Source organism: Isoptericola sp. b408, from assembly GCF_030588085.1.
GTDB lineage: Bacteria > Actinomycetota > Actinomycetes > Actinomycetales > Cellulomonadaceae > Isoptericola > Isoptericola sediminis.
Genome location: NZ_JAUQYQ010000005.1, coordinates 1 through 55,922 on the forward strand (window position 1 = coordinate 1; position 55,922 = coordinate 55,922).

General features: G+C 74.2%; 55 protein-coding genes (1 of these 55 running past the window's edge). 39 read left to right on the top strand and 16 right to left on the bottom strand.

Going from position 1 to position 55,922, the window contains the following annotated elements; all coding sequences use genetic code 11:
* The first annotated feature begins 572 nt into the window (after positions 1 to 572).
* From Q6347_RS13540 to Q6347_RS13595, 12 genes are all read left to right on the top strand, one after another.
* Positions 573 to 1,259 (top strand): hypothetical protein, encoded by a 687-nt coding sequence (locus tag Q6347_RS13540; RefSeq protein ID WP_304603820.1) that lies wholly within the window; start codon positions 573 to 575, stop codon positions 1,257 to 1,259.
* Positions 1,256 to 2,266, top strand: coding sequence for an HAD-IIA family hydrolase (locus Q6347_RS13545; protein ID WP_304607629.1), 1,011 nt, complete (start codon positions 1,256 to 1,258; stop codon positions 2,264 to 2,266). Before Q6347_RS13540 ends, Q6347_RS13545 begins: the two co-directional genes overlap by 4 nt.
* Positions 2,267 to 2,340: 74 nt before the next feature.
* On the top strand, positions 2,341 to 2,526 hold the full coding sequence (locus Q6347_RS13550; RefSeq protein WP_171245879.1) for a hypothetical protein: 186 nt from the start codon (positions 2,341 to 2,343) through the stop codon (positions 2,524 to 2,526).
* Entirely contained in the window at positions 2,526 to 3,416 is an 891-nt protein-coding gene (locus tag Q6347_RS13555; protein ID WP_304607630.1) for a TlyA family RNA methyltransferase, read from the top strand. Before Q6347_RS13550 ends, Q6347_RS13555 begins: the two co-directional genes overlap by 1 nt.
* On the top strand, positions 3,413 to 4,351 hold the full coding sequence (locus tag Q6347_RS13560; protein ID WP_171245877.1) for an NAD kinase: 939 nt from the start codon (positions 3,413 to 3,415) through the stop codon (positions 4,349 to 4,351). Before Q6347_RS13555 ends, Q6347_RS13560 begins: the two co-directional genes overlap by 4 nt.
* 2 nt (positions 4,352 to 4,353) lie before the next feature.
* The gene (recN, locus tag Q6347_RS13565; RefSeq protein ID WP_304604443.1) at positions 4,354 to 6,054 is read left to right on the top strand and encodes a DNA repair protein RecN; all 1,701 of its coding nucleotides are present in this window, start codon (positions 4,354 to 4,356) and stop codon (positions 6,052 to 6,054) included.
* A 6-nt stretch (positions 6,055 to 6,060) separates the two neighbouring features.
* Complete coding sequence (steA, locus tag Q6347_RS13570) at positions 6,061 to 7,251, top strand: putative cytokinetic ring protein SteA (RefSeq protein ID WP_304603823.1); 1,191 nt, start codon at positions 6,061 to 6,063, stop codon at positions 7,249 to 7,251.
* Positions 7,252 to 7,291: 40 nt separating this feature from the next.
* The gene (locus Q6347_RS13575) at positions 7,292 to 8,338 is read left to right on the top strand and encodes a copper transporter (protein ID WP_304603824.1); all 1,047 of its coding nucleotides are present in this window, start codon (positions 7,292 to 7,294) and stop codon (positions 8,336 to 8,338) included.
* Positions 8,338 to 9,225 (top strand): hypothetical protein, encoded by an 888-nt coding sequence (locus Q6347_RS13580; protein ID WP_304603825.1) that lies wholly within the window; start codon positions 8,338 to 8,340, stop codon positions 9,223 to 9,225. Before Q6347_RS13575 ends, Q6347_RS13580 begins: the two co-directional genes overlap by 1 nt.
* Positions 9,222 to 10,868, top strand: a complete 1,647-nt coding sequence (murJ, locus tag Q6347_RS13585) for a murein biosynthesis integral membrane protein MurJ (protein WP_304607631.1) — start codon at positions 9,222 to 9,224, stop codon at positions 10,866 to 10,868. The genes Q6347_RS13580 and murJ overlap by 4 nt, the downstream gene beginning before the upstream one ends.
* Positions 10,869 to 10,947: 79 nt before the next feature.
* Positions 10,948 to 12,633: a CTP synthase gene (locus Q6347_RS13590; RefSeq protein ID WP_304603827.1), complete on the top strand. Its 1,686-nt coding sequence runs from the start codon at positions 10,948 to 10,950 to the stop codon at positions 12,631 to 12,633.
* A complete protein-coding gene (locus Q6347_RS13595) occupies positions 12,630 to 13,286 on the top strand; it encodes an NUDIX hydrolase (protein WP_304603828.1) in 657 nt (218 codons plus the stop codon). Before Q6347_RS13590 ends, Q6347_RS13595 begins: the two co-directional genes overlap by 4 nt.
* Before the next feature lie 16 nt (positions 13,287 to 13,302).
* Here the strand turns inward: Q6347_RS13595 and Q6347_RS13600 are convergent, their stop codons facing one another.
* The 3 genes from Q6347_RS13600 to Q6347_RS13610 form a co-directional block, all read right to left on the bottom strand.
* Entirely contained in the window at positions 13,303 to 14,256 is a 954-nt protein-coding gene (locus tag Q6347_RS13600; protein WP_304607632.1) for a heme A synthase, read from the bottom strand.
* Positions 14,257 to 14,322: 66 nt separating this feature from the next.
* The gene (locus tag Q6347_RS13605; RefSeq protein ID WP_304607633.1) at positions 14,323 to 15,099 is read right to left on the bottom strand and encodes an ABC transporter permease; all 777 of its coding nucleotides are present in this window, start codon (positions 15,097 to 15,099) and stop codon (positions 14,323 to 14,325) included.
* The gene (locus Q6347_RS13610; protein ID WP_304603831.1) at positions 15,096 to 16,052 is read right to left on the bottom strand and encodes an ABC transporter ATP-binding protein; all 957 of its coding nucleotides are present in this window, start codon (positions 16,050 to 16,052) and stop codon (positions 15,096 to 15,098) included. The genes Q6347_RS13605 and Q6347_RS13610 overlap by 4 nt, the downstream gene beginning before the upstream one ends.
* A gap of 39 nt (positions 16,053 to 16,091) precedes the next feature.
* On the opposite strand from Q6347_RS13610, the gene Q6347_RS13615 reads away from it, so the two are divergent.
* The 9 genes from Q6347_RS13615 to Q6347_RS13655 all read left to right on the top strand — a co-directional run bounded on the left by Q6347_RS13615 (position 16,092) and on the right by Q6347_RS13655 (position 23,650).
* On the top strand, positions 16,092 to 16,718 hold the full coding sequence (locus Q6347_RS13615; protein WP_304603832.1) for an HdeD family acid-resistance protein: 627 nt from the start codon (positions 16,092 to 16,094) through the stop codon (positions 16,716 to 16,718).
* A 200-nt stretch (positions 16,719 to 16,918) separates the two neighbouring features.
* On the top strand, positions 16,919 to 17,656 hold the full coding sequence (locus Q6347_RS13620) for a metalloregulator ArsR/SmtB family transcription factor (protein ID WP_304607634.1): 738 nt from the start codon (positions 16,919 to 16,921) through the stop codon (positions 17,654 to 17,656).
* A complete protein-coding gene (sufB, locus tag Q6347_RS13625) occupies positions 17,653 to 19,104 on the top strand; it encodes a Fe-S cluster assembly protein SufB (protein ID WP_171245865.1) in 1,452 nt (483 codons plus the stop codon). Before Q6347_RS13620 ends, sufB begins: the two co-directional genes overlap by 4 nt.
* A gap of 1 nt (position 19,105) precedes the next feature.
* Entirely contained in the window at positions 19,106 to 20,305 is a 1,200-nt protein-coding gene (gene sufD / locus Q6347_RS13630) for a Fe-S cluster assembly protein SufD (protein ID WP_304607635.1), read from the top strand.
* A gap of 7 nt (positions 20,306 to 20,312) precedes the next feature.
* Positions 20,313 to 20,660 (top strand): non-heme iron oxygenase ferredoxin subunit, encoded by a 348-nt coding sequence (locus tag Q6347_RS13635; RefSeq protein WP_171245863.1) that lies wholly within the window; start codon positions 20,313 to 20,315, stop codon positions 20,658 to 20,660.
* A gap of 37 nt (positions 20,661 to 20,697) precedes the next feature.
* Positions 20,698 to 21,468, top strand: coding sequence for a Fe-S cluster assembly ATPase SufC (gene sufC / locus Q6347_RS13640; protein ID WP_171245862.1), 771 nt, complete (start codon positions 20,698 to 20,700; stop codon positions 21,466 to 21,468).
* Positions 21,469 to 21,479: 11 nt separating this feature from the next.
* Positions 21,480 to 22,784 (top strand): cysteine desulfurase, encoded by a 1,305-nt coding sequence (locus Q6347_RS13645; protein WP_304607636.1) that lies wholly within the window; start codon positions 21,480 to 21,482, stop codon positions 22,782 to 22,784.
* Between the two features lie 10 nt (positions 22,785 to 22,794).
* On the top strand, positions 22,795 to 23,295 hold the full coding sequence (gene sufU, locus Q6347_RS13650; protein WP_304603836.1) for a Fe-S cluster assembly sulfur transfer protein SufU: 501 nt from the start codon (positions 22,795 to 22,797) through the stop codon (positions 23,293 to 23,295).
* On the top strand, positions 23,288 to 23,650 hold the full coding sequence (locus tag Q6347_RS13655) for a metal-sulfur cluster assembly factor (RefSeq protein WP_304607637.1): 363 nt from the start codon (positions 23,288 to 23,290) through the stop codon (positions 23,648 to 23,650). Before sufU ends, Q6347_RS13655 begins: the two co-directional genes overlap by 8 nt.
* Before the next feature lie 75 nt (positions 23,651 to 23,725).
* Here Q6347_RS13655 and Q6347_RS13660 read toward each other — a convergent pair whose 3' ends face one another.
* Positions 23,726 to 25,237, bottom strand: a complete 1,512-nt coding sequence (locus tag Q6347_RS13660; RefSeq protein ID WP_304607638.1) for a DUF2809 domain-containing protein — start codon at positions 25,235 to 25,237, stop codon at positions 23,726 to 23,728.
* 44 nt (positions 25,238 to 25,281) lie between these two features.
* Positions 25,282 to 26,142 carry a formate/nitrite transporter family protein gene (locus tag Q6347_RS13665; protein WP_304603839.1) on the bottom strand — a complete coding sequence of 287 codons (861 nt, stop codon included), beginning with the start codon at positions 26,140 to 26,142 and terminating at the stop codon, positions 25,282 to 25,284.
* Between the two features lie 138 nt (positions 26,143 to 26,280).
* Here Q6347_RS13665 and Q6347_RS13670 point away from each other — a divergent pair, with 138 nt between their 5' ends.
* Positions 26,281 to 27,879: an ABC-F family ATP-binding cassette domain-containing protein gene (locus Q6347_RS13670; protein WP_304603840.1), complete on the top strand. Its 1,599-nt coding sequence runs from the start codon at positions 26,281 to 26,283 to the stop codon at positions 27,877 to 27,879.
* Here Q6347_RS13670 and Q6347_RS13675 read toward each other — a convergent pair.
* The 3 genes from Q6347_RS13675 to Q6347_RS13685 are packed head-to-tail and all read right to left on the bottom strand — an operon-like array spanning position 27,852 to position 29,337.
* A complete protein-coding gene (locus Q6347_RS13675; protein WP_304607639.1) occupies positions 27,852 to 28,745 on the bottom strand; it encodes an SURF1 family protein in 894 nt (297 codons plus the stop codon). The genes Q6347_RS13670 and Q6347_RS13675 overlap by 28 nt on opposite strands.
* Positions 28,742 to 28,981: a hypothetical protein gene (locus tag Q6347_RS13680; protein ID WP_171245854.1), complete on the bottom strand. Its 240-nt coding sequence runs from the start codon at positions 28,979 to 28,981 to the stop codon at positions 28,742 to 28,744. The genes Q6347_RS13675 and Q6347_RS13680 overlap by 4 nt, the downstream gene beginning before the upstream one ends.
* Positions 28,981 to 29,337 carry a DUF3099 domain-containing protein gene (locus Q6347_RS13685; protein WP_304603842.1) on the bottom strand — a complete coding sequence of 119 codons (357 nt, stop codon included), beginning with the start codon at positions 29,335 to 29,337 and terminating at the stop codon, positions 28,981 to 28,983. The genes Q6347_RS13680 and Q6347_RS13685 overlap by 1 nt, the downstream gene beginning before the upstream one ends.
* A 170-nt stretch (positions 29,338 to 29,507) precedes the next feature.
* Between Q6347_RS13685 and fabG (Q6347_RS13690) the strand changes: the two genes are divergently transcribed.
* Genes fabG (Q6347_RS13690) through Q6347_RS13700 form a run of 3 tightly spaced genes read left to right on the top strand, consistent with a single transcriptional unit; the run spans position 29,508 to position 31,628 of the window.
* On the top strand, positions 29,508 to 30,233 hold the full coding sequence (fabG, locus tag Q6347_RS13690; RefSeq protein ID WP_304603843.1) for a 3-oxoacyl-ACP reductase FabG: 726 nt from the start codon (positions 29,508 to 29,510) through the stop codon (positions 30,231 to 30,233).
* A gap of 59 nt (positions 30,234 to 30,292) precedes the next feature.
* Positions 30,293 to 31,060, top strand: coding sequence for an enoyl-ACP reductase FabI (gene fabI, locus Q6347_RS13695; RefSeq protein WP_171245851.1), 768 nt, complete (start codon positions 30,293 to 30,295; stop codon positions 31,058 to 31,060).
* 10 nt (positions 31,061 to 31,070) lie between these two features.
* Positions 31,071 to 31,628: a histidine phosphatase family protein gene (locus Q6347_RS13700; RefSeq protein WP_304607640.1), complete on the top strand. Its 558-nt coding sequence runs from the start codon at positions 31,071 to 31,073 to the stop codon at positions 31,626 to 31,628.
* A 19-nt stretch (positions 31,629 to 31,647) separates the two neighbouring features.
* Here Q6347_RS13700 and serB read toward each other — a convergent pair whose 3' ends face one another.
* Positions 31,648 to 32,370 (bottom strand): phosphoserine phosphatase SerB, encoded by a 723-nt coding sequence (gene serB, locus Q6347_RS13705; RefSeq protein ID WP_304607641.1) that lies wholly within the window; start codon positions 32,368 to 32,370, stop codon positions 31,648 to 31,650.
* A complete protein-coding gene (gene glgC, locus Q6347_RS13710; protein WP_304603846.1) occupies positions 32,363 to 33,607 on the bottom strand; it encodes a glucose-1-phosphate adenylyltransferase in 1,245 nt (414 codons plus the stop codon). Before glgC ends, serB begins: the two co-directional genes overlap by 8 nt.
* 67 nt (positions 33,608 to 33,674) lie before the next feature.
* Between glgC and glgA the strand changes: the two genes are divergently transcribed.
* Positions 33,675 to 34,901, top strand: a complete 1,227-nt coding sequence (gene glgA / locus Q6347_RS13715) for a glycogen synthase (RefSeq protein WP_304607642.1) — start codon at positions 33,675 to 33,677, stop codon at positions 34,899 to 34,901.
* A 44-nt stretch (positions 34,902 to 34,945) separates the two neighbouring features.
* Positions 34,946 to 35,524 carry a hypothetical protein gene (locus tag Q6347_RS13720; RefSeq protein WP_304603848.1) on the top strand — a complete coding sequence of 193 codons (579 nt, stop codon included), beginning with the start codon at positions 34,946 to 34,948 and terminating at the stop codon, positions 35,522 to 35,524.
* Positions 35,525 to 35,539: 15 nt separating this feature from the next.
* Here Q6347_RS13720 and Q6347_RS13725 read toward each other — a convergent pair whose 3' ends face one another.
* Entirely contained in the window at positions 35,540 to 36,307 is a 768-nt protein-coding gene (locus Q6347_RS13725) for a hypothetical protein (RefSeq protein ID WP_304607643.1), read from the bottom strand.
* 97 nt (positions 36,308 to 36,404) lie between these two features.
* Between Q6347_RS13725 and Q6347_RS13730 the strand changes: the two genes are divergently transcribed.
* The 7 genes from Q6347_RS13730 to Q6347_RS13760 all read left to right on the top strand — a co-directional run bounded on the left by Q6347_RS13730 (position 36,405) and on the right by Q6347_RS13760 (position 45,042).
* A complete protein-coding gene (locus tag Q6347_RS13730) occupies positions 36,405 to 37,202 on the top strand; it encodes an ABC transporter ATP-binding protein (protein WP_304607644.1) in 798 nt (265 codons plus the stop codon).
* 92 nt (positions 37,203 to 37,294) lie between these two features.
* The gene (locus tag Q6347_RS13735) at positions 37,295 to 37,786 is read left to right on the top strand and encodes an NfeD family protein (protein ID WP_171245845.1); all 492 of its coding nucleotides are present in this window, start codon (positions 37,295 to 37,297) and stop codon (positions 37,784 to 37,786) included.
* 36 nt (positions 37,787 to 37,822) lie between these two features.
* Positions 37,823 to 38,998: an SPFH domain-containing protein gene (locus tag Q6347_RS13740; protein WP_304607645.1), complete on the top strand. Its 1,176-nt coding sequence runs from the start codon at positions 37,823 to 37,825 to the stop codon at positions 38,996 to 38,998.
* Positions 38,999 to 39,115: 117 nt separating this feature from the next.
* On the top strand, positions 39,116 to 40,867 hold the full coding sequence (locus Q6347_RS13745) for an ABC transporter ATP-binding protein (RefSeq protein WP_304607646.1): 1,752 nt from the start codon (positions 39,116 to 39,118) through the stop codon (positions 40,865 to 40,867).
* Positions 40,864 to 42,879 carry an ABC transporter ATP-binding protein gene (locus Q6347_RS13750; RefSeq protein ID WP_304607647.1) on the top strand — a complete coding sequence of 672 codons (2,016 nt, stop codon included), beginning with the start codon at positions 40,864 to 40,866 and terminating at the stop codon, positions 42,877 to 42,879. Before Q6347_RS13745 ends, Q6347_RS13750 begins: the two co-directional genes overlap by 4 nt.
* Before the next feature lie 30 nt (positions 42,880 to 42,909).
* Positions 42,910 to 44,142, top strand: a complete 1,233-nt coding sequence (locus Q6347_RS13755; protein ID WP_304603853.1) for an alpha/beta hydrolase — start codon at positions 42,910 to 42,912, stop codon at positions 44,140 to 44,142.
* Between the two features lie 75 nt (positions 44,143 to 44,217).
* Entirely contained in the window at positions 44,218 to 45,042 is an 825-nt protein-coding gene (locus Q6347_RS13760) for an RNA methyltransferase (RefSeq protein WP_304607648.1), read from the top strand.
* A 25-nt stretch (positions 45,043 to 45,067) separates the two neighbouring features.
* Here Q6347_RS13760 and Q6347_RS13765 read toward each other — a convergent pair whose 3' ends face one another.
* The gene (locus Q6347_RS13765; RefSeq protein ID WP_171245839.1) at positions 45,068 to 45,226 is read right to left on the bottom strand and encodes a hypothetical protein; all 159 of its coding nucleotides are present in this window, start codon (positions 45,224 to 45,226) and stop codon (positions 45,068 to 45,070) included.
* Positions 45,223 to 45,873 (bottom strand): DsbA family protein, encoded by a 651-nt coding sequence (locus tag Q6347_RS13770; RefSeq protein ID WP_304603855.1) that lies wholly within the window; start codon positions 45,871 to 45,873, stop codon positions 45,223 to 45,225. The genes Q6347_RS13765 and Q6347_RS13770 overlap by 4 nt, the downstream gene beginning before the upstream one ends.
* 218 nt (positions 45,874 to 46,091) lie before the next feature.
* Between Q6347_RS13770 and Q6347_RS13775 the strand changes: the two genes are divergently transcribed.
* Positions 46,092 to 47,012 (top strand): siderophore-interacting protein, encoded by a 921-nt coding sequence (locus tag Q6347_RS13775; RefSeq protein WP_171245963.1) that lies wholly within the window; start codon positions 46,092 to 46,094, stop codon positions 47,010 to 47,012.
* Here the strand turns inward: Q6347_RS13775 and Q6347_RS13780 are convergent, their stop codons facing one another.
* Both Q6347_RS13780 and Q6347_RS13785 read right to left on the bottom strand, forming a co-directional pair.
* The gene (locus tag Q6347_RS13780) at positions 47,013 to 47,600 is read right to left on the bottom strand and encodes a YbaK/EbsC family protein (RefSeq protein WP_304607650.1); all 588 of its coding nucleotides are present in this window, start codon (positions 47,598 to 47,600) and stop codon (positions 47,013 to 47,015) included.
* Complete coding sequence (locus tag Q6347_RS13785; RefSeq protein ID WP_304603858.1) at positions 47,597 to 48,127, bottom strand: YbhB/YbcL family Raf kinase inhibitor-like protein; 531 nt, start codon at positions 48,125 to 48,127, stop codon at positions 47,597 to 47,599. The genes Q6347_RS13780 and Q6347_RS13785 overlap by 4 nt, the downstream gene beginning before the upstream one ends.
* Positions 48,128 to 48,207: 80 nt before the next feature.
* On the opposite strand from Q6347_RS13785, the gene Q6347_RS13790 reads away from it, so the two are divergent.
* Entirely contained in the window at positions 48,208 to 49,179 is a 972-nt protein-coding gene (locus Q6347_RS13790; protein ID WP_304607651.1) for a squalene cyclase, read from the top strand.
* Between the two features lie 7 nt (positions 49,180 to 49,186).
* Here the strand turns inward: Q6347_RS13790 and fabG (Q6347_RS13795) are convergent, their stop codons facing one another.
* Positions 49,187 to 49,948 carry a 3-oxoacyl-ACP reductase FabG gene (fabG, locus tag Q6347_RS13795; protein ID WP_304607652.1) on the bottom strand — a complete coding sequence of 254 codons (762 nt, stop codon included), beginning with the start codon at positions 49,946 to 49,948 and terminating at the stop codon, positions 49,187 to 49,189.
* Positions 49,949 to 50,136: 188 nt separating this feature from the next.
* On the opposite strand from fabG (Q6347_RS13795), the gene Q6347_RS13800 reads away from it, so the two are divergent.
* The 3 genes in view from Q6347_RS13800 to Q6347_RS13810 are tightly spaced (each overlapping or abutting the next) and all read left to right on the top strand, a layout consistent with a single transcriptional unit that may run on beyond the window.
* A complete protein-coding gene (locus Q6347_RS13800; protein ID WP_304607653.1) occupies positions 50,137 to 50,949 on the top strand; it encodes a hypothetical protein in 813 nt (270 codons plus the stop codon).
* Complete coding sequence (locus Q6347_RS13805) at positions 50,946 to 52,595, top strand: DNA polymerase Y family protein (RefSeq protein ID WP_304607654.1); 1,650 nt, start codon at positions 50,946 to 50,948, stop codon at positions 52,593 to 52,595. The genes Q6347_RS13800 and Q6347_RS13805 overlap by 4 nt, the downstream gene beginning before the upstream one ends.
* Positions 52,588 to 55,922 carry the 5' portion of an error-prone DNA polymerase gene (locus tag Q6347_RS13810; protein ID WP_304607655.1) on the top strand. The gene runs 220 nt beyond the window's last position, so the window shows 3,335 of its 3,555 coding nt (coding positions 1–3,335); its start codon is at positions 52,588 to 52,590; its stop codon lies beyond the right edge, outside the window. Before Q6347_RS13805 ends, Q6347_RS13810 begins: the two co-directional genes overlap by 8 nt.

Here is a 55,922-nt window from a genome sequence, read left to right on the forward strand (position 1 = left end):
AACCCGGAAGCTCAGCCCTTCAGCGCCGATGGTACTGCCCTGGAGACGGGGTGGGAGAGTAGGACGCCGCCGGACACCCTTCACAGCAGGCCCCCCACCACAGGTGGGGGGCCTGCTGCTGTGTGGGCGACTCCACACGCGCCCACCGCAGCCCGCGGGGGGCCGGTTCGCGGGCCGGCCGACGGACATGGGAGAATCGGGCGTTGCCCAGTCACGAGAGGACCACAGTGAACGACACGCCGCGCGGCACCCCGGATTCCGGCGACGGACACGACCCGCGCCGGGGAGCGCCACGCGGAGGTTCGCGCGGGGGAGCCCCTCGGGGCCGCCCGTCGCGGGACGGTCGTCCCGGACGTGGCGACCAGCCCCGCCGCGACGGTCAGCCCCGCCGCGACGGTCAGCCCCGCCGGGGGAACGACTCGCGTCGTCGCGACGGAGGCCACCCGCACGGCGGTCACCGGGACCGCGCGGACGACCAGCACCGTGGCAACCGCGGTGCGCCCCGCGGCGATCGACCCTCCGCCCCGGCCGACCGTGGCCCCCGTGACCCGCAGCTCCCCGAGGACGTGCACATGCGTGACCTCGACAAGGAGGCACGTGCCCGGCTGCGCGGACTGAGCAAGGAGAACGCCGAGCGGGTGGGCGCCCATCTGGTCATGGCCGGTCGCCTGCTCGACAGCGACCCGGAGCTCGCCTACGCCCACGCCCAGGCGGCGGTCCGCCGTGCCGGGCGCATCGACGTCGTGCGCGAGGCCGCGGGGATCGCCGCCTACCGCACCGGACGCTACGCCGAGGCGCTGCGCGAGCTGCGCACGGTGCGGCGGCTGAACGGCTCCTCGGAGCACCTGCCGTTGATGGCCGACGCGGAACGCGGGCTCGGGCGCCCGGAGCGCGCGATCGCGCTGGCCGGGTCCGAGGAGGCGCGCACGCTCGACGCCGCGGCGCGGACGGAGCTGGCCATCGTCGTCAGCGGCGCCCGCACCGACCTCGGCGAGCACGACGCCGCACTGGTGGTGCTTGACCGCATCCCCGCGTCGGAGCGACGTGGTGACCTCGGTCTGCGCGTCCTGCAGGCGCGGGCCGTCGCTCTGGAGGCTGCGGGACGGTCCGACGAGGCCGCGACGGTCCTGGCAGGTGTCGACCCGGTGGCGCTCGAGCGGGCCATCGGTGCCGCCGCGACGCCCGACGAGGACGTCGTCGTGTTCGACGCCTACGACGAGTCGGCCGACGAGGGGAACGAGGCGGAGGACGACCGGTGAGCGCCGGTCTCGAGGCCTGCGACATCCCGCTCGCCGAGGCCTACGACCTCGCTCTCGTCGACCTCGACGGGGTGGCCTACCAGGGTCACCTGCCGATCGACCACGCGGCCGCGAGCCTGGGCTCGGCGCGTGCCACCGGCCTGCAGCTGCTCTTCGTGACCAACAACGCCTCGCGTGAGCCCGAGGAGGTGTCCGGCCAGCTGAGCGACCTCGACATCCCCACGTCACCGGACGAGGTCATGACGGCTGCGCAGGCCTGCGCCAGCCTCCTCTCCTCGCGCCTCGCGCCGGGGGCCCGCGTGCTGGTCGTCGGCGGACGGGGACTGGTCACCGCGGTGCGCGAGGCGGGTTTCGAGGTCGTCGGCAGCGCCGACGACGCGCCGGACGCCGTGGCGCAGGGATTCGCCCCGGAGCTGGCGTGGGCCGACCTGGCCGAGGCGGCCTACGCGGTCGCCGGCGGCGCCTGGCACGTCGCGAGCAACCGCGACATGTCCCTGCCGACCGCCCGGGGCTTCGCGCCCGGCAACGGTGCGCTCGTCGCGGCCGTCGTCGCCGCGACCGGGATCGAGCCGGACAGCGCGGGCAAGCCCTCGCCGACGATGTACCGCCTGGCCGTCGACCGCGTCGGTGCCGAACGACCCCTGGTGATCGGGGACCGGCTGGACACCGACCTGGCCGGTGCCCGGGCCGCCGGCTACGCCGGCCTGCACGTCCTGACCGGGGTCTCCTCGGCCCGGGACGCGGTGCTGGCCGAGCCGGGCCTGCGCCCGCACTTCGTGGGGGCGGACCTGCGGTCCCTCCTCGTGCCGCACGAGGCACCGTCCCGCGAGGGCGGCTGGTGGCGGTGCGGTGACCGGGCGGCCCGCGTCGTCGACGGCCGGCTCGAGCTCGACGACCAGGGCCCCGCCGGCATCGACGTCGTGCGGGCAGCCTGTGCCGCCGCATGGAGCGCCGCCGACGACGGCGAGCAGGTCGCCGCGGACAGCGTGCCGGAACTGACCGCCTGAGGGCTCCTGTGCGTCGGGACGGCCGGACGGGCCCGACCAGGTAGCGTTGAGCAGGATCGATCGAGGGGAGTGCCATGTCGGACGACGCGACCGCCGTCGGCGACCAGCCGACCGACCGCACCACCTCTCTCGCCCCGCTGGACGGGCTCGACGACCTGCCGACGACCGAGCACCCGGCGCGTTTCGAGGCCGTGCACGAGCACCTGCGGGCGCGTCTGGACGACCCCGAGGGCTCGAGGACGGACGGAGCGGAGGCCTGATGCCCAGCCGTGCCGACAGCGAGCTCGTGCGGCGCGGACTGGCCCGGTCCCGTCGCCAGGCCACCGCGTTCGTCGCCGAGGGGCGGGTCCTGGTCGACGGGACCGTCGTCACCAAGGCGTCCGCACCCGTCGGCGACGACGACCGTCTGACCGTCACCCCCGACCCGGACGATCCCGGCTACGCCTCGCGTGCCGGCGGCAAGCTCGCCGGGGCATTGGACGCCCTGTCGCGGCAGCCGGCGGGTCGTGCCCTGACGGACCGGCTCGCCGGCGCCCGCTGCCTGGACCTGGGCGCCTCCACCGGCGGGTTCACCGACGTGCTGCTGCGTCGTGGGGCGTCGCACGTCGTCGCGATGGACGTCGGGCACGACCAGCTCGTCGACGCGCTGCGCAGCGACCCTCGCGTCACCGTCGTGGAAGGGTTCAACGTCCGCGACCTCACGCCCGACGACCTGCCCGTGCCGCCCGACGTCGTCGTCGGTGACCTGTCGTTCATCTCCCTGCGGCTCGTGCTGGGTCCGGTGGCCGCGTCCGTCCCGCCGGGGGCCGACCTGCTGCTCCTGGTCAAGCCGCAGTTCGAGGTGGGGAGGGACCGTCTCGGCAGCGGGGGCGTCGTCCGCGACCCGTCGCTGCACGCCGCGGCGGTGACGGACGTCGTCACGGCAGCCGCCGGCCACGGGCTCGTGCCACGGGCCGTCGTGCCCAGCCCGGTGCCCGGGCCCAGCGGCAACCGGGAGTTCTTCGTCTGGCTGCGTCGTTCGGCCGAGGTCGCCACGGCCGACGACGGCGCCGTGCGGCAGGCGGCGGACCGGTCCGCCGCCTGGGAGCCCGACGGCCAGCTGCCGCCGGTGATCGCCGTGGCCCGGCCCGGCACGGGAGGCGAGAGATGACGCGCCGCGTCCTGATCGTGACCCACGCGGGCCGTCCACGCGCCGTCGCCGCGATGTCCGAGGCGGTCGAGGAGCTCGAGGCGGCCGGCTTCGAGGTCACGCTGCACGACGACGACCTCGCCGAGACCTTCGGCGACCGGATCTCCTCGGTCCGGCTGCGCGAGGGCGTCGCCGAGTCCGAGGTCGTCATGGTGCTCGGCGGGGACGGCACCATCCTGCGCGCCGCGGAGCTGACGCACGGCACGGACGTGCCCCTGCTCGGGGTCAACCTGGGCCACGTCGGCTTCCTCGCCGAGTCCGAGCGCGAGAACCTGCACGACGCCGTGCGCCGGCTGGCGGCCCACGACTACGTCGTCGAGGAGCGGCGCGTGGTCGACGTCGTCGTGCACCGGCCGGACCAGGACGAGCCCGTCACGGGCTGGGCGCTGAACGAGGCCACGATCGAGAAGGGTGACCGCGAGCGCATGCTCGAGGTCGGGATCGCCGTCGACGGTCGTCCGCTGAGCTCCTTCGGGTGCGACGGCGTGCTGGTCTCGACCGCGACCGGCTCCACGGCGCACGCCTTCTCCGCCGGGGGACCGGTGATGTGGCCGGACGTCGACGCCGTCCTGCTGGTGCCCCTGTCCGCCCACGCGTTGTTCTCCCGGCCTCTGGTGATCAGCCCGCGCTCGGAGTACGTCGTGGAGGTCCTGGAGCGCAGTCCCGTCCCCGGCGTGCTGACGTGCGACGGCCGGCGCAGCATCGAGCTGCCCGCCGGCTCCCGCGTGCACGTCCGCAGCGGCGCGATCCCGCTCCGGTTCGCCCGCCTGATGCCGGCCCCGTTCACGGACCGGCTCGTGTCCAAGTTCAACCTGCCCGTCATCGGCTGGCGGCAGGCCGCCGACGGGTCGGCGCGGCGGTCCGTGCCCACCGACCAGGGCCAGAAGGAGGCGTGAGGGTGCTCGAGGAGATCGCGATCGAGGACCTCGGGGTCATTCGCTCGGCACGGGTCCCGCTGTCCGCGGGCCTGACCGTGATCACCGGTGAGACCGGTGCGGGCAAGACCATGGTGCTGACCGGGCTCGGGCTGCTCATGGGTGGCAAGGCCGACCCGGGCGGCATCCGGCCCGGTGCCGAGCGGGCCGTCGTGGAGGGCCGGATCGACCTGACCCGTCACCCCGAGGTCGTCGGACGGGTCGACGACGCCGGGGGCAGCGTGGACGACGACGGCTCGGTCGTGGTCGTGCGCACGGTCGCCGCGGGCCGGTCCCGCGCCCACCTCGGCGGACGCGGAGTGCCCCAGGGGGTCCTGGCCGAGGTCGCCGACGAGCTCGTGACGGTCCACGGGCAGTCCGACCAGCTGCGGCTGCGGACGCCGGCCAAGCAGCGCGAGGCTCTCGACCGGTTCGCCGGGTCCGAGCACGCGGAGGTGCTGTCCGCCTACCGCACGGCGTGGACCGAACGGGCCGGGCTGCGGGCCGAGATCGACGACCTGACGTCGCGCGCCGCCGAACGCGCCCGCGAGGCGGAGCTGCTGCGGCTCGGGCTGGCCGAGGTCGAGCGCATCGACCCGCAGCCCGGCGAGGACGCGGAGCTGACCGCCCTCACGTCGCGGCTCGGCAACGCCGAGGAGCTGCGGCAGGCCGCCCAGCGGGCGCACGACGCCGTCGTCGGCCTCGACATGGAGACCGAGGGGTCGGCCGTGCACGCGCTCGAGCAGGCCCGTCGCTCCCTGGAGGCCGTCGCGGAGGCGGACCCGGCGCTCGGCGAGCAGGCCGGGCGGCTCGCGGAGGCGACCTACCTCGTCAACGACGTGGCGACCGAGCTGTCCGGCTACGTGGCCGACCTGCAGGCCGACCCGGCCGCGCTGGAGACGGCGCACCAGCGACTCGCGGAGCTCGGCACGCTGACCCGCAGCTACGGCGACACCGTCGACGAGGTGCTGCGCTGGGCCTCCGACGCCGGGCTGAGGCTCCTCGACCTGGACGACGGGGACGACCGCGTCACCGCGATGCGCGACCGGGTCGTCGAGCTGGACGACCGCCTCGCCGAGCTCGCCACGCGGGTCACGGCGGGGCGTCGGGCCGCCTCCGACCGGCTCGCCGAGGCGGTCACCGCCGAGCTGTCGGGCCTCGCGATGTCCGGGGCGCGCCTCGAGGTCGAGGTGCGCGGGACCGACCCCGGGCCCTCGGGTGCGGACCAGGTCGCCTTCCTGCTCGAACCGCACCCCGGGGCCCCCGCCCGCCCGTTGGGCAAGGGAGCCTCCGGCGGTGAGCTCTCGCGCGTCATGCTGGCGGTCGAGGTCGCCCTGGCCACGGCCGGCGACGAGCCCGTGCTGCCCACCTTCGTGTTCGACGAGGTCGACGCCGGGGTCGGGGGCCGCGCCGCCGTGGAGGTCGGCCGCCGCCTGGCGCAGCTGGCCCGTCGCACCCAGGTGGTGGTGGTCACGCACCTGGCGCAGGTGGCCGCGTTCGCGGACGCCCACCTGGTCGTGACGAAGGCGACCGAGGGCGACGACGTCACCGTCACCGGGGTCCAGCAGGTCGCCGAGGACGACCGGGTCCGCGAGCTGGCGCGGATGCTGTCCGGCCAGGAGGACTCCGCGACGGCACGTCAGCATGCCCTCGAACTTCTCGAGTCCTCGGCCGTGGGACGATAGGCGGCGATGAAAATGATCCTGCGCCGGGCCGACCGCAGCCCCGACACCAGCGACGACGCCGACGGCGGGGGCACGGCGCGCGTCGGCGCGCGGACCAAGGACCTCACCAAGCGGCTGCGTCCGGGCGACGTCGCCGTCATCGACCACGCCGACATCGACCGGGTCGCCGCCGAGGCGCTGGTGGCCGCCGGCCCGTGCGCGGTGCTCAACGCCGCGCCGTCGACGACCGGCCGCTACCCGAACGCGGGTCCCGACATCCTGCTGCAGGCGGGCATCATCCTGGTCGACGACCTCGGTCCGGAGATCATGACCGTGCACGACGGCGCGCGGGTGACCGTCGAGGGCGGCGCCGTGCTCGTGGACGGTCAGCGCTTCGCGACGGGCACCCGGCAGACGCCCGAGACCGTGGAGCGGGACCTCGCCGCCGCGCGCGAGGGGCTCTCCGACGAGATCGAGCGGTTCGCCGAGAACACGCTGTCGTACCTGCGGCGTGAGCGCGACCTGCTGCTCGACGGCGTGGGCGTGCCGGACGTGCGCACCGAGATCGACGGCCGGCACGTGCTGATCGTCGTGCGCGGGTACCACTACCGCGAGGACCTCGCGATGCTGCGCTCGTACATCGCGGAGAACCGGCCCGTGCTGGTCGGTGTCGACGGCGGGGCGGACGCCATCCTGGACGCCGGGTACCGGCCGGACATGATCGTCGGGGACATGGACTCGGTCTCGGACCGTGCACTGTCCTGCGGCGCCGAGATCGTCGTGCACGCCTACCGCGACGGCAACGCCCCGGGACTGGAGCGCGTGCGGGCGCTGGGGGTCGACCCCGTCGTGTTCCCGGCCACCGGCACCAGCGAGGACATCGCGATGCTGCTCGCCGACGACAAGGGCGCCAAGCTGATCGTCGCGGTCGGCACCCACGCCACCCTGGTGGAGTTCCTCGACAAGGGCCGCGCCGGCATGGCGAGCACCTTCCTGACCCGGCTGCGGGTGGGCGGCAAGCTGGTCGACGCCAAGGGTGTCTCCCGGCTGTACCGCACCAGGATCTCCAACCTGCAGCTGACACTGCTGTCGCTCGCCGGCGTGGCGGCGGTCCTGGCCGCCCTGTGGTCGACGGCAGCCGGGCAGACCGCGTTCGGGCTCGTCGGAGCCCAGATCGACGACCTCGTGTCGTGGATCGGTAGCCTCTTCGGCGGCTGAGCCGCCCGCGATCCCCTCGACCTAGGAGCACCCCGACCCCGTGATCGACTTCCGTTACCACCTCGTCTCGCTGATCAGCGTCTTCCTGGCGCTCGCGGTCGGCATCATCCTGGGCGCCGGCCCCCTGCAGAACGCCATCGGGGACCAGCTCACGGACCAGGTGGAGGCGCTGCGCGTGGAGCGCACCGCCCTGCGCGACAGCCTCACCGCGACCGAGGCGGAGCTCGCCGACCTGCAGGCGTACGCCCTGGGGGCCGGTGCCGAGCTGGTCGACGGCTCGCTCGAGGACGTCAACGTGGCCGTCGTGGACGTCGACGGCATCTCCGAGACCCTGGAGCTCGACGTCGTGAACCAGCTCGAGGCCGCCGGGGCCCGGGTGGTGGCCCAGTCCTCGATGACCGAGTCCTGGGACGCCGTCGACGACTCGGTGCTCCGCGACACGGTCGCGGACGGCCAGCGGGGCCGTCTCGAGGACATGGTCGCCGAGGACGCCACCACGTCCCAGGTGCTCGGCACGGTGCTGGGCGTGGCCCTGACCGAGGCCGACGAGCAGACGCCGGGACAGCGCAGCGACCGCGCCGTCGAGCTCTACCAGCTGCTCACCCAGGTCGGCCTCGTCGACTCCCGGTTCGCGCCGTCGGCGCCCGCGGACGCGGTGCTGCTGCTCACCGCGGGTGCGGCCGAGGACGACGGTGCACCCGGCTCGGAGTCGCCGGAGGTGGACGAGGACGTCGACGTGCCGAGCACCGTGGTGACGCTGCAGTCGGTGGCGGGCACGGTCGTCGTGGCCGGCCCGACCGCGGTCGACGGCGACCTGCTCACCGAGCTGCGGGCGACCGAGGAGGTCGTGGCGTCCACGAGCACGGTCAGCGGGATCGAGCAGGAGACCATGCGGATGAACGTCCCGCTGGCGATCGCCGCGCAGGCGGCCGACGAGGTCGGGCAGTACGGGTTCGAGGAGGACGCCGAGGCCGTGCCCCCGGTGGTCCGGGCCCCCGACGGGGAGGACGCCGCGCAGGAGTCCGGTGGCACGGCCGGTGACGAGGCGTCTACCGGGGACACCGGGACGACCGGCGAGGACTCCTGATGCGGTCGCTCCGTCTGCTGGCGGCCGGGCTGTCCGCCGCCGTGGCGACCGCTGTCGCGCGCCGGGTGCTGGAGTCCGCACCACCCGGCGGGCGCGAGCGGTGGACGCGGACGAACCATCGCGACGAACCCGTCTCCATGCTGGAGGGCCCGGCGGCGGCCGCCGGGCTCGTCGTGGGAGCGGTCGTGGGCGGTGCCGACACCAGGACGCGTGCGGCGCTGGTGACGGCGACCACGGGCGCCGCGGCGTTCGGCGTGGTGGACGACCTCGCCGAGGACACCACCACCCGCACCAAGGGGCTGCGGGGTCACCTGGGCGCGCTGTCGCGCGGCGAGGTCACGACCGGCGGCCTGAAGGTCCTGGGTATCGGGACGACGGCGCTCCTCGCCGCGGCGGTCGGGACACCTCGTCGGGGCGGTGCGGCCGGGCACCTGGCGGACGTCGTCGTCAACGGCGCGCTGATCGCCGGCACCGCGAACCTCGTGAACCTGCTCGACCTGCGCCCGGGCAGGGCGCTGAAGGCCTCCGCGGCGCTGTCCGCGGGGGTGCTCGCCGCACCGGGCGGCGGGACCACGGGTGCGGTGCTGGGTGTCGCGGCGGCGTCCGCGCCCGCCGACCTGGCCGAGCGCGACATGCTCGGCGACGGTGGGGCGAACGCTCTGGGTGCCTTCGTGGGGGCGCAGTGGGCGGTCTCCGCGTCCCGCCCGGTCCGGGTCGGGGCGCTGGCCGCCGTGGTGGGGCTGACGCTCGCGTCGGAGCGGGTCAGCTTCTCCACCGTCATCGACCGCACGCCGTGGCTGCGGCGCCTCGACCGGCTCGGTCGGCGCCCCGCGGCACCCGCGGCGGTCGCGGGCCGGGCGCCCGACGCCGGGGGCGCGGCCGGGTGAGCGCGTCGGGCGCTCGGCGGATCGGCTCAGCGGTCGCCGGCGCGGCGGCACTGATCACCGTCGTCACGCTGGCGAGCCGGGTCGTCGGGTTCGGGCGCTGGCTGGCGCAGGCCCGGTTCGTGGGAACCGACGGGGTCGACGCCCCCCTCAACGCCGCGAACCTGCTGCCGAACGTCCTGTTCGAGATCGCGGCCGGCGGCGCCCTGACGGGTGCCGTCGTCCCGCTGCTGTCCGGGTTCCTCGTGCGCGGGGACCGGCAGAACGCCTCGCGGACCGCCTCGGCGCTGCTGGGCTGGACCGTCGTGGTCCTCGTCCCGGTCGCCGGTCTCATGGCGCTGCTCGCCGACCCCCTGGCCGAGCACGTCCTGCGGCTGCACGACCCGGTCAACGTGGCCGTCGCGGCGGACTTCCTGCGGGTCTTCGCCGTGCAGGTGCCGCTGTACGGCCTGGCCGTCGTCCTCGGCGGCATCCTGCAGGCCCACAACCGCTTCTTCTGGCCGGCGTTCGCGCCGCTGGTCTCCAGCCTCGTCGTCATCGGGGTCTACGCCCGCTTCGGGCAGCTGGCCGAGGGCAACCAGCAGGACGTCGCCGAGCTCACGTCCCAGGCCCTCGGCTGGCTCGCCTGGGGCATGACGGCGGGGGTGGCGTTCCTCGCGCTGCCGCTGGTCGTGCCCGTCGCGCGGACGGGCCTGCGGCTGCGCCCCACCCTGCGCTTCCCGGACGGCGAGGGCCGGCGGGCCGCACGGCTGGCCTCGGCGGGCATCGGCGCGCTGGTCGCGCAGCAGCTCGCGCTGCTGGCCACGATGGCGTCCGCCAACGAGGCCGGGGGTGACGGGACCTGGACGATCTTCCTGTACGCCCAGAACGTCTACTTCCTGCCGTACGCGGTCCTGGCCTTCCCGATCGCGACGAGCGCCTTCCCGCGGTTCTCCGAGCTGGCCTCCCAGGGACGCGGCGACGACCTCGCGCGGCTGGTGTCGTCGACCACGCGGGTCCTCGTGGTCGTCTCGGCGGCCGGTGCCGCCGCGCTCGTCGCCGCGGCGCCGCTGGTCGAGAACGTCTTCGGCGTGGTGGCGGACGGGGACGCCGACGGGCTCGCCGCCGCGCTGGCCTGGATGGCACCCGGCCTGCTCGGCTACGCCCTGATCCTGCAGCTCTCGCGCCTGCTGTACGCGGTCGGCGCCCCCCGGGCCGCGGTCGTGGCGACGGCGTCCGGCTGGGTCGTCGTCGCCGTCGGCGTCGGGCTCGCGGTCCCGGTCTTCGCCGGGGGAGCGGACGCCGAGCAGGCCGTGCTGGCCTGGTTGGGCGGGGCCACCACGGTCGGCATGACCGTCGCCGGTGCCGCCCTGCTGCTGGCGGTGCGGCGCCGGGTCGGGGCACCCGCCCTGCGCGGCGTGGTGCGCACCGGTGGTGTCGCGGTGCTCGCCGGCGCGCTCGGCGCGGTCGCCGGGCGCTGGGGGGTGCCGGTCGTGGATCGTGCCACGGACGACCTCGAGGCCGCCTGGATCGCCGCCGACGTCGGCTGGGGGCTGCTCGCGGGGCTGCTCGCGGCGCTCGTGGTCCTGCTCGCGGCGGCGGTGGCCGACCGGGACGTGCGGTCGCGGGCCCTCGGCACGGGGCGACGGCTGCTGCGACGCCGGTGACCCGCTGTGCCGCACGGCACGCTCCCGACCCCCGTGTCCCGCACGCCGAGCGGGCGGGGTTCGGTTAGCATGGAGTTCCGTGGCTGACACCGTGAACCGAACCTCCCGTTCCTCGAGCCGCGCCGGTGCCACGCACCCGACGCGCCACATCTTCGTGACGGGCGGCGTCGCCTCGTCTCTCGGCAAGGGGCTGACGGCCTCCTCCCTCGGACGCCTGCTGCGGTCCCGCGGCCTGCGGGTCACGATGCAGAAGCTCGACCCGTACCTCAACGTGGACCCGGGCACCATGAACCCGTTCCAGCACGGCGAGGTGTTCGTCACCGAGGACGGCGCCGAGACCGACCTGGACATCGGGCACTACGAGCGCTTCCTCGACGTCGAGCTCCCGGCCTCGTCCAACGTGACCACCGGCCAGGTCTACTCCCGCGTCATCGCCAAGGAGCGCCGCGGGGAGTACCTCGGCGACACGGTGCAGGTCATCCCGCACATCACCGACGAGATCAAGCTGCGGATGCGGGACCAGGCGGGCCCCGACGTCGACGTGATCATCACCGAGATCGGCGGCACCGTCGGAGACATCGAGTCGCTGCCGTTCCTCGAGGCGGCCCGCCAGGTGCGCCACGAGCTCGGCCGCGACGACTGCTTCTTCCTGCACGTGTCCCTCGTGCCGTACATCGGGCCCTCCGGCGAGCTGAAGACGAAGCCGACCCAGCACTCGGTCGCCGCGCTGCGCTCGATCGGCATCCAGCCGGACGCCATCGTGCTGCGGTCCGACCGGACCGTGCCGACCCCCATCAAGCACAAGATCGCGATGATGTGCGACGTGGAGAACGAGGCGGTCGTCAACGCGGCGGACGCGCCGAGCATCTACGACATCCCGCGCGTCGTGCACTCCGAGGGGTTGGACGCCTACGTGGTGCGCCGGCTCGACCTGCCGTTCCACGACGTCGAGTGGGGCGGCTGGAACCGTGTCCTGGAGCGGGTGCACGCCCCCGAGCACAACGTCGAGATCGCGTTGGTCGGCAAGTACATCGACCTGCCCGACGCCTACCTGTCGGTCACCGAGGCCCTGCGCGCCGGCGGGTTCGACAACGACACGCGGGTCGGGATCCGCTGGGTCGCGGCGGACGACTGCGCCACGCGCGCGGGGGCCCAGGAGGCCCTGGCCGGTGTGGACGCCGTCCTCGTGCCCGGCGGCTTCGGGGTGCGCGGCATCGACGGCAAGGTCGGGGCGCTGCGCTGGGCGCGTGAGAACCTCGTACCCACCCTGGGCATCTGCCTCGGGCTGCAGTCCATGGTCATCGAGTACGCACGCAACGTGCTGGGGCTGACGGAGGCGTCCTCGACGGAGTTCGACCCGGACTCCGCCGACCCCGTCATCGCGACCATGGCCGAGCAGCTCGCCATCGTCGGCGGCGACGGGGACCTGGGTGGCACGATGCGTCTCGGTGCCTACCCGGCGGCCCTGGCCGAGGGATCCGTGGCGGCCAAGACCTACGGCACCACGGAGGTCTCCGAGCGGCACCGGCACCGGTACGAGGTGAACAACCTGTACCGCGACCGGCTGGAGGAGGCCGGGCTGCGGATCAGCGGCACCTCGCCCGACGGTGACCTCGTGGAGTTCGTCGAGCTCCCCGCCGACGTGCACCCGTACTACATCAGCACGCAGGCGCACCCGGAGTTCAAGTCCCGGCCGACGGGCTCGCACCCGCTGTTCTCCGGCCTCGTCGCCGCGGCCCTGGAGCGCCAGGGCGCGACCGCATGAGCGGCCGGACGTCGGAGGTCGTCGCGGGCCGGGACGAGGTCGCCCCGCGGCCCGTCGTCGGCCGGACCACGGTGCATGCCGGCACGGTCTTCGACCTGGTGCGCGACGACATCGACCTCGGCGACGCCGGCGTCGTGACGCGTGAGTACCTGGACCACCCCGGAGCCGTCGCGATCGTCGTCCTGGACCCGCAGGACCGGGTCCTGCTGCTGCGCCAGTACCGGCACCCGGTGCGCACCGTCATGTGGGAGGTGCCGGCCGGGTTGCTCGACGTCGACGGCGAACCCGCCGTCGAGGCGGCGGCGCGCGAGCTCGCCGAGGAGGCCGACGTCGTCGCGGACCGCTGGGACGTGCTGGCCGACTACGCGACGACGCCCGGTTTCAGCAACGAGTCCGTGCGGATCTTCCTGGCGCGGGACGTGCACGAGGTGCCGGAGGCCGAACGCCACGAACGGCACGGCGAGGAGGCCGAGATCGTCACGGCGTGGGTGCCGCTGGACGAGGCGGTCGCCCACGTCCTCGCCGGTGAGCTGCACAACCCGTCCGCCGTGACGGGCATCCTGGCCGCGGCGGCGAGCCGCGCCGGCGGCTGGGCCTCGCTGCGACCTGTGGAGGCGGAGTGGCCCCACCGCCGGGGAGTGCTGCCCGACTGACCGCGGGCGTGGTGGGTCAGGCGCGGGTGCGCAGCCGCAGGACGGCGTTCGCCGTCGCCCACACGAGCAGACCCGCGCCCAGCATGTGCAGGGCGACGAGGATCTCGGGCAACCCGGTGAAGTACTGGACGTAGCCGACCGCGCCCTGTGCCAGGGTCACGGCGAGCAGGAGCCACGCGCCGGCCCGCGCGCGGCGCACGAGCGGGTCCTCGGCAGCGTCAGGGGTCCGGTGCAGCAGGACCAGCAGCACCGTGAGCACCCCGACGAACAACCACACCGAGGCCGAGTGGGCGCGTGTCATGAGCAGCGGGTCGACGGCCAGGCGGTAGCCGACCTCCGCGTCCCCGGAGTGCGGTCCGGCGGCGGTGACGGCGACGCCGAGCAGCACGACGGGCACCACGAGCAGCGCCAGGGCACGCCCGGCGAGGGTGACGGTGCGGGGTCCGACCGGGGTCGGGGCCCCGTCGCCCTCGCAGTGCCGGTGCAACAGGTACGCGGCGAGCCACACCAGCGCCGCCGAGACGACGAAGTGCAGCGAAACCCACGCCGGGTGGAGGTCGAGCAGGACGACGACGCCGCCGATGACGGCCTGGGCGACGACGCCGGCCAGCGGGACGACGCCGAGCCACCGGTAGGCACGCGACCGGCGGCGGTCGGTGAGGACCAGGAGCAGCACGAGCACCGCGATCGCCGCCAGGACGAACGTCAGGAGCCGGTTGCCGAACTCGATGTACGGGTGGATCCCGACCTCGGCGTGGAAGACGGGGGTGAAGCTCCCGGGCTCGCACTGCGGCCACGTGGAGCATCCCAGCCCGGACCCGGTGAGCCGCACGGCGCCCCCGGTGACGATGATGCCGATCTGGGCGATCACGTTGGCGATCAGCACGCCCCGGGTCCAGCCGCGGAACCGGGCGAGCCGGTCACGGCGTGCGGGGGTACGGGAGGCCTCGGCGGGTGCGGACGTGCTCACAGCACCACGGTAGCCGCTGCGGCGGGCCGTTCTCGCCCGTCGTCGGGGTCATGGGTGTGATGTCGGTCAGTGCCAGCGGAAGAGCCGTCCGGCGCCGGCACCGAAGGCCGCCGTCCAGGCCACGAGCACCACGACGCTCAGCGCGGGCACGCCGTCGCCCAGCAGGGCGCCGCGCAGTCCTTCGCCGAGGGCCCCCGAGGGCAGGAACGCCGCGACGTGGGCCAGCGGCCCGGGCAGCTCCGCCGGGGGCACGATGAGCCCGCCGCCGACGACGAGCAGCACCAGCACGAGGTTGGCCACCGCGAGGACCCCTTCCGCGCGCAGGGTCCCGGCCAGGAGCAGGGCGAGGGCGGTGAAGGCCGCGGTGCCGAGCAGCAGCAGACCTGCGGCGGGCAGCAGCCCCGTCGGCTCGGGCCGCCACCCGAGGGCGAGGGCGACGGTGCCGATCACGACGACCTGGACCGCCTCGACGGCGAGCACCCCGAGGACCTTCCCCGCCAGCAGCCCGCCGCGTCCCAGGGGCGTGGTGGCCAGGAGGCGCAGCACGCCGTTGCGCCGGTCGAAGGCGGTGGCGATGGACTGCGAGGTGAAGGCCGTGGTGACACAGGCCAGGGCGAGGACGCCCGGGGTGACGAAGTCGATGCGGGTCGCGCCGGCGGTGTCCAGCTCGACGACGGAGGTCCGCACCAGGCCCACGAGCAGGAGCACGGGCACCACGATGGTCACGAGGAGCTGTTCGCCGTTGCGCAGGATCGCCCGGGTCTCGAACCCGGCCTGGGCCGCGACGCGCCGGGCGGGAGAAGCCGCGCCGGCGTGCACCGCGGGGGTGGTCGAGGGGCTCATCGCAGGTGCCGTCCCGTCAGGTCGAGGAAGACGTCTTCGAGGGTGCGCCGTCCGACGGTGACCCGACGTGCCAGCACGTCCTGCTCGGCGAGCCACGCGGTGAGCGTCGCGAGCGCGGCCGGTCCGGCGTCGCCGGTCACGGTGTACACCCCGGGGGACGGCTCGGCGGCCGTCCAGGCGTCGCCGTCGTCCTCGGCGAGGAGGGTCGCGAGCGCGGCCACGTCGAGGCCGGGCCGAGCCTCCAGACGGATCGTGGGCGAGGACCCGGGACCGGCCGCCACGAGCTCGGGCACGCTCCCGGAGGCGATGACGCGTCCGTGGTCGACGACGTGGACGAGGTCCGCCAGGTCCTCGGCCTCGGCCATCAGGTGCGTGGTCAGCACGACGGCGACCCCCTCGTCGCGCAGCTCGCGGACGAGGTCCCACACGGCGTGCCGGGACTGCGGGTCCAGCCCGGCGCTCGGCTCGTCGAGGAACACGACCTCGGGGCGCCCGACCACGGCGGCCGCCAGCGCGAGCCGCTGGCGCTGGCCCCCGGAGAGGCGGCGGACGGTGGTCCGGGCGAAGGCGTCCAGACCGAGCCGCGCGGAGAGCTCGTGCAGGTCACGGGGCGCCGCGTACATGGCCGCCACGTGGCGGAGCATCTCCGCGGCCCGCACGCCGGTCGGCAGGCCGCCGTCCTGGAGCATCACCCCGACGCGGGGTCGCAGGCGGGCGGCGTCGGCGACGGGGTCCAGGCCGAGGACGCGGACGGTGCCTCCGTCGGGGGAGCGCAGGCCCTCGCAGCACTCGACGGTGGTGGTCTTGCCGGCGCCGTTCGGGCCGAGCACCGCGGTCACCGCTCCGGCGGTAGCCTGCAGATCGAGCCCGTCGACGACGTCGCGGCCGGCGTAGGTCTTGCGCAGGCCGCGCACGACGACGGCGGCGCCGGGTGGCGCATCGGTGGTGGGCACCCGAGGATTCTACGAGGCGACGGAACCCAGGGAGCGACGATGTCCTTCTACACCTTCACCCCGCCGGCCGACCTGGCGCAGATCGCGCGACGGATCTGGTATTGGCCGGTCGTCCGCGGCGTCCTGGCCGTGGTCTTCGGCCTGCTGGCCATGGTGCTCCCGCGCGACGTCCCGGACCTGCTCGTGCAGGTCTTCGGCGCGTTCGTGCTCGTGGACGGCCTGGTCTCGCTCGTGGACGGCCTGCGTCGCCGCGGGACCCCGGCGGGTTCGGGCAACCTCGGCATCGGCGTGGTGGCCGTGGCGTTCGGCGCCGCGCTGCTGTTCCTGCCCGGGGTGTTCCTGACGATCGCCGTCGTGCTGGTCGGGATCTGGGCGATGATCTTCGGCCTGCTCCAGATCGTGGGGGCGTTCGCGGTGCGTGGCAGGGGAGGGGCCTCGTGGCTGCTCAGCCTGCTCTCCGGGGTCCTCTTCGTCGCGCTGGCGGTGGTCTGCTTCGCCAACCCCGGCACGGCGATCACCGCGATGGCCGTCGTGGTGGGCGTCTTCGCCGTCGTGATCGGTGCGGCGCTCATCGCCCTGGGGGTCAAGCTCCGCTCGATCGGCCGGCAGCCCGGTCCGGCCGGGTCCGGTCACGACGTCATCGAGGGCGAGATCGTCGAGGAGTGATCGACGGTCACGCCGGGCGAGGTGAACCGCCGGTGAAACCTCTGTGACGTCGGTCCCGACGCCCGCACGAACGTGCCGGTCGCGGGGTTCGGTGAGGCATGCCTTGCTTGACATTCGCAATTTCGCAACAAGGATGTTCTCTATATCGACGTCAGGTCCGGGCCGAACGATGCCCCGGACGACCCCGGGAGGTGAGCACGTTGACGACGACCCCGACACCGGTCGGCACCGTGCCGCACGCCGGAGCGGACACCGACGGCACGCGCCGCCGGGTCCTCGCACTGGTCGCCAGCGACGGACCGGTCACCGCCGGTGACCTGGCCCGCACCCTGCGCCTCACCTCCGCCGCCGTGCGCCGTCATCTCGCCTGCCTCGAGCAGGACGGCACCATCGCGGTGCACGACGCCGGGCCCGCGGGCGGTCAGGCCCGCCGGGGCCGTCCCGCACGGCGCTACGTGGTGAGCACCGCGGGACAGGCCGAGCTCGGGGGCGAGGACGTCGAGCTCGCGACGCAGGTGATGCGTTACCTGCGCCGCACGGCCGGGGACCAGGCGGTGGCGGAGTTCGCCGCCGAACGCAACGACGCCGTCGTGCGTCGCTACGCCCCGCGCCTGACCGGCACCGACCCGCACGAGCGGGCCGCCCAGCTCGCGGACCTGCTCGCCGCCGACGGCTACGCCGCCTCGGTGCGGCCGGTCGCCGGCCCCCGGGTTCCCACGGTCCAGCTGTGCCAGGGCCACTGCCCGGTCCAGCACGCGGCCGAGGACTTCCCCGAGCTGTGCGAGGCGGAGGCCGACGCCTTCGCCCGGCTGCTCGGGACCCACGTCCAACGTCTGGCCACGCTCGCGGGCGGCGCGCACGCCTGCGTGACCAACGTCCCGCTTGCTCCCACCACCCCCGCCGGCCGCTCCCGCGGTACGCAGGAAGGAACACGATGAGCGCCCCCACCCAGGACGCCGCCCAGGCGGCACCGGAGCAGCGCACCGACGAGGAGATCATCAACTCCATCGGTGCCTACGAGTACGGCTGGCACGACGACGACGCGGCCGGCCAGACGGCCGAGCGCGGCCTGAACGAGGCCGTCGTGCGCAACATCTCGGACCTGAAGGACGAGCCCGAGTGGATGCGCAAGCGTCGGCTCAAGGCGCTGCGCCTGTTCGAGAAGAAGCCGATGCCGAACTGGGGCGCCGACCTCACGGGCATCGACTTCGACCGCATCAAGTACTTCGTCCGCTCCACGGAGAAGCAGGCCACCAGCTGGGAGGACCTGCCCGAGGACATCAAGGCGACGTACGACAAGCTGGGGATCCCCGAGGCCGAGAAGCAGCGCCTCGTGGCCGGCGTCGCGGCGCAGTACGAGTCCGAGGTCGTCTACCACCAGATCCGTGAGGACCTGGAGGCCCAGGGCGTCATCTTCGTCGACACCGACACCGGCCTGCGCGAGCACCCGGAGCTCTTCGAGGAGTACTTCGGCACGGTCATCCCGGCCGGCGACAACAAGTTCTCCGCGCTCAACTCGGCCGTCTGGTCGGGCGGCTCGTTCATCTACGTGCCGCCGGGCGTGCACGTCGACATCCCGCTGCAGGCCTACTTCCGGATCAACACCGAGAACATGGGCCAGTTCGAGCGGACGCTGATCATCGCCGACGAGGGCTCCTACGTGCACTACGTCGAGGGCTGCACGGCGCCGATCTACTCCACCGACTCGCTGCACTCCGCGGTCGTGGAGATCGTCGTCAAGAAGAACGCCCGCGTGCGCTACACGACCATCCAGAACTGGTCGAACAACGTCTACAACCTGGTGACCAAGCGCGCCACGGCCGAGGCCGGCGCCACCATGGAGTGGGTCGACGGCAACATCGGCTCCAAGGTCACCATGAAGTACCCGGCGATCTACCTGCTGGGCGAGCGCGCCCGCGGCGAGACGCTGTCCATCGCCTTCGCCGGCGAGGGCCAGCACCAGGACGCCGGTGCCAAGATGGTGCACGCCGCCCCGCACACGTCGAGCTCGATCGTCTCGAAGTCCGTGGCCCGTGGCGGCGGCCGCACCTCCTACCGCGGTCTGGTGCAGGTGCTCGAGGGTGCCGAGGCGTCGGCGTCGAACGTCCTGTGCGACGCGCTGCTCGTCGACCAGATCTCCCGGTCCGACACCTACCCGTACGTCGACGTCCGCGAGGACGACGTGTCCATGGGGCACGAGGCGACGGTGTCCAAGGTGAGCGAGGACCAGCTGTTCTACCTCATGTCCCGAGGCATGGAGGAGACCGAGGCCATGGCCATGATCGTGCGCGGGTTCGTCGAGCCCATCGCGCGGGAGCTGCCCATGGAGTACGCCCTCGAGCTCAACCGCCTCATCGAGCTGCAGATGGAAGGGTCCGTCGGCTGAAATGACTCTCACTACCGATCACTCCCGCGCGACCGCCGACGGCGCCCACTCCCACGGTGTGGTGCCCGCCGGTTCGCGCGCCGAGCGCAAGACCTCCTTCGACCTCGCGGACATCCCGGTGCCCACCGGCCGCGAGGAGGAGTGGCGCTTCTCGCCGGTGGCGCGGCTCCAGCCGCTGTTCTCCGACGAGCTGACCGGTGACGGCGTCGCCGTGACCGTCGAGGCGGCCCCCGAGGTCACCGTCGAGACGGTCGGACGCGACGACGAGCGCCTCGGCCGCACCGGCAAGCCCGGCGACCGCGCCGCCGTCACCGCGTGGAACGCCGTGCGCGAGGCCACCGTGGTGACCGTCCCGGCCGACACCGTGGCCTCCGGCCCGACCTCCGTGCGGATCGACGGCACCTCGAAGGACGCCACCGCGTCGCACCTGCTGGTGCACGCCGAGCGGCACTCCGAGGCCGTCGTGGTCATCGACCACCGCGGGGACGCGCTGCTGAACCAGACCGTCGAGGTCCTCGTCGAGGACGGCGCCCAGCTGACCGTCGTGTCCGTCCAGGACTGGGAAGACGGTGCGGTGCACGCCTCCTCGCACCGTGCGAGCATCGGCCGTGACGCCAAGCTCAAGCACGTCGTGGTGACCTTCGGCGGCGACGTCGTGCGCGTCACGCCGGACGCGACCTTCACCGCCGAGGGCGGCGAGGTCGAGATGGTCGGGCTGTACTTCGCCGACGCCGACCAGCACCAGGAGCACCGGCTCTTCGTCGACCACGCCGTGCCGCGGTGCCGCTCGCGCGTCACCTACAAGGGCGCGCTCCAGGGTGCCTCCGCGCACACCGTGTGGGTGGGCGACGTGCTCATCCGCGCCGAGGCCGAGGCGACGGACACCTACGAGCTGAACCGCAACCTCGTGCTGACCGACGGCGCGCGGGCGGACTCGGTGCCGAACCTCGAGATCGAGACCGGTGAGATCGACGGGGCGGGCCACGCCTCGGCGACCGGCCGGTTCGACGACGAGCAGCTCTTCTACCTCATGGCGCGCGGCATCCCCGAGATCGACGCCCGTCGTCTCGTCGTGCGCGGCTTCTTCGCCGAGCTGATCGACGAGATCGGCGTCGAGTCGGTCGAGGAGCGGCTGCTCGCCTCCATCGAGGCCGAGCTGGAGAAGTCGATGAGCGTCATCACCGGCGCTCCGGCGCAGTGAGCACGTCGTGACCGCACAGATCGCCTGCGCCACCGCCGACCTCGGCCCGGAGGAGAGCCTGCTCGTCGAGCTCACCGCCGCCGACGGCGCCTCCGTGCCGGTCGCGGTCGTCCGCGACGAGGACGGCGACTTCCACGCCATCAGCGACATCTGCTCGCACGGTGCGGTGTCGTTGTCCGACGGCGAGGTCGAGGGCTGCCGCGTGGAGTGCTGGTTGCACGGTTCGCAGTTCGACCTGCGCACCGGCAAGCCGCTCCAGCTGCCGGCGACCCGGCCCGTACCCGTCTACCCGGTGACGGTGGACGGCGACAAGGTGCTCGTCGACATCGACGCACCGCTCGCCGCCGCGTCCTGACCAGCCTTTTCGAGAACAAGACCTGGAGAACCATCTGATGTCCACCCTGGAGATCCGCGACCTGCACGTCAGCGTCGACACCAAGGAAGGCGCCAAGCCGATCCTGCGCGGTGTCGACCTGACCATCAAGTCCGGCGAGACGCACGCCATCATGGGCCCCAACGGCTCCGGCAAGTCCACCCTCGCCTCGGCGCTGGCCGGGCACCCCAAGTACGAGGTGACCTCCGGCACCGTGACGCTCGACGGCGAGGACGTCCTGGCCATGAGCGTCGACGAGCGCGCCCGCGCCGGCCTGTTCCTCGCGATGCAGTACCCGGTCGAGGTGCCGGGTGTGTCGGTCGCGAACTTCCTGCGGACGGCCAAGACCGCGATCGACGGCGACGCCCCGTCCCTGCGCCACTGGGCCAAGGAGGTCCGCGGCGCCATGGAGAACCTGCGCATCGACTCCTCCTTCGCGGAGCGCTCGGTGAACGAGGGCTTCTCCGGCGGTGAGAAGAAGCGGCACGAGATCCTGCAGATGGAGCTCTTCAAGCCGCACTTCGCGATCCTCGACGAGACCGACTCCGGTCTCGACGTCGACGCCCTGCGCGTCGTCTCCGAGGGCGTCAACCGCGCCAAGGAGTCCACCGACGTCGGCGTGCTGCTCATCACGCACTACACGCGCATCCTGCGCTACATCAAGCCGGACTTCGTGCACGTGTTCGTCGACGGCCGCATCGCGGAGGAGGGCGGCCCCGAGCTGGCCGAGCGCCTCGAGGAAGAGGGTTACGACCGCTTCCTGCCCGCGGGCACGACGGCCTCGGCCTGACGGAGGATCGCATGACCGCCACCGACGCCGTGCGTCCGGACGACGCGATGGGCTCGCGCGAGCTCGCCGCCGTGCGGGCCGACTTCCCGTTGCTCGGACGCACGGTGCGGGGCGGGCAGCCGCTGGTCTACCTGGACTCGGCGGCGACGTCGCAGAAGCCGAACGTCGTGCTCGAGGCCGAGGTCGACTTCTACGAGCAGCGCAACGCGGCCGTGCACCGCGGCGCGCACCAGCTGGCCGAGGAGGCCACCGAGGCCTTCGAGGGCGCCCGGTCCGCCGTGGCGTCCTTCGTGGGCGCCGACGACGACGAGATCGTGTGGACCTCGGGCGCGACGGCGGCCATCAACCTCGTGACCTACGCGCTGTCCAACGCGACGGCCGGGCGCGGGGGAGAGGCAGCCGCGCGGTTCCGGCTCGGCGCGGGCGACGAGATCGTGGTCACCGAGGCCGAGCACCACGCCAACCTCGTGCCGTGGCAGGAGCTGTGCGCGCGCACCGGCGCGACCCTGCGCTGGTTCGGTGTGACCGACGACGGCCGGCTCGACCTGTCGGACGTCGACGCGGTCATCACCGACCGCACCAAGGTCGTGGCCTTCGGGCACGTCTCCAACGTGACCGGCGCCGTGGCCCCGGTGGCCGAGATCGTCGCGGCCGCCCGCCGGGTCGGTGCGCTGACCGTGCTGGACGCGTGCCAGTCCGTGCCGCACCTGCCGGTCGACCTGCACGCCCTGGGCGTCGACTTCGCGGCGTTCAGCGCCCACAAGATGCTCGGCCCCACGGGTGTCGGTGCGCTGTACGGGCGGCGGGAGCTGCTCGAGGCGATGCCGCCGGTGACGACGGGCGGGTCGATGGTCGAGGTCGTGACCATGACCGAGACGACGTACATGCCGCCGCCGCAGCGGTTCGAGGCGGGCACGCAGATGGTCGCCCAGGCCGTCGGCATGGGGGTGGCCGCGCAGTGGCTCGGCGACCTCGGCATGGACCGCGTGGCGGCGCACGAACGGCGCCTCGCCGCGGAGCTGCTGCGGGTCACCGAGATCCCCGGCGTCCGCGTGATCGGTCCGACCGACACCACGGACCGGGTCGCGGTGGTGTCGTTCGTCGTCGACGGCGTGCACTCCCACGACGTCAACCAGGTCCTGGACGACCAGGGCATCGCGATCCGGGTCGGGCACCACTGCGCCCAGCCGCTGCACCGCCGGTTCGGGCTGGCCGCCACGGCGCGTGCCTCGGCCTCGGTGTACACAGGAGTCGAGGACGCCGCCGCCCTGCGGGAAGCCCTGGCGGGGGTCCGGACGTTCTTCGGGGTGGAGTGAGGAGACCCGCATGAGCTCGCTGCAGGACCTGTACCAGCAGGTCATCCTGGACCACGCCAAGCACCCGCACGGCCACGGCCTGGTCGAGGTGGCCGACGGCCACCTGGGCGGGGAGTCCCACCAGGTCAACACGACCTGCGGGGACGAGATCACCCTGAGGGTGGACGTCCGGTCCGTCGACGGCGACCCGACGCTCGAGCGCGTGTCCTGGGAGGGGCAGGGCTGCTCGATCTCGCAGGCGTCCGCGTCGGTGATGACCGAGCTGGTGACCGGCCAGGACCTGGCGGAGGTCGAGCGGCTCGACGCCGCCTTCCGCGACCTCATGGGCTCGCGGGGCAAGGGCCTGGACGACGAGGACACGCTGGACGCCCTCGGCGACGGCACCGCCTTCACCGGGGTCTCCCAGTACCCCGCCCGCATCAAGTGCGCGCTGCTCGGCTGGGCAGCGTTGAAGGACTCGCTGGCGCGCAGCGGCGCGCTGGCCGACCGACCCGGAGGATCGGATGACTGACAACCCGACCGACACCGCTCCCGAGCAGGCGCCTGCGGCGCCGGGCGCCACCACGGCGGCCGACGTCGAGGAGGCGATGCGCGACGTCATCGACCCCGAGCTCGGCATCAACGTCGTCGACCTCGGCCTCGTCTACGGCGTCGAGGTGGACCAGAACAACCACGCCACCATCGACATGACGCTCACCTCGGCGGCCTGCCCGCTGACGGACGTCATCGAGGACCAGTCCGCCCAGGCGCTCGAGGGCATCGTGACCGGGCACCGGATCAACTGGGTCTGGATGCCGCCGTGGGGCCCCGAGAAGATCACCGACGACGGCCGCGAGCAGCTGCGGATGCTCGGCTTCAACGTCTGAGACGTTCCCGACCACGCGGGCCGCGGGCACCTTCTACCGGTGTCCGCGGCCCGCGTCGTCGTCGCGCGACCGCGGTCAGTAGGCGTCCGGGGTCTCCACCGACTCCCAGTGCCACGGCTCCGGCAGGCGCCCGGTCGGCCCGGCCCAGTCCGGGTGGGTCCAGCCGTACTCCTCGGCGTGCTCCGTCAGCCAGGCGAACCGTGACCCGCTGAACCCCTCCGGCCCGACGCTGAGATCGACGGCGGTCCCCAGGCCGTGGTTCGAGCAGCCGGGCGGTGCGGCCAAGGGGTTCGGGTTCGCGGGGGTGTAGACCGCGGTCTGGTCCTCCATGCTGCGGTAGGCGGAGTTCACGGTGAGGTGCTCGCCGAACGCCGCGAGATAGGCCTCGTCGAGCGCCACCAGCCCGTCCAGGAGGTCCGCCCGGATCGAGTGCTCCGGCGCCCACGGGATCGGGGCGAGCCGGTCGGCGGCGATCCGCCCGCCCTCGGGGAACCAGACCTGGTCGGGGAACGGGCACACGACGGCGTCCTGGGCCGACATGAGGTCGGCGGTCGCCTCCCCGACGGCGTCGTGACGGGCCAAGAGCGCGGGAGCGACCTGCTCGAGGTCGGAGAGCGGCAACGCCGCGAGGCGGTCCGGGTCGGCCAGGGTGACCGTGTCGTCGGCGGCGCCGAGGGCGTCGCGGACCGCAGCCCGGCTGGCCTCCCCGGCGTCCTGGCCCGCCGCGGCGAGCTCGTCGGCCGCGTCCAGCACGGTCTCGGCGCGGCGCCGGGCCGGCGCCAGCTCCTCGCGGGCGGCGGTCGCCTGGTCGGTCGCGAACTCGCGTCGGGACTCCCGCACCACGGCGACGGCCCGCTCGAGGTCGGTGACCGCTGCCGGGGCGTCTCCCGGCAACCGCTGCAGGACCGGGGTGGCCTCGAGCACGGACTCGCCCTGGCCGAGCGCCTTGCCGAGCTGCTCCCGGACGGCGTCGTCGGTCACCTTGTCCGCGGACGTGTCCAGCTCGCGCTGCGCCGTGGCGACCTGAGCGCTCAGCGCGTCGGCCTCGTCGTCCACGACCCCGACGAGGAGGACGCCGCCGGCGGTGAGGAGAGCGAGGACGGTGAGCGGCGCGACGACGGACGCGACACGGCGGCCGCGCCGCGTCGAGCCGCTGCCCGACGGCTGGGCGGAGCGATGGGTGACGGCGGCCAGGACGGCCGCACCGAGGCAGGCCCCGATCGCGTTCCAGGCGAGGTCCACGACGCCGAAGGGCGTGCCGAGCACGAGCCGGGCGAGCAGGAACCGGTCGAGCAGCGCGTCGGCGACGGGGGTGAGGTGCAGGGTCTCGACCGCCGCGCACACCGCGAACGCGACCGAGGCTGCGACGGCCAGGGGAGTGCGGGGGAACGCCAGCGCGAGGAGACCGACCACGGTCACGGCGGCGAGGGCGTCGGCGAGCGGGTCCCCGACCGGCGGGGGGAGCAGCGCCCGTCCGGCCGGCCCGACGGTGATCGCGGCGGCGGCGAGCAGTGCGGACGCGGCACGGGGGACCCGCGGTGCCGGAGCGTCCACCGTCGTCCGGGGAAGGGCGTCGGTCCAGGTCACGGGCGCGACTCTACCGCCCTGAGGACGTGGCGGGAGACAGCCTCCTAGGCGTCGGTCGCCGCACCGGCTCCCTGCTGGCGCAGGTAGCGCCGGTCGTCGTTGGCGAAGGCGTAGTAGTAGCCGATGAGCAGTCCGCCGCCGAGGAAGTTCCCGGCGAGCACGATCGCCAGGTTGCCGAGGGCGAGCCCGACGTCGATGCCGTGGTTCAGCCCGACCATGAGGAACAGCGCCGTGTTCGCGACCGAGTGCTCGAAGCCGACGAACGCGAAGATGAACACGCTGACGACCATCACGAGCGCCTTGGTGATGTCGTTCGTCACGAAGCCGTTGTAGACGAGCAGCATCCCGACGTTGATCATGAAGTTGCACAGGATCGCCCGGACGAACAGGTCCGACCAGCCGGCGAGACCCTCGCCGAGATAGGCCAGCTTGTGGTCCACCGAGTGCTGCATCTGCTCGCCCACGGCGCCGTCGCCGAGCGACGAGGAGACCACGGCCAGCGCCACGGCCAGGCCGCCGAGGATGTTGCCCGCGTAGCAGAGCAGCAGGACGCGCAGGCCCCGCCACGCGGTGATCTTCCGGTAGTACCGCCCGACCGAGACGATCATCATGTTCGACGTCAGCAGCTCGGACTTGCTGAAGTAGATGAACACGAGCGCGAAGCCGAACACGAGCGCGCCGACCATGCTCCCGAGTCCCGTCAGGTCGCCGTCCCCGATCCCCGCGAACGTCGCGATCACCGAGTAGTAGGTGATGTACATGATCCCGATGAGCACGCCGGCCATGGCGGCTCGCATGAGATAGATGTGGGCCAGGCCGCCGCTCATCGTGCTCTTCGTCTGGAGGGCGTCCAGGACGGTCGAGATGAACTGCTTGCCAGGGAACAGCTTGCCCTGATCGGTCATGGTCACACGGTACTCAGGTCGGGTGCCGCAGGTCCGCAGCGCGACGGGTCCGGAGGGGTGACCTGCGTCGCTGTCGGCGCGGACGGCGGGCCGTAGACTGGCGCACGACCCCGCACTCTTTCGAAGGACACCCCTGCCTTGATCACGGCCCACGGCGTCGAGCTGCGCTTCGGCGCGCGCACCCTGCTGCACGAGGCCACGTTCCGCGTGGCCCCGGGCGACCGCGTCGGCCTGGTCGGTCGCAACGGTGCCGGCAAGACCACGCTCACCAAGACCCTGGCGGGCGAGACGCTGCCGGCGGGTGGGACGATCACGCGCGGGAACGAGATCGGCTATCTGCCGCAGGACCCGCGTACCGGTGATCTCGACGTCGTGGCGATGGACCGGGTGCTCAGCGCTCGCGGCCTCGACGTCATCGTGACGAGGATGCGCCAGACCGAGAAGGAGATGGCCAGCGAGGACCCGCAGGTCCAGGCCGCGGCGCTGGAGCGGTACCCGAAGCTGGAGACGCGTTTCCTCGCGGCGGGCGGGTACTCGGCCGAGTCCGAGGCGCACCGCATCACGAGCAACCTGGCGCTCGACGACCGGATCCTCGCCCAGCCGCTGCACACGCTCTCCGGCGGCCAGCGTCGCCGGGTCGAGCTGGCGAGGATCCTGTTCTCCGGCGTGGACACGTTGCTGCTCGACGAGCCCACCAACCACCTCGACGCCGACTCCATCGTGTGGCTGCGCGAGTACCTGCGGTCCTACTCCGGGGGGTTCATCGTGATCTCCCACGACGTCGAGCTGCTGCGCGCGTGCGTGAACAAGGTCTTCCACCTCGACGCGAACCGCGGCGAGCTCGACCAGTACAACCTCGGCTGGGACAAGTACCTGGAGCAGCGCGAGCAGGACGAGCGCCGTCGTCGGCGCGAACGCGCCAACGCCGAGAAGAAGGCCGAGACCCTCATCGCCCAGGCGAACAAGATGCGCGCCAAGGCCACCAAGGCGACCGCCGCGCAGAACATGCTCAAGCGGGCCGAGCGTATGCTCGCCGGCACCGAGGGCGAGCGGCAGACGGACAAGGTGGCCGCGCTGCGGTTCCCGAAGCCGTCGCCCTGCGGCAAGACGCCGCTGATGGCACGGGAGCTGTCCAAGAGCTACGGCTCGCTGGAGGTCTTCACGGGTGTCGACCTGGCGATCGACCGGGGGTCACGGGTCGTCATCCTCGGACTGAACGGTGCGGGCAAGACGACGATGCTGCGGCTGCTCGCCGGTGTGGAGACGCCGGACACGGGCGAGATCCTGCCGGGCCACGGGCTGAAGATGGGCTACTACGCCCAGGAGCACGACATGCTCGACATGGACGCCACCGTCGTGGAGAACCTGCGGCACGCCGCCCCCGACCTGACCGACACCCAGGTGCGCACCACGCTGGGGTCGTTCCTGTTCAGCGGCGACGACGCCGACAAGCCCGCGCACGTGCTCTCCGGCGGGGAGAAGACCCGCCTGGCGCTGGCCACGCTGGTCGTGTCGAGCGCGAACGTGCTGCTGCTCGACGAGCCGACGAACAACCTGGACCCGGCCTCGCGCCGGGAGATCCTCGGGGCGCTGAACACCTACGAAGGTGCCGTCATCATGGTCACCCACGACGACGGTGCGGTCGACGCGCTGAACCCGGAGCGGGTGCTGCTGCTGCCCGACGGCGACGAGGACCTGTGGTCGGACGACTACGCCGAGCTGGTGTCCCTGGCCTGATGCTGGGCGGCGTCCACCAGGGCGTCCTCGTAGTCCTCGTCGACGCGGCGCCGGCGCTCGCGGCGGGGGCGTGAGGTCCCGCCCGGGTCGTCGGCGGCCAGCAGCTCGCCCGCGGTGACGGTCGCGGCACGCGTCTCGCGGCGCCACAGCAGCACGTAGCCACCCACGGCGCCGAGCGCGAAGATCGCCCACTGGAACGTGTAGCTCAGGTGCGAGCCGGGGTCGGTGTCCGGGCGGGGGAGCGCGACCGGGGTCTCGGCGGCCGCCGGGTCCTCGTCCCGCAGCTGCCCGTAGGCGCCGACCGTCGTGCCGTCCGCCCAGGCCCCGCCCTCGGGGCCCTGGTCCAGCACCTGGTCGGTGTTGATCCGCACCACGGTGCCCGACGGCGCGCCCCGGTCGGAGGCCGGCTCGTCGGCGCGCAGCGTCACGGTCACGGTGACCTCGCCGGACGGCGGCTCCGGGACGAGGGCAGGCTCGGTGGCGTCCGCCCCGAGCGGGACGAAACCGCGGTCGACCACCAGTACCGTCTCCTGCCCGTCCAGCTCCGTGCGCAGCGGGACCAGCAGGTGGAACCCGGGCGTGCCGCCGACCGGCCGGTTGCGCAGCAGCACGGTGCTCTCCGGGACGTACTCGCCCGTGACCTCGGCCGGCCGCCACACGTCCTCAGGAGCGAGGGTGTCCCCGGGGCCGGTCACGAACGCCGACAGCGGCTCCGGCGCGGCGGTGTAGTTGGTCTCGACGAGGTCGATCTGCGCCTGGCGGTCGGTGTACCGGTGCCACTGCCAGAAGGCGGCCAGGACGCACAGGGACGCCAGCAGCACGGCGGCCAGACCGAGCGTGACCCACTGACGGCGGGTCCGCTTCACGCACGCTCCAGCTCGTCGACCCCGACGGTCTGCTTCCAGAAGCTGCGGGCGCCGAGGAACTGCTCGAGGTGGTCGCGGTGGTCGTCGCAGGCGAGCCACACCTTGCGCCGTTCGGGCGTGTGCAGCCGAGGGTTGTTCCACAGCAGACCCCAGCGCGCGTCCGCGTGGCAGCCCTTGGCGGAGCAGACCAGGGCGTCGTCGGCGACGGGGTCGGCCCCCAGGCCGAGCACGTCCATCAGTCGTCCTTCCGGTCGGGGTCGTCGGTCTGCTCGACGATGCGGATCTCCTCCTGCGGGGCCGAGGCGCTCGCGGGCAGCTCGGGCGGCATCGCCGGCGGGACGGCCTCGACGTCCCGGGCCGACCGGTCGCGACCCGCGTTCGCGAAGAGCACGGCCGTGTACGGCAGGATCACGGCACCGGCGACGAACACCCACAGCAACCAGCCGTCGACGAACAGCGCCGCGGTGATGATGAGCACGACGCGCAGACCCATCTGGATGAGGTACGTGCGCATGCGCCGGTGCTGGTCGTCCGTCAGGTTCGTCGGGACGGCCGTGATCGAGTGCACCTCGGACGGGCTGGACGTACTCACCCGGTCAGTCTACGGCGGCTCGGCGATGGTCCGGATTTTGGAGGGTTCCCACAACGCCGGGGCGTGACATGTGGCGCGCCGTCAGCGCGGCCGGGGGGCGCCGACCGGGTACGGTCGCTGCGGCGTACGTCGTGCGTCCGGGCCCGGCCCGTCGTCGAGAGGAGCATCCCGTGGCAGAGCAGGCAGCAACCGGTGGTCGCACCGTGGTCGTGACCGGGGCCGCGCGCGGCATCGGGCGGGCGATCGCGGAGCGCTTCGTCGCCGCCGGCGACACCGTCGCGACGATCTACCGCGGGGGAGACCTGCCCGAGGGGGTGCACGGGTTCGTCGCCGACGTCACCGACAGCGCCGCCGTCGACGCCGCGTTCACCGAGATCGAGCAGCAGCTCGGCGCGCCGACCGTCCTCGTGGCCAACGCCGGCGTGACGCGCGACCAGCTCCTGATGCGCATGAGCGACGAGGAGTTCGAGCAGGTCGTCGACGTCAACCTCACCGGGACCTTCCGGTGCGTGCGGCGCGCCTCCAAGGGCATGATCCGTGCGCGTGCCGGACGGATCGTCCTCATCGGCTCCGTCGTCGGCCTCTACGGCGGCGCCGGGCAGGTCAACTACTCCTCGACCAAGGCCGCCCTGGTGGGCATGGCCCGGTCGATCACCCGCGAGCTCGGCGGACGCGGGATCACCGCCAACGTCGTCGCCCCGGGGTTCGTGGAGACCGACATGACCGCGGCCCTGCCGGAGGACACCCAGAAGAAGTACAAGTCCTCCATCCCGGCCGGACGGTTCGCCGACCCCGCCGAGATCGCCGGGGTGGTCGAGTTCCTCGCCTCCGACGCCGCCGCCTACGTCTCCGGCGCCGTCGTGCCCGTCGACGGCGGCCTCGGCATGGGGCACTGACTGTCCCTCGGGCATCCCCACCCAGTACGCTCCGGAAAGAACTTCACCGAAAGGTCACCATGGCTCTGCTCGACGGCAAGAAGCTGCTCGTCACGGGCGTCCTCACGGACAGCTCCATCGCCTTCCACGCCGCACGCCTCGCCCAGCAGGAGGGCGCCGAGGTCGTCCTGACGTCCTTCGGGCGTCAGATGAAGCTCACCCAGGCCTTCGCCAAGCGCCTGCCGGTCACCGCGCCCGTCGTCGAGCTCGACGTCACCAGCGGCGAGGACCTGGCGGCGCTCGCGGAGCGCGTCGGGGAGCACACCGACCGGATCGACGGGGTCGTGCACTCCATCGGGTTCGCGCCCCAGAGCGTCATGGGCGGCAACTTCCTGTCGGCCGAGTGGGACGACGTCGCCACCGCCGTCCAGATCTCGACCTTCTCCTACAAGTCGCTCATCACCGCGGCCCGGCCGCTGATGACCGACGGGGGGTCGTACGTCGGCCTGACCTTCGACGCCCAGTTCGCCTGGCCCGTCTACGACTGGATGGGTGTGGCCAAGGCCGGTCTGGAGTCCGCCAACCGGTACGTCGCCCGCGACCTGGGCCCGGAGGGCATCCGGGCCAACCTCGTCTCGGCCGGCCCGATCCGCACCACCGCCGCGAAGTCCATCCCGGGCTTCGAGACCATGGAGGACGCCTGGCCGAAGCGCGCCCCGCTGGGGTGGGACCAGACGACCGCCGAGCCGGCCGCACGAGCGGTCGTGGCGCTGCTGTCCGACTGGTTCCCCGCCACGACCGGCGAGATCGTGCACGTCGACGGCGGCCTGCACGCGATGGGACAGTGATCTCGGCCCGATGAACGTGTCGTCGACGCACACGCCGGACGTCCCGCGCGAGGGGCGCCGTCTCGTGCTGCTGCGGCATGCCAAGGCCGAACCGGGCAGCGACCCCGTCCCGGACGCCGACCGACCGCTCGCCCTCCGGGGGCGCAAGCAGGCCGGTCGGGTCGGGTCGGCCCTCACCGCGGCCCACCTCGTCCCCGACCTGGCGCTCGTCTCCTCGGCGCTGCGCACCCGCCAGACCTGGGAGCTGGCCGCCGCGCACCTGCCGTCGCGCGAGTCGATCACGGTGGACGTGCGCGACGAGCTGTACGCCGCCAGCGTCAAGGACGTGCTCGAGCTCGTCCGCGGTGCCGCCGACGACGTGACGACGGTTCTCGTCGTCGGGCACGAGCCGACCATGGCCGCCACGGCGGCCTACCTGGCGGCCCCGGGTTCGGACGACGCCGCGCTCGCCCAGGTGCGGGTCGGGGTGCCGACGGCGACCTACTCCGTCCTGCACGCCGAGGACCTGCCCTGGTCGCGGTGGGGGAAGAACAGCGCGACCCTGGTGCGGGTGGGTCGGCCCTCCTGAGACGAGCCGACCCGTCGCCTCAGGACGGGTGCGTGTCCGCGGCGGTCCGCCGTCCGTCGACCGTGTCGACGATCCGCAGCACCGCGTCCAGGCGCGGTCCGTCGAGGCTGTAGGGCGCCCGCGCCCGCACGGCGGGCTTCGCCGCGAAGGCGATCCCGATCCCGGCCGCGTCGATCATGTCCAGGTCGTTCGCGCCGTCCCCGACCGCCACGGTGTCCGCCATCGACAGCCCGAGCTCGGCGGCCCACTGCCGCAGCGTGGCCTCCTTGAGCGCGCGGTCCACGACCGGCCCGGTCGTGCGACCGGTCAGCACGCCGTCGACCGCCTCGAGACGGTTGGCCCGCCAGCGCGTGATCCCCAGCGACGTCGCCAGCGGCTCGAGGACCTCGGCGAAACCGCCGGAGACGAGGCCGAACTCCCACCCGCGACGTCGCACCTCGGCCACGAGCTCCTCCGCGCCCGGCGTGAGCACAACGGCCTCGCGGACGGCGTCCAGGGCGCTCACCGGCACCCCGGCGAGCGTGGCGACCCGCTCGCGCAGGGAGTCGGCGAAGTCGAGCTCGCCGCGCATCGCCCGCTCGGTCACCGCGGCGACCTGCTCGCGGGTGCCGGCGTGCTCGGCGATGAGCTCGATGACCTCCTGGGTCAGGAACGTCGAGTCGACGTCGGTCACGACCAGCCGCCCCGGGCGGGGCCGTGCGGTGGAGTGCTCGGGCAGGCGCGTCGGGGCGCTGTCAGGCAACGTGAGTACCCTTCGGGACGACGGTGATCCCCGAGTCGGTGACGGTGAACCCGCGGGCCCGGTCCTCCTCGTGGTCGACGCCGATCCGGGCCCGCTCGTCCACCACCACGTTCTTGTCGAGGATGGCGCGGTGGACCTGGGCGTGCCGGTGCACCTGGACGCCGTCCATCACGACCGAGTCGGTGAGCGTCGCCCAGGAGTGCAGGTGCACGCCCGGGGACAGGATGGACCCCGCGACGGTCGCGCCGGAGACGAGGACACCAGGTGAGACGATCGAGTCGGCGGCGTGCCCCAGCCGGCCGGGCCCGGCGTGGACGAACTTCGCCGGCGGCAGTCCCGTGTACCCCGTGTACAGCGGCCAGTCCTCGTTGTAGAGGTTGAACACCGGCTGGACGGCGATGAGGTCCTTGTTCGCCTCGAAATACGCGTCGATCGTGCCGACGTCGCGCCAGTAGTACCGGTCACGGTCGGTGGCCCCGGGCACGTCGTTGCGGATCATGTCGTAGACGCCGGCCGTGCCCTCGTCGACGAAGGCCGGGATGATGTCGCCGCCCATGTCGTGCCGTGAGTCCGGGTTCGCCGCGTCCTTGGTGACGGCCTCGACCAGCGCGTCGGCGTCGAAGACGTAGTTGCCCATCGAGGCCAGCACCTCGGTGGGGGAGTCCGGCAGGCCCACCGGGTTGACGGGCTTCTCGAGGAACTCCCGGATGCGCGTCGGGTCCTGCGGGTCGACGTCGATGACGCCGAACTGGTCGGCCAGGGCGATGGGCTGGCGGATCGCCGAGACGGTCGCCCGGGCGCCGGACTCGACGTGCGCCTCGACCATCTGGGAGAAGTCCATGCGGTAGACGTGGTCGGCCCCCACCACGACGACGATGTCGGGACGCTCGTCCTCGATGATGTTGAGCGACTGGTGGATCGCGTCGGCCGAACCGAGGTACCAGTGCTTGCCGACGCGCTGCTGGGCCGGGACCGAGGAGACGAAGTTGCCCAGCAGGGGCGACATGCGCCAGGTCTTGGAGATGTGCCGGTCCAGCGAGTGCGACTTGTACTGCGTCAGCACCACCACGTGCAGGTACTGCGAGTTGATGATGTTCGACAGGGCGAAGTCGACCAGCCGGTAGATCCCGCCGAACGGCACCGCGGGTTTCGCGCGCTGTGCCGTCAACGGCATGAGTCGTTTGCCCTCGCCGCCTGCGAGAACGATGGCCAGGACCCGGGGATGTGACGACGCCATGGGTCGACCCTAGAACCTCGGCGGCGTGCATGCCGCACGACGCGGCGGGCGACGCTATGTTGAACGGGTGAGCACCCGACCCACCATCGACCTGTTGACCCGCGAGTACCCCCCGCACGTCTACGGTGGCGCCGGCGTGCACGTGGCCGAGCTCTCGGCCGTGCTGCGCGACCACGCCGAGGTGCGCGTGCGCTGCTTCGACGGCCCGCGACCGGGTGCCGACGACGTGACCGGCTACGACGTGCCCGGCACGCTGACCGCGGCCAACGCCTCCCTGCGCACGCTCGGCGTCGACCTCGCGATGGCCGAGGACGTCGCCGGGGCCGACGTCGTGCACTCCCACACGTGGTACGCCAACATGGCCGGCCATCTCGGCGGGCTGCTGCACGACGTCCCGCACGTGGTGACCGCCCACTCGCTGGAGCCGTTGCGGCCCTGGAAGGCCGAGCAGCTCGGCGGCGGGTACGCCGTGTCCAGATGGGCCGAGCGGACCGCGTACCTCGGCGCGGCCGGCGTCATCGCGGTCTCCGCCGGGATGCGGGCCGACATCCTGCGCTGCTACCCCGAGCTCGACCCCGACCGGGTGCACGTGGTGCACAACGGCATCGACCTGGACGGCTGGGTCCGCCCGCACCGGGACGCCGTGGCCCGGGTCGCCGCAGCCCGCGGGATCGACCTCGACCGGCCCGCCGTCGTCTTCGTCGGGCGGATCACCCGGCAGAAGGGGCTGCCGCACTTCCTGCGCGCCGCCGCCCAGCTGCCCCCCGAGGTGCAGGTGATCCTGTGCGCGGGCGCCCCGGACACCGAGGAGATCATGGCCGAGGTGCGCGGGCTGGTCGACGAGCTGCGCGACGCCCGCGGCGGCGGACCCGAGGCGGGGGTCGTCTGGATCGAGGAGATGCTGCCGCGCGACGAGCTGTGCGCCGTCCTGGCGGCGTCGACCGTCTTCGTCTGCCCCTCGGTGTACGAACCCCTCGGCATCGTCAACCTGGAGGCCATGGCCGTCGGGCTCCCCGTGGTCGGGACGGCCACCGGCGGCATCCCCGAGGTCGTCGACGACGGTGTGACGGGCACCCTGGTCCCGATCGAGCAGTCCGACGACGGCACCGGGACGCCGCTCGACCCGGAGCGGTTCGAACGGGACCTGGCGGCAGCGCTGACCGACCTGGCCGGCGACCCCGCCCGGGCCGCCGAGATGGGGGCTGCCGGCCGGCGTCGTGCCCAGGAGCACTTCGCCTGGTCCGCGATCGCCGAGCGCACCATGGACGTGTACCGGCGCGTGCTGGCGACGTGAGCCCGGCGCGTCGTCGCCGCCAGGGGCTCTGGGAGGATGTCCGCGTGCGCGCCCTGAGCCCGGAGGAGAAGGTCCGCCCGGCGGCCTTCCTGCGGGCGGGTACGGGGGACGCGGCGACGTTGCTCGTGCTGCGTGCGATGCGCCGTGCGGTCTGGCCGCTGATGGTGCTCGGTCTCGCGGTGGCCCTGTCGAGCGGGGACCTGACGGCCGAGGAGCTGGACCAGCTGACGAACCCGGTCGAGCTGACCGACCCCTCCCGGCTGTGGGCGCTCGTCCTGTCCCCCCTGGTCGTGCTCGCCGCCGGGCTGGCGCTGCGTCTCGTCGTCAACCTCACCGCTCTGGTCGTCTCGGCGCCGCTGGCACGGGGCGCCTGGGTCGCCGGGACGGAGGCGACCTCCCGCTGGCGGCGGCTGATGGACCTGACCCACCTGTCCGCGGGGTACCGGTCGGTGCGCTGGTCGTACGCGGTCCAGCGCGAGGCCGTGGCCCGCTGCGGGCTCCTGGGACGCCAGCTCGCGCTGGCCGAGACGTTCGGGCGCATCGCGCTGCCCGTGTCGGTCGCCGTCCTGCTCTGGGTGCTGTTCCAGGGCGTGCCGGACGCGGTGGGCACCCTGCAGGGTTGAGCAGGGCGCGTGGCGTCATCCCACCGCCGCGTAGGTCGCCGCCCCCAGGGCCCGCCGGGCGGTGCGGTCGACCTCCCGCAGCGCGGTGGAACGCTGGTCGGCCTGCCAGAGGTTCACGGCGCCGCCGTCGTCGGCCGTCGCGAGCTCGACGATCTGCAGCAGGCGCCAGGCGAGCTGCAGCACCCGCGCCCGGCGTCCCTCCAGCTCGGGGACGGGCCAGCCGGCCGTCGTCGAGTGCCGCAGCCGCTCGATGGCATCGGCGGCGTCGTCACGCCAGCGCGCGACGTCCAGGGAGTCCAGGGCTTCGGTGGCCACGACGAGGCTGCTGCGCAGCTCCCGCTCGGCGTCCGCGAGGGAGCCGACCGTCCCGGCCACCAGTGTCGACCACGGCGGCACCGTGATGACCTCCCACGACACCAGGTGCCCGGGCTCGAGCGCGCTGCCGAACGCGGTCACGCGTGGCACCAGGGCCCACGAGCCCGCCGGGGTGGCGACGAGCACGCACTCGCCGGACTCCACGGCGTCGTGGGCGGCAGGGGCCGGCACTCCCGACGGGTCGCCGGGCGCGGGCAGCAGGGCGCAGACCTCCCGGGGGCCGGCCGTGAAGGCGGCGACCAGCTCGGTCAGCGTGCCCGGGTTCGTGCCGGCGCCCGGCAGCCCGACCACCGTGTGGGGCTCGTCGTCGTCGGTGACCGACCGCACGGCGACACCGTGCGAGGCGCCGACGGCCTGGAGCCACAGCGCCAGGACCACGCTGCGCGGCAGGAGGTTCGTCGCTTCCACCCCAGCACGATAGACGCCCGCGACGCCGGTACGCTCGCAGCGGCACCTGCTGGTCGGCGGTCCGCGGGCGGGGCGGGCTCCGGTAGGGTCGGACACCATGAGCGCGGTACTCGACCTGCAGGGCGTCACCGTCCGACGCGGCACCTCGACCATCGTCGACTCGATCGACTGGACCGTGTCCGAGGGGGAGCGCTGGATCGTCCTCGGGCCCAACGGGGCCGGCAAGACGACCCTGCTGCAGATCCTCGCCGCGCGGTCGCACCCGACGTCGGGGACGGCCACCCTGCTCGGCGAGCGGCTGGGCGCGACGGACATCTTCGAGCTGCGCCCGCGGATCGGGTTCTCCTCGGCGGCGCTCGCGGACAAGATCCCGGCCGACGAGACGGTGCGCGACGTCGTGCTGACGGCGGCGTACGGCGTCACCGGCCGCTGGCACGAGGAGTACGAGGAGCTCGACGAGCAGCAGGCCCGGGCCCTGCTGGCCGCCTTCGACGTGGACGACCTGGTCGACCGCCGTTACGGCACCCTGTCCGAGGGTGAGCGCAAGCGGGTGCAGATCGCGCGGTCGCTGATGACCGACCCCGAGGTGCTGCTGCTCGACGAGCCGGCCGCCGGGCTCGACCTGGCCGGCCGCGAGGAGCTCGTCGGCGCGCTCGCCGAGCTCGCGGGCGACCCCGCCTCGCCGGTGCTGGTGCTGGTCACCCACCACGTCGAGGAGATCCCGCCCGGGTTCACCCACCTGCTGCTCATGGGCGACGGGACCGTGGAGGCCGCGGGACCGATCGAGGAGGTCCTCACGGCCGAGAACCTCTCCAAGGCCTTCGGGATGGAGCTGCTGGTCGCGCACGGCGGGGGCCGGTGGCTCGCGCGTGCCGCGCGCCCGGCCGGTCGCTGAGACCCCCGGCGCGACACTCTCGCCGGCCTCTGTCCGGGAACGCTCCCGTTTGGTAAATTCGGAGCAAAGCAGACGGAGAGGTCGGAGGCGTGATGGACGGCTGGTTGTGGTGGATCGCCGGGGCGCTCGTCCTGGCGGTCGTCGAGATGATCTCCCTCGACCTGGTCTTCATCATGCTGGCCGGTGGCGCGGTCGCCGGCGGCCTCACGGCGGCGGGAGGTGGACCCGTGTGGCTCCAGATCATCGTGGCCTGCGTGGTGGCGGTGCTGCTGCTGGCGGTGCTGCGCCCCTGGCTCCTGCAGAACCTGCGTCAGCGCACGGACCTCGTCGAGACCAACGCTGCCGCCCAGGTGGGCCGGACCGCGGTCGTGCTCGCGGAGGTCACCGAGACCGGCGGCCGCGTCAAGCTCTCCGGTGAGGTCTGGTCGGCCCGGCTGCCGGACGACGGCGTCCCCAACAGCACCGACCGGATCCCGGCGGGCGTGGAGGTCCGGGTCGTCGCCATCGACGGCGCGACCGCCGTCGTGACGCCCGCGTCCTCGCCGAGCGCACCGACCACCGACGACGGCGGACGGCTCGCCTGATCGTCTCGCTCCACCCACAACGGAAGAGAGTGTTTCGTGGAACTCGCCACCATCATCGGCTGGGTCGTCCTGCTCGCGTTCGTGATCTTCGTGGTCACGGCGCTGTTCAAGATGGTCCGTGTCGTCCCCCAGGCCACCGCGCTGATCATCGAGCGTCTGGGCCGCTACCAGAAGACCTTCGACCCCGGCCTGCACTGGCTCGTGCCCTTCATCGACAAGGTGCGCGCCGGCGTCGACCTGCGCGAGCAGGTCGTGTCGTTCCCCCCGCAGCCCGTCATCACCTCCGACAACCTCGTGGTGGAGATCGACACCGTCATCTACTTCCAGGTCACCGAGCCCAAGGCGGCGGTCTACGAGATCTCGAACTACATCAAGGGCATCGAGCAGCTCACCGTCACCACCCTGCGCAACGTCGTCGGGTCGATGGACCTCGAGCAGACGCTCACCAGCCGTGACCAGATCAACGGCCAGCTGCGCGGCGTCCTGGACGAGGCGACGGGCCGCTGGGGCGTGCGCGTCAACCGGGTCGAGCTGAAGTCCATCGACCCGCCGGCCTCGGTGCAGGGCGCGATGGAGCAGCAGATGCGTGCCGAGCGCGACCGCCGCGCCGCCATCCTCACCGCCGAAGGTGTCAAGCAGTCCCAGATCCTCACCGCCGAGGGCGAGAAGCAGTCCCAGATCCTGCGGGCCGAGGGCAACGCGCAGTCCGCGATCCTGCAGGCCGAGGGTGAGGCCCGCGCCATCCTCCAGGTCTTCGAGGCGATCCACCAGGGCAACCCGGACCCGAAGCTGCTGGCCTACCAGTACCTGCAGATGCTGCCGCAGATCGCCAACGGCACCGCGTCCAAGATGTGGGTCGTGCCGACCGAGTTCACCGCGGCCCTCAGCTCGGTCGCCAAGGGCTTCGGCGGGACGCCGGGCACCCCCGGCATCCCCACCGAACCCGGCGACGACGAGGACGGCGGAGGTGCGGGCGCCCTGGCCTCGGCCCTGGGCCAGGCCGGGCTGCAGGACCCGGGCGAGGCGCTCGCCGAGGCCCGCCGCCAGGCCGAGGCGGCCACCGCCGACGCCACGAGCTCGGGCACCCGGTCGGGCGCGCCGTTCGACCCGTCGGTCGAGCGGGGCCAGCGTCCGGCGGGGGAGCAGCCGCCCGCCGCGCCGCCGTCGCCCCGGCCCCGTCCGCTCGGCGACGAGGAGCCGCCGCAGCAGTGACGTGACCCGTGCCGTCCTCACGGCACGCCCGGCGGGCCCCGCCGTCCAGCGGTGGACGGCGGGGCCCGCCGCGTCCAGGCTGAGGGTGCACCGCCCGACACGGACCCAGGAGCCGCGATGCTCGTCGCGCTGATCCGGCGCTACCTGCGCCCCTACCTCGGCGCCGTCTTCGTGCTCCTGGTGCTGCAGCTCGTCCAGACGCTCGCGACGCTGTACCTGCCGTCGCTGAACGCCGACATCGTCGACCAGGGTGTCGTCCAGGGGGACACCGGCTACATCCTGCGGGTCGGCGGCTGGATGCTGGTCGTCTCCCTGGGCCAGGTCGTCTGCGCGGTCGGGGCGATCTTCCTGGGCGCCCGGGCGGCCACCGCGTTCGGCCGCGACCTGCGCCGCGACCTGTTCGACGCCGTCCAGGGGTTCTCCGCGCGCGAGCTCGGGCAGTTCGGGGCGCCGTCGCTGATCACCCGGACCACCAACGACGTCCAGCAGGTCATGATGATGGTCCTGCTGACGTTCACCATCATGGTCGTGGCGCCGATCATGATGATCGGCGGCGTCGTGATGGCCCTGCGCGAGGACGGCAGCCTGTCGCTGCTGCTGCTGGTCGTGGTGCCCGTCCTCGGCGTCACCCTCGGGCTGCTGCTGTGGCGCATGGTGCCCTACTTCCGGGCCATGCAGGCACGCATCGACGCGATCAACGGCGTGCTGCGCGAGCAGATCACCGGGCTGCGCGTGGTGCGCGCGTTCGTGCGCGAGCGGGCCGAGGCGGAACGTTTCGCCGCGGCCAACACCCGGCTCTACGACGTCTCGCTGGGGGCCGGCAAGCTGATGGCGCTGGCCTTCCCGACGGTCATGCTCATCATGAACCTGTCCCAGGTGGCGGTGCTCTGGTTCGGGGCTGGGGAGGTCGCCGACGGGTCGCTGCAGGTGGGCTCCCTCATCGCGTTCCTCAGCTACATCATGTTCATCCTCATGGCGGTGATGATGTCCACGATGATGTTCATGATGGTGCCGCGGGCGTCCGTCGCCGCGGGACGCATCAGCGAGGTCCTCGCCACGGAGTCCTCCGTGGTCGAGCCGGCCGCCCCGGTCGCCCTCGCCCGCCTGTCCGACGGCGCCGGGCCGCGGGGCCGGGTGACCTTCGACGGCGTGCGGTTCGGCTACCCCGGGGCGGACGCCCCGGTGCTGCAGGACCTCACCTTCACCGCCGAGCCCGGCCGCACGACCGCGATCATCGGGTCCACCGGGTCCGGCAAGACGACGCTGCTGAACCTGGTGCCGCGCCTCTACGACCCGACGGGTGGCCAGGTCCGCCTCGACGGCGTCGACGTGCGCGACCTGTCCCTCGCGGACCTGGGCTCCGTGCTGGGTCTGGTGCCCCAGCAGGCCTACCTGTTCTCCGGCACGATCGCCGACAACCTGCGCTACGGCCGGCCCGAGGCCACCGAGGACGAGATGTGGGAGGCCCTGGACGTGGCCCAGGCCCGCGACGTCGTCGAGGCGCTGCCCGAGGGTCTGCAGGCCCCGGTGTCCCAGGGCGGGACCACCTTCTCCGGCGGGCAGCGCCAGCGCCTCGCCATCGCCCGCGCGGTGATCCGGCGGCCGCTGGTCTACCTGTTCGACGACTCGTTCTCCGCCCTGGACTACGCCACCGACGCCCGCCTGCGCGCGGCGCTGCGACCCCGGACCGCCGAGGCCACGGTGCTCGTCGTCGCCCAGCGCGTCGCCACCATCCGCGACGCCGACCAGATCCTCGTGCTCGACCACGGCCGCATCGTCGGCCGCGGCACGCACACCGAGCTGCTCGCCTCGAACGAGACCTACGCCGAGATCGTCACCTCGCAGATGTCCCTGGAGGAGGCACGATGAGCGGGCCGGCGGCGCACCGCCCGCCGCCCCGACCGCCCGGGCCGCCCGCCGGGGCGCACGGGCCCCGGGCCGTCGCCGGCATGCCCACGGCCAAGCCGCTGGACTTCACCGGCTCGCTGCGCCGGTTCGCCGCCGTCATGCGGCCCGAGCGCGTCCGCGTCACCGTGCTGCTGCTGTGCGGCACCGCCTCGGTCGTGCTCACGGTGCTGGGGCCCAAGCTCCTCGGGGACGCGACCGACGTCATCTTCGCCGGCGTGGTCGGCCGGATGCTGGGGCGCGCCATGCCGCCGGGCACCACCACCGCCGAGGCCGTCGAGCAGCTGAGGGCCGCCGGCGACGTCAACCAGGCCGACATGGTCGCCGCCATGAACGGCGTCGTGCCCGGGGTGGGCATCGACGTCACCCAGCTCACCCAGATCCTCACGACGGTCGCGGCGGTCTACGCGGGGGCCTTCCTGTTCGGGTGGTGGCAGGCACGGCTGATGACCGTCGCCGTGCAGAACACCGTGCGGCGGCTGCGTGACGAGGTCGAGGCCAAGCTGCACCGGATCCCGCTCAGCTACGTCGACCGCCAGGCGCGCGGCGACATCCTGTCCCGCGTCACCAACGACATCGACAACGTCGCCCAGACGACCACGCAGACCCTGGCCCAGCTCGTCACCGCCGTGCTGACCGTGGTCGGCGTGCTGACCATGATGTTCTGGATCTCCTGGGTGCTGGCACTGGTCGCCCTGGTGACCGTGCCGGTCTCGATCCTGCTGACCATGGCGATCGCACGGCGCTCCCAGCCGCAGTTCGTCGAGCAGTGGGCCGCCACCGGCCGGCTCAACGCGCACGTGGAGGAGATGTTCACCGGTCACGCGCTGGTCAAGGTCTACGGGCGCCAGGCCGACGCCGCCGAGACCTTCGCCCGGGAGAACGAGGCCGTCCACGACGCGACGCGGCGCTCGCAGTTCATCTCCGGCACCATCCAGCCCTCCATGGGCTTCCTGGCCAACCTCAACTACGTGCTGGTCGCGGTCATCGGCGGGCTGCGCGTCGCGGGTGGTCAGCTCTCGATCGGGGACGTGCAGGCGTTCATCCAGTACTCGCGCCAGTTCACGCAGCCGTTGAGCCAGATCGCCTCGATGATGAACCTGCTCCAGTCCGGGGTGGCCTCGGCCGAGCGGGTCTTCGAGCTGCTGGACGCCCCGGAGCAGGAGCCCGACCCGGACCCGGCGCGGGACCCGGCGACGGTGCGCGGGCGGGTCGAGTTCGACGACGTGTCCTTCTCCTACGTGCCCGACGAGCCCCTCATCGAGCACCTCGACCTCGTGGCCGAGCCCGGCCGCACGATCGCGATCGTGGGGCCGACGGGGGCCGGCAAGACGACGCTGGTCAACCTCGTCATGCGCTTCTACGAGGTCGACGGCGGCCGGATCCTGCTCGACGGCGTCGACACGCGCGAGATGACCCGCGACGGGCTGCGGTCCCGGATCGGGATGGTGCTGCAGGACACCTGGCTGTTCGGCGGCACGATCGCGGAGAACATCCGGTACGGCGTGCGCGAGGGCCGCGACGTGTCCGACGAGGAGTTCCTGGCGGCCACCCGGGCGACGTCGGTCGACCCGTTCGTGCGCACCCTGCCCGACGGCTACGACACGGTCCTCGACGAGGGCGGCGCCGCGCTGTCGACCGGCGAGAAGCAGCTGCTGACGATCGCGCGGGCCTTCCTCGCCGACCCCGACATCCTCATCCTCGACGAGGCGACGAGCTCGGTCGACACCCGCACCGAGGTGCTCGTGCAGGAGGCGATGAACGCCCTGCGTTCCGGGCGCACCTCGTTCGTCATCGCCCACCGGCTGTCCACCATCCGCGAGGCCGACCTCATCGTGGTCATGGAGCACGGCCGCATCGTCGAGCAGGGCGACCACGACGGTCTGCTCGCGGCGGGCGGCGCCTACGCCCGGCTCTACGCGAGCCAGTTCGCCGCTCCGATGACGGACGAGCCCGACGGCGGTTCCGGTGCGTGAGACGCCGCCGCGCGTGCCACAGTGGAGCGCGTGACCGCACCCGACACCCGTCCCGACCAGGAGCCGACGTCCGCGGCCACGGTCGGGCCGGGCCGCCCCTCGCGTGGCGGCGGACTCGCCGTCGGCGTGCTCCTGGCCGTCGCCCTGCCGCTGGCGGTCCTGTCGTCCGGCGCCCTGGTTCCCGGCACCCCCTGGTGGGGGCACGTCGGGGTGGCGGTGTCTCCCTGGGCGGTGTGGTTCGTGGCGGCGGGGATCGTCGTGGTCGTGCTGGGGACGATCGCGCTGCTGCGCCGGGCGTCGGTGGCGCGGGTCCTGGTGCTCGCGGCCGGCGTCGTCACCACGGTGTGCGCGTTCGTCGTCGTGACCCAGCAGCTGCTCGTCGCCCAGCACCACGACGTCGCCGTCCGGATCGGCGAGCTGTTCGCCGTGTCCCGGGGTGACGTGTCCGCCGACCTGCACGCCACCTACGGGCAGCAGGACGGCGAGGCGCAGGAGCTGTCCGTCTGGCTGCCCCGCACCGGCGGGGACGACGCCCCGGCGCCCGTGGTCGTGCTCGTGCACGGCGGCGGGTGGGCCACCGAGAACCGCCTGCAGCCGACCACGGCCTCGCACGCCGCCTGGTTCGCGCAGCAGGGCTTCCTGGCCGTCAGCGTCGACTACCCGCTCTCGGACGACGAGCACCACCGCTGGGACGTCGTCGAGCCGCAGGTGGCGTGTGCGCTGGTATGGGTGGGCCGGCACGCCGCCGAGCACGGCGGCGACGGCACCGCGGTCCACCTCGCCGGGGACTCCGCCGGTGGCAACGTCGCGCTGGACGTGGCCTACCGCGCCACCACCGGGGAGATCGACCCCGCCTGCACCGGCGACCTGCCCCGCGTCGCCGCCGTCAGCACGCTCTATCCCGTGGCCGACCCGGTGGCCTTCCACGACAACACCGACCCGGTCGTCGGGAGCAGGGCACGGGTGCTGTCCGAGCGGTACACGGGCGGGACCCCCGCCGAGGTGCCCGAGCGCTACGCCGCGGTGACGCCGGCCGAGCACGTCGCCGCCGGGGCGCCGGCGACCCTGATGATGCTCGGGACGGCGGACCGTCTCGTCCCGCCGGCCGGCGCGCAGGACCTCGCCGACGAGCTCGCCCGGCACGGGGTGGAGCACGAGCTGGTCGAGCTGCCGCGGGCCGGGCACGCCTTCGACGTCGCCCCCGGGGGAGTGGGGACGCAGACCTGGCGCGAGCTGACGCTGCGGTGGTTCTCGGGGTCCTGAGGCGGTGGGCTCCGCCGACGGCGGCTCGACGAGCCGACGGCGTCGACGGGTTCGGGAGTACGGGAGAATCGGCGGATGCCGCTCGTCCACGTCACCGACCCCGCCGACGCGCGCCTGCGCGACTACACCGACCTCACCGACGTCAAGCTGCGCACGGCCCGCGAGCCCGCCGAGGGGCTGTTCATGGCCGAGTCGTCCAACGTCATCCGCCGGGCGCTGGCCGCCGGGCACCGGCCGCGGTCGTTCCTCATGGCCGACAAGTGGCTCGACTCGATGTCCGACGTGCTCGCCGCGCACCCCGACGTGCCCGTCTTCGTCGCCGACGAGGTCGTGCTGCGCGAGATCACCGGGTTCCACCTGCACCGCGGGGCGCTCGCGGCCATGCACCGCCCCGCGCTGCCGGCCGTCGCCGAGCTGCTCTCGCGCGGCGGGGCGGCCGGGGGAGCGCGCCGGGTGGCGGTGCTGGAGGACATCGTCGACCACACGAACGTCGGGGCGGTCTTCCGCTCCGCGGCGGGGCTGGGCGTGGACGCGGTGCTGGTGACCCCGCGGTGCGCGGACCCGCTGTACCGGCGCAGCGTGCGGGTCTCGATGGGCACGGTGTTCCAGGTGCCGTGGACGCGGCTCGACGCGTGGCCCGCCGACGTGGGCGTCTTGCAGGACCTCGGGTTCACGGTCGCCGCCCTGGCGCTCAGCGACGACGCCGTCACCCTCGACGAGCTGGCGGCCGAGGCCCCGGACCGGCTCGCGCTCGTGCTCGGGACGGAGGGCGACGGGCTGTCGCGCGGTGCGGTGGCCGCCGCCGACCGGGTCGTGCGCATCCCGATGGCCGGCGCCGTCGACTCGCTCAACGTCGCCGCGGCCTCGGCGGTCGCCTTCTGGGCGACGCGCGTCCGCTAGGTCGACTTCTCCGGGGGCCGGCCGGTCAGTCCGTCGGCTGAGCCTCCTGCGGCGCCGCGGCACCGGGGGCGGCGCACGCGTCTCCCTCGCACAGCGCCGCCCCGGGGTCACCGAGGACGACGAACGGTCCGGTGGGGGTGCCGTCGTCGGAGGGCCGGTCGGCGGGGCGGTCCGGGGTGCTCACGCGGCGTCCTCGGCGGCGGCCTGCCGGAGCGCGTCGACGAAGACCTCCACCGGCTGCGCGCCGGAGACCGCGAACCGTGAGTCCAGGACGAAGAACGGCACGCCCCGGATGCCGAGGGAGGCGGCCTGGGCGACGTCCTGGTCGACCGCGGCGCCGAACGAGCCGTCGGCGAGGACTCCCAGCGCCTCCTCGCGGTCCAGCCCGACCTCGGCGGCCAGGTCGGCGAGCTCGTCGTGGCGACCGACGTGCCGTCCCTCGGTGAAGTAGGCCGCGAGCAGGCGCTCCTTGAGCTGGGCCTGACGTCCGTGGGCCAGGGCGTGGTGCAGCAGACGGTGCGCGGCCCGGGTGTTGGCCGGGTGGACCTGCTCGTAGTCGAAGGCGAGGCCTGCGCGGGCGGCGAGCTCTGTGGTGCGCCGCTCCATCTGGTGCGCCTGGTCGACGTCCACGCCCATCTTCGCGGCCAGCATCTCGGCGTGGCTGCCGGTGGTGTCCACGGGGAGGTCCGGGGAGAGCTCGAACGAGTGGTAGACGATCTCTGCCGGGACGTCGGCGACCTCGACGGCCGCCTCCAGGTTGCGCTTGCCGATGTAGCAGAACGGGCAGGCGATGTCGGACCAGACGTCGACACGGATCGGGGTGGCAGGCATGCGGGCGTCGCTCTCCTCGGGATGCGGTACGGGCCGCGGGGTCGGCCCGCCGTCGCCAACCGACCGTCCGGCACCGTTGTTCCGACCGAGGCGGCGCCCGGTGTGTGGTGCGGGTCACTCTTGCCGGAGCCTGGTCAGGTGAGGTTAGGCTGGCCTACGTGACCGAAGCCGTGACCGACTCCCGCACCGAGACCTCCGTCGCGCCCCGCCCCTGGCGCATGTTCGACGTCGAGGTCCTGCGCGTCACGCGGCTGTGCCCGTCCTTCGTACGGATCACCTTCACCGGTGAGGACCTGCACGAGTTCGCCGACAACGGCCGCGACCAGCGGATCAAGTTCCTGCTGCCCGCGCCGTGCGGCGGCTGGGAGTACCTGGACCGGCAGAACCCGGACTGGTTCACCTCCTGGCGTGCCCTGCCCGAGGAGCGTCGCAACCCGCTGCGCACCTACACCGTGCGCGCCGTGCGGCCCGCGCGGCGCGAGGTGGACGTCGACATCGTCCTGCACGGGGACACCGGGCCCGCCTCGCGGTGGGCGAACGGGGCCCGGCCGGGCTCGCCCCTGGTCATCCTGGGGCCGAACGCGGCCTACGACGGCGGCCCGCACGGCGGGCGCGAGTTCGCCCCGCCGTCCTCGAGCCACGCCCTGCTGCTGGCCGGCGACGAGACCGCCGTGCCGGCCATCGCGTCGATCTGCGAGTCGCTGCCCGCGGACGCCGTCGGGGAGGTCTTCCTCGAGGTGCCGCACGCCGAGGACCGCTGGACGCTCGCCGCCCCGGCGGGCGTGCGGGTCACCTGGTTGCCACGCGACGGCGCGGAGCACGGCGACGTCCTCGTCCCGGCCGTGCAGGACGCCGCCGACCGCCTGCTGGCGATGGGCGTGCGCCCGACGGCGGACGGCGCGGCCGCGACGCCGTCCGCCGAGCTGGCCGACGTCGACGTCGACACCGACCTGCTGTGGGAGGTCCCGGTCGACGCCGACGGGCGCCCCCTGGCGCAGGACACGGTGCTGTACGCCTGGCTGGCCGGCGAGGCCGGCGTCATCAAGACGTTGCGCCGCTACCTGGTGCGCACCAAGGGCGTGGACCGCCGGTCCGTGGCCTTCATGGGCTACTGGCGGCGCGGCCGCTCCGAGTGCTGATCAGTCCCGCACCACACCCAGGTCGTCGACGACCTCGACGCCCGGCGCGGCGCACAGCAGGTCGCCGGGCATGAGCAGCTTCGAGGACCGCAGCCCGGAGCCCATCAGGGCCGGGGCCGCGGCGTCGTCGAAGCGGCCGTCCACCAGGACCCGCCACGCGGCCGGCACCCCGATCGGGGTGATGCCGCCGTAGGCCATGCCGGACTCGCGCGTGGCGCGGTCCATCGGCAGGAAGGACGCCTTGCGGGCGTCGAGCAGCTTGCGCACCCGGGTGTTGACGTCGGCGAACGTCGTGGCGGGCACGACGCAGGCCGCGACGCGCTCGACCTCGCCGCGCCGGCCGGCCACCACGACGCAGTTCGCCGACGCCTCGGGCGGGAGCCCGTGGACCTTGTTGAGCGTCGCCGTGTCGGCGTGGTCCGGGTCGATCTCGGCGACGGCCACCTGTCGCGCGACCCGGGCGTCCGTGGCGGCCCAGTCGCGCAGCGCCGCGGCGACGGGCGCCGCCAGCAGGTCGGGCCGCTGCAGGGCGGGCTCCCACCCCAGGTCGCCCAGCGTGGGCAGGCCCGCCCCGGCCGTCTCGCTCATCGGCGATAGGTCCCGGTCAGCGTGGCGCGGGCGATGACGTGGAAGTACACGTTGAACGCGGCGTGCACGTTCGTGTTCTCGGTGGTCAGGCCGAGGGTGTCCACGTCGAGGGCGTGCACCGCGAAGACGTAGCGGTGGGCGTGGTCGCCGGGCGGCGGCCCGGCGCCCTCGAAGCCGATCTGCCCGCCGTCCGAGGTGAGCTGGAAGGCGCCGGCGGGCAGCCCGTCGCCGTCGGGCGACCCGGCGCCGCGCGGCAGCGAGGTCACCGAGGCCGGGACGTCCAGGACGTGCCAGTGCCAGTAGCCCGACGGCGTGGGCGCGTCCGGGTCGAAGCAGCTGACGACGAACGACTTCGTCTCGGGCGGGAACCCGGACCAGGCCAGCGCCGGGGAGGTGTTGCCGCCGTCGGCGGCGTGGTCGGCGGACATCGGGTCGCCCTCGGTGACGTCGGCGCTCGTGAGCTCGAACGTCGCCGGGACGGGCAGCAGCGAGTAGGGGTCCGGTGGGGTCGGCCGTGTGAAGTCCATGCCCCCACCCTGGTACGCGCCCCCGGCGGCGGCAACGGCACACGCGGGCGTGCGCACCCGGTGCGCCCTACGATCGCGGCATGACCGTGCCCACGTCGTGGCTGCTCGACGCCGACCCGGCGCTGCGGTGGCAGGTGGAGCGCGACCTGCTCGGGCTCGACGAGAGCGTCTGGCGTGCCACGCGCGCCCGGGTGGCGTCCGAGGGGTTCGGTGCCCGGCTGCTGGCGCTGCAGGACGACGACGGGCGGTGGGCCGGCGGCGCGTTCTTCCCGGGCGGGCAGGCGTACTTCGCCGTGCAGCGCGCCGAGGTCGATCCGCCCCAGCCCTGGACGGCGACCACCTGGTCGCTCAACGCGCTGCGCGAGTGGGGCCTGGACGCCGCGGTGCTGCGCGCCCGCGACACCCCCGGCCGCCTCGCCCGGGGCTGCCGGTGGGAGTACGACGACCTGCCCTACTGGGGCGGGGAGGTCGACTGCTGCATCAACGCCTTCACCCTCGCCAACGGCGCCTGGCTCGGGGTGGACGTCGAGCCGGTGCTGGACCGTCTTCTCGAGGTGCGCCGGGCCGACGGCGGGTGGAACTGCGACTGGGTGGACGGGGCCACGGTCTCCTCGGTCACCTCGACGCTGAACGTGGTCGCCGGGCTGCTGGACTACGAGCAGCGCGTCGGCGGCGACGAGCGCGCCCGCGAGGCGCGCCGCACGGGCCAGGAGTACCTGCTGCGGCGCCGCCTGATGTACCGGCTGTCCACCGGCGAGCTCGTCGGCCCGTGGGTGCTGCCGGCCGAGTACCCGTACCGCGGCCGCTACAGCGTGCTGCGCGCGGCCGACCACGTCCGGCGCGCCGCGGCGTACGACGGCCTCGCCCCGGACGAGCGGCTGGCGGACGCGGTCGAGGTCGTGCGGGCGGCCCGCCGCGAGGACGGCACCTGGGTGCGCGACCGCCACCACCCGGGCGAGGAGTGGTTCGAGGTGGACGTCCCGGCCGGTGAGCCCTCGCGGTGGCTCACGCTGGCCGGGACGCTCCTGCTGCGGTGGTGGGACGGCGCGTGAGCGGCCGTCAGTCCTTGGGGCCGCCCGCGACGTACAGCACCTGACCGTTGGTGTACCCGGCCTCGGGCGAGCAGAAGAACGACACGGCCGCGGCGATGTCCTCGGGCCGCCCGACGCGGCCGGCCGGGACGTCCTTCGCGATGCCGGCCAGGAACTCCTCCAGCGGCACGCCGACCCGCTGGGCGGTCTCGGCGATCATGTCGGTCTCGATGACCCCGGGGGCCACGGCGTTGGCCGTGACGCCGAACTTGCCGAGCTCGACGGCGAGGGTCTTGGTGAACCCCTGCATGCCGGCCTTGGCCGCGGAGTAGTTCGCCTGGCCGCGGTGCCCCTGGGCCGAGGTGCTGGACAGGTTGACGACGCGGCCCCACCCGGCGTCGACCATGTACCGCTGCACGGCACGGGTCATGAGGAACGCGCCGCGCAGGTGCACCCCGAGCACGGCGTCCCAGTCGTCGGCGGACATCTTGAACAGCAGGTTGTCGCGCAGGATGCCGGCGTTGTTGACCAGCACGGTGGGGGCGCCGAGCTCGGCGACCACGCGCTCGACGGCGTCGGTCACGGACTGCTCGTCGGCGACGTCGACGCCGACGCCGAGCGCGCGGTGCCCGTCCGCGACGAGGGTGGCGGCGGTCTCGGCCGCGGCCTCCTCGCGCAGGTCGAGCAGCGCCACGGCGTGGCCGTCCGCGGCGAGCCGGGCGGCGGTGGCGGCGCCGATGCCGCGGGCGGCGCCGGTGACGATCGCGACGCGGTCAGTGGTGGGGGTCATCGAGGGTCCTCTCGTCGACGGTGACGGTCGGGGGCGGGGTTCTCCCGCGCGCCCGGTCCAGTGTGCCAGGCCTCGGCGACCCGGTTGACACCCGGCGCCGCGGCGCGTGTACTAGAGACATGTTCGAACAGATGTTCGAACAGGGGTCGACGGTCCGTCGGCCGCCGCATCACCGGGGGAGGGGGCGTGTGACCGTCGTCCCCGAGGCGCCCGCCCGCAGCGACCACGCCGCACGGCACGCGCGGGCGCTCGCCGCCCTGCGGTCCGCGGAGCGTGCGGTCCCCGCGCGGCCGCGGCCGACCCCGGTCGGCGTGCCCGGTCCCGGCGACGACGCACCGCCCGCCGCCGGGCCGCCCCGGACCGCCCCGCCCCGCGGCGGCCGCGCCGTGCACCCGGACCTCGCGCCGCTGCTGCCCGGCGGGGTGCTGCCCACCGGCGGCGTCCTGGCGGTGCAGGGGTCGACGAGCCTGCTGCTCGGGCTGCTGGCCGCGCCCTCGCGCGCCGGCGCCTGGACCGTCCTGGTCGGGGCGCCGGCCGTCGGGCTGCTGGCCGCCGCCGACGCCGGGATCGACCTGGCGCGCACCGTCGTCGTGCCGGCCCCCGGCCCGGACGCCCCCGCGGTGGTGGCCGCGCTGCTGGACGGCATGGACGTCGTCGTGGTCGGTCCGCAGGCCCCGCTGGCGGACGCCGACCGGCGCCGCCTCGCCGCCCGGGCCCGCCAGCGCGAGGCCGTCCTGGTCGCGACCGGCCGCTGGGCCGGTGCCCACGTCACGCTCGACGCCCGCGGCGGGACCTGGACCGGCGTGGACGCCGGGGCGGGCTGGCTGCGCCGACGCACCCTGCGCGTGCTGCGCACCGGGCGCGGGGCGTCCGCCCGCCCGGTGGAGATCGACGTCGAGGTGCCGCTCGGCGGCGAGCCGCCCCTTGCCGCCTCCCCGGCGGACACCGTCGCGCAGGACCTGCCCGGCCTGCCCGACGACCGGCACCTGAGGGTCGCATGAGCACGCCCGGCCCCCACGGGACCTGGCACGCCCCCACCCGCACCGCGGCGCTGTGGGTCCCGGACTGGCCGGTGGTGGCGGCCCTGGCCGCCGCCGGGCTGGACGCGCACGTGCCGGCCGCCGTCCTCGGTGCCCGCGCCGGCGGGGGGACGACCGCCGGGCGCAGCGTCGTGGCGACCTCCGCCGTCGCGCGCAGCGCCGGGGTGCGGCGCGGCATGCGGCGCCGTCAGGCCCAGGAGGCGTGCCCCGACCTGGTGCTGCTGGAGGTCGACGACGAGCGCGACGCGCGCACCTTCGAACCCGTGGCCGCGGCCGCCGAGACCGTCGTGGCCGGTCTGGAGATCGCCCGCCCCGGCCTGCTGCTGCTGCCCGCCGACGGCGCCGCGCGCTACCACGGCTCCGAGCCGGCGCTGGCCGAGGCCCTGGCCGCCGCGGTGGCCGCGGCGGGCCACGAGTGCCAGGTCGGGGTCGCCGACGGGCTGCTGGCCGCGGTGCTCGCCGCCCGCTCCGACGCCGTCGTGCCGCCCGGCGGGTCGGCGGCGGCGCTGGCCGCCCGGCCCGTGGGCGAGCTCGTGCACGCCGTGTGCGACCCCGGTGTGGTGGCGGCCGTGCGCGACGCCGTGGGGCTGTGGTGGCGCCTCGGGCTGCACACCCTGGGGGACCTCGCCGCCCTGCCCGCGGCGAGCGTGGCCGCCCGGTTCGGCGACCTCGGCGCCTGGGCGCACCGCCTGGCTCGCGGCGAGGACGAGCGCCCGCCCGCCCGCCGCCGCCTCGAGGCCGACCTGGCCGTGGAGACCGCGCTGGACCCGCCCGCCGACCGGGTCGACGTCGCCGCGTTCGCCGCCCGCCGCCTCGCCGAGGAGCTGCACGCGCTGCTCGTGGCCCACGGCGTGGCCTGCGGCCGGCTGCGCATCACCGCCCGCACGACCGAGGGCGAGCTGGAGCGCTGCTGGCGCACCGACACCGCCGCCGGCGGGCTGTCCGCCGCCCGGATCACCGACCGGGTGCGCTGGCAGCTCGAGGGCTGGCTGACCGACGCCGCCCGGCGGCGCACCGGCACCGCGGGCTCGCCCGAGGTCGCCCCCGTGGTCCACCTCGCCCTCGCCGCCGAGGACGTCGCCCCCGCCGGCACCCACCAGCCCGCCCTGTGGGGCGCCGACGCCGGGCAGGACGAGCGCGCCCGCCAGGCGCTGGACCGGGTGCAGGGGCTGCTCGGCGGGGACGCCGTGCTCACCGTGCGCCGCGCCGGCGGCCGCGACCCGCGCCACCGGGTCCGGCTCGTGCCCTACGGTGAGGAGGCCGTCGTCGACCGCCCGCCCGACCGGCCCTGGCCCGGGGCGCTGCCCAGCCCGGCCCCGGCCACGCTGCTGCCCGAACCCGCCCCCGCCCGGCTGCTCGACGCCGCCGGCACCGACGTCGTGGTCGACGCCCGCCTCGGGCGCAGCGGCGACCCGCACCGGGTGCGCTGGGACGACCAGGAGCACCGCGTCGTCGGCTGGGCCGGCCCGTGGCCGCTGGCCGAACGCTGGTGGGCGCCCGACGGCGGCACCCGGCGGGTGCACCTGCAGGCGGTGCTCGACGACGGGCGCGGGCTGCTGCTCGCCCAGACCGCGGGCGCCTGGACCGTGGAGGCGCTCTATGACTGAGCCCCGCCCGGCATCCCGGTACGCCGAGCTGCACGCCCACTCGGCGTTCAGCTTCCTCGACGGCGCCAGCCACCCCGCCGAGCTCGCCGCCGAGGCCGCCCGGCTCGGCCTGGAGGCCCTGGCCCTGACCGACCACGACGGCCTGTACGGGGTGGTCCGGTTCGCCGAGGCCGCCCGCGCCGTCGGGCTGCCCACCGTGTTCGGCGCCGAGCTGCACCTGCCCGCTCCCGTGCCCGGCGGCGCGCCGGTGCTCGACGAGCCCACCGGCGTGCCCGACCCGCGCGCCACGCACCTGCTCGTGCTCGCCCGCGGACCGGACGGCTACCGGAACCTGTCGCGCGCGATCGCCACCGCCCACCTGGAGGCCGGCGTCAAGGGCAGGGCCCGCTACGACCTCGACCGGCTCGGGGCCGAGGCCGACGGCCAGTGGCTGGTGCTCACCGGCTGCCGCAAGGGGGCCGTGCGGCAGGCGCTCGAGCAGGGCCCGCCCGGCACGGACCCGCTGCGCGCCGCCCGCCGCGAGCTCGACCGGCTCACCGCCGTCTTCGGCCGCGACAACGTGGCCGTGGAGCTCACCGCCACCGGCGACCCCCGCGACGCCGACCGGCACCAGGCGCTCGCCGCGCTGTCGCAGGACGCCGGGCTGCCGCTGGTGGCCACCACCGCCGCCCACTACGCCCGCCCCCGCGACGCCGACCTGGCCGGGGCGCTCGCGGCCGTGCGCGCCCGCTCCTCCCTGGACGACCAGGACGGCTGGCTGCCCGGCGCCCCCACGGCGCACCTGCGCTCGGGCGCCGAGATGGCCCGGCTGCACCACCGGCACCCGGCCGCCGTGCCGACGGCCGCCGACCTGGCCGCCGAGTGCGCGTTCGACCTGCACCTGGTGGCGCCGGACCTGCCGCCGTACCCGGTGCCGGACGGCCACGACGAGGCGAGCTGGCTGCGCGAGCTCACCCACCGGGGCGCCGCCGAGCGCTACGGCCCGCGCCCCGGGCCCGGTGTCGCCGAGCGGGAGCCCGGGGCGTGGGCGCAGATCGACCACGAGCTGCGCGTCATCGACCAGCTCGGCTTCCCGGGGTACTTCCTCGTGGTCTACGACCTGGTCGAGTTCTGCCGCCGCGAGGGCATCCTGTGCCAGGGTCGCGGCAGCGCCGCCAACTCCGCGGTCTGCTACGCCCTGGGCATCACCGCCGTCGACGCCGTGCACCACGGCCTGCTGTTCGAACGCTTCCTGGCCCCCGAGCGCGACGGACCCCCCGACATCGACATCGACATCGAGTCCGGACGGCGCGAGGAGGTCATCCAGCACGTCTACGCCCGGTTCGGGCGCACGCACGCCGCCCAGGTCGCCAACGTCATCTCCTACCGGCCGCGCTCGGCGGTGCGCGACGCCGCCCGCGCGCTCGGGTACGACGTCGGCCAGCAGGACGCCTGGAGCAAGTCCATCGAACGCTGGGGGTCGCTGCGCGGCCCGGACCCGGCGAGCCCCGCGGCGGACCGCGCCACCGGGGACGACCGCGCCGCCGCCGGGGCCCCGGTCACCCGGCGCGACGAGCGCCGCGCCGAGGTCGCCGCCCGGTGGCGGCACGGCACCCCGCCGCGGCCGGACGCCCCCGTGGTCGACCCGCTCGCCGTCGACGGCGGGCTGCGCCGGGCCGACGACCCGCACGACGTCGTGCCCGCCCAGCCGCCGCCGTCGGCCGAGCAGGAGGGCCACATCCCCGCGACGGTGCTGGACCTCGCCGAACGGTTCCTGCGCCTGCCCCGGCACCTGGGCATCCACTCCGGGGGCATGGTGATGTGCGACCGGCCCGTCATCGAGGTCTGCCCGGTCGAGTGGGCCCGGATGGAGGGACGCACCGTGCTGCAGTGGGACAAGGAGGACTGCGCCGACGCCGGGCTGGTCAAGTTCGACCTGCTGGGGCTCGGGATGCTCACCGCGATCCGGTACGCCTTCACCTCCGTCCGCGAGGCCACCGGGCAGACCCTCGCGCTGCACACCCTGCCGGCCGAGGACCCGCGCGTGTACGACCTGCTGTGCGCCGCCGACACCGTCGGGGTGTTCCAGGTGGAGTCCCGCGCCCAGATGGCCACCCTGCCGCGGCTGCAGCCCCGGACCTTCTACGACATCGTCGTCGAGGTCGCCCTCATCCGGCCCGGCCCGATCCAGGGCCGCTCGGTGCACCCCTACATCGAACGCTCCCGGGGCCGCGAGGAGGTCACCTACCTGCACCCCCTGCTGGAGCCGTCGCTGCGGCGCACCCTGGGGGTGCCGCTGTTCCAGGAGCAGCTCATGCAGATGGCGATCGACGTCGCCGGGTTCACCCCCGCCGAGTCCGACCGGCTGCGCCGGGCCATGGGCTCCAAACGCTCCGTGGAACGCATGGAGGCGCTGCGCGGGCGCCTGTTCGCCGGCATGACCGAGCGCGGCGTGCCGCCGGACGTCCAGGAGGAGATCTACGACAAGCTGCGGGCCTTCGCCGACTTCGGGTTCCCCGAGTCGCACGCCTACTCGTTCGCCTTCCTGGTCTACGCCAGCTCCTGGCTCAAGGTGCACCACCCCGAGGCGTTCTACGCCGGGCTGCTCGCCGCCCAGCCGATGGGGTTCTACTCCCCGGCGTCCCTGGTCGCCGACGCCCGCCGGCACGGGGTGCGCGTGCTACGCCCGGACGTCAACGCCTCGGCGGCGCTCGCGGGCGTCGAGGCGCAGACGCACGACCCTGTCGCCGGCCCGGTCGAGCATGCCCGGGGGGCCCGTCCGGAGAGCGGGACGGGCCCCCCGGGCATGCTCGACGAGGGCGTCGTCGGCAGCGGCGGGGTGCCGCTCGACGTCGACGAGGCGCTGGCCGTCCGGCTCGGCCTCGGCGCCGTGCGGGGGCTGGGCGCCGACGTCGCCGAGCAGATGGTCGCCGAGCGGGCCGCGCGCGGGCCGTTCACCGACCTGCGCGACCTCGTGCGCCGCGTCGAGCTGTCCACCGCGCGCCTGGAGGCCCTGGCCACCGCCGGGGCGCTGGCCTCGCTCGGGGTGACCCGCCGCGAGGGGCTGTGGGCCGCGGGCGCGCTCGGGCAGGAGGGGCCCGCCACGCTCGAGGGGGTCAGCGTGGGGGTGTCCGCCCCGGCGCTGCCCGGCATGGACCCCCTGGAGATCGACGTCGCCGACGCCTGGGCCACCGGCATCACCCCGGACTCCACCTCACCGCTGGAGCACGTGCGCGCCGGGCTGGACCGCCAGGGCGTGCTCACGGTGGCCGCGGCCACGGCGACGGAGCCGGGACGCCGCGTCGCGGTCGGCGGGGTGGTCACCCACCGGCAGCGGCCGGGCACCGC

What these genes read in the sequence shown, in the direction of transcription:
- Q6347_RS13540 (WP_304603820.1), top strand. Translation starts at nt 573, where the DNA reads ATGCGTGACCTCGACAAGGAGGCACGTGCCCGGCTGCGCGGACTGAGC.
- Q6347_RS13550 (WP_171245879.1), top strand. Translation starts at nt 2,341, where the DNA reads ATGTCGGACGACGCGACCGCCGTCGGCGACCAGCCGACCGACCGCACC.
- Q6347_RS13555 (WP_304607630.1), top strand. Translation starts at nt 2,526, where the DNA reads ATGCCCAGCCGTGCCGACAGCGAGCTCGTGCGGCGCGGACTGGCCCGG.
- Q6347_RS13560 (WP_171245877.1), top strand. Translation starts at nt 3,413, where the DNA reads ATGACGCGCCGCGTCCTGATCGTGACCCACGCGGGCCGTCCACGCGCC.
- steA (WP_304603823.1), top strand. Translation starts at nt 6,061, where the DNA reads ATGAAAATGATCCTGCGCCGGGCCGACCGCAGCCCCGACACCAGCGAC.
- Q6347_RS13580 (WP_304603825.1), top strand. Translation starts at nt 8,338, where the DNA reads ATGCGGTCGCTCCGTCTGCTGGCGGCCGGGCTGTCCGCCGCCGTGGCG.
- Q6347_RS13595 (WP_304603828.1), top strand. Translation starts at nt 12,630, where the DNA reads ATGAGCGGCCGGACGTCGGAGGTCGTCGCGGGCCGGGACGAGGTCGCC.
- Q6347_RS13605 (WP_304607633.1), bottom strand. Translation starts at nt 15,099, where the DNA reads ATGAGCCCCTCGACCACCCCCGCGGTGCACGCCGGCGCGGCTTCTCCC.
- Q6347_RS13615 (WP_304603832.1), top strand. Translation starts at nt 16,092, where the DNA reads ATGTCCTTCTACACCTTCACCCCGCCGGCCGACCTGGCGCAGATCGCG.
- sufB (WP_171245865.1), top strand. Translation starts at nt 17,653, where the DNA reads ATGAGCGCCCCCACCCAGGACGCCGCCCAGGCGGCACCGGAGCAGCGC.
- sufD (WP_304607635.1), top strand. Translation starts at nt 19,106, where the DNA reads ATGACTCTCACTACCGATCACTCCCGCGCGACCGCCGACGGCGCCCAC.
- sufC (WP_171245862.1), top strand. Translation starts at nt 20,698, where the DNA reads ATGTCCACCCTGGAGATCCGCGACCTGCACGTCAGCGTCGACACCAAG.
- Q6347_RS13645 (WP_304607636.1), top strand. Translation starts at nt 21,480, where the DNA reads ATGACCGCCACCGACGCCGTGCGTCCGGACGACGCGATGGGCTCGCGC.
- sufU (WP_304603836.1), top strand. Translation starts at nt 22,795, where the DNA reads ATGAGCTCGCTGCAGGACCTGTACCAGCAGGTCATCCTGGACCACGCC.
- Q6347_RS13655 (WP_304607637.1), top strand. Translation starts at nt 23,288, where the DNA reads ATGACTGACAACCCGACCGACACCGCTCCCGAGCAGGCGCCTGCGGCG.
- Q6347_RS13665 (WP_304603839.1), bottom strand. Translation starts at nt 26,142, where the DNA reads ATGACCGATCAGGGCAAGCTGTTCCCTGGCAAGCAGTTCATCTCGACC.
- Q6347_RS13680 (WP_171245854.1), bottom strand. Translation starts at nt 28,981, where the DNA reads ATGGACGTGCTCGGCCTGGGGGCCGACCCCGTCGCCGACGACGCCCTG.
- fabI (WP_171245851.1), top strand. Translation starts at nt 30,293, where the DNA reads ATGGCTCTGCTCGACGGCAAGAAGCTGCTCGTCACGGGCGTCCTCACG.
- Q6347_RS13700 (WP_304607640.1), top strand. Translation starts at nt 31,071, where the DNA reads ATGAACGTGTCGTCGACGCACACGCCGGACGTCCCGCGCGAGGGGCGC.
- glgC (WP_304603846.1), bottom strand. Translation starts at nt 33,607, where the DNA reads ATGGCGTCGTCACATCCCCGGGTCCTGGCCATCGTTCTCGCAGGCGGC.
- Q6347_RS13730 (WP_304607644.1), top strand. Translation starts at nt 36,405, where the DNA reads ATGAGCGCGGTACTCGACCTGCAGGGCGTCACCGTCCGACGCGGCACC.
- Q6347_RS13735 (WP_171245845.1), top strand. Translation starts at nt 37,295, where the DNA reads ATGGACGGCTGGTTGTGGTGGATCGCCGGGGCGCTCGTCCTGGCGGTC.
- Q6347_RS13745 (WP_304607646.1), top strand. Translation starts at nt 39,116, where the DNA reads ATGCTCGTCGCGCTGATCCGGCGCTACCTGCGCCCCTACCTCGGCGCC.
- Q6347_RS13750 (WP_304607647.1), top strand. Translation starts at nt 40,864, where the DNA reads ATGAGCGGGCCGGCGGCGCACCGCCCGCCGCCCCGACCGCCCGGGCCG.
- Q6347_RS13760 (WP_304607648.1), top strand. Translation starts at nt 44,218, where the DNA reads ATGCCGCTCGTCCACGTCACCGACCCCGCCGACGCGCGCCTGCGCGAC.
- Q6347_RS13770 (WP_304603855.1), bottom strand. Translation starts at nt 45,873, where the DNA reads ATGCCTGCCACCCCGATCCGTGTCGACGTCTGGTCCGACATCGCCTGC.
- Q6347_RS13775 (WP_171245963.1), top strand. Translation starts at nt 46,092, where the DNA reads ATGTTCGACGTCGAGGTCCTGCGCGTCACGCGGCTGTGCCCGTCCTTC.
- Q6347_RS13780 (WP_304607650.1), bottom strand. Translation starts at nt 47,600, where the DNA reads ATGAGCGAGACGGCCGGGGCGGGCCTGCCCACGCTGGGCGACCTGGGG.
- Q6347_RS13785 (WP_304603858.1), bottom strand. Translation starts at nt 48,127, where the DNA reads ATGGACTTCACACGGCCGACCCCACCGGACCCCTACTCGCTGCTGCCC.
- Q6347_RS13790 (WP_304607651.1), top strand. Translation starts at nt 48,208, where the DNA reads ATGACCGTGCCCACGTCGTGGCTGCTCGACGCCGACCCGGCGCTGCGG.
- fabG (WP_304607652.1), bottom strand. Translation starts at nt 49,948, where the DNA reads ATGACCCCCACCACTGACCGCGTCGCGATCGTCACCGGCGCCGCCCGC.
- Q6347_RS13805 (WP_304607654.1), top strand. Translation starts at nt 50,946, where the DNA reads ATGAGCACGCCCGGCCCCCACGGGACCTGGCACGCCCCCACCCGCACC.